Annotated in this window: 58 protein-coding genes (1 of these 58 cut by a window edge); 34 read left to right on the top strand and 24 right to left on the bottom strand. The window is 72.9% G+C overall.

Annotation, left to right across the window (positions count from 1 at the left end):
* Positions 1–348: the end of a succinate dehydrogenase/fumarate reductase iron-sulfur subunit gene (locus DVR05_RS12155; protein WP_116245970.1), read on the top strand. 399 nt of this gene lie to the left of the window's left edge; 348 of the gene's 747 nt are visible here — the last part of the coding sequence; its start codon lies off the left edge, out of view; it ends in the stop codon at positions 346–348.
* 79 nt (positions 349–427) lie between these two features.
* Here the strand turns inward: DVR05_RS12155 and DVR05_RS12150 are convergent, their stop codons facing one another.
* From DVR05_RS12150 to DVR05_RS12140, 3 genes are read right to left on the bottom strand one after another with little or no spacing between them, the layout of a single operon-like run.
* Positions 428–1015, bottom strand: a complete 588-nt coding sequence (locus DVR05_RS12150) for an ATP-binding protein (RefSeq protein WP_116245969.1) — start codon at positions 1013–1015, stop codon at positions 428–430.
* A 47-nt stretch (positions 1016–1062) separates the two neighbouring features.
* On the bottom strand, positions 1063–1731 hold the full coding sequence (locus DVR05_RS12145) for an MBL fold metallo-hydrolase (protein WP_116245968.1): 669 nt from the start codon (positions 1729–1731) through the stop codon (positions 1063–1065).
* Positions 1728–3260: an FAD-dependent monooxygenase gene (locus DVR05_RS12140; protein WP_116245967.1), complete on the bottom strand. Its 1533-nt coding sequence runs from the start codon at positions 3258–3260 to the stop codon at positions 1728–1730. Before DVR05_RS12140 ends, DVR05_RS12145 begins: the two co-directional genes overlap by 4 nt.
* Positions 3261–3349: 89 nt before the next feature.
* On the opposite strand from DVR05_RS12140, the gene DVR05_RS12135 reads away from it, so the two are divergent.
* Positions 3350–3997: a TetR/AcrR family transcriptional regulator gene (locus DVR05_RS12135; RefSeq protein ID WP_116245966.1), complete on the top strand. Its 648-nt coding sequence runs from the start codon at positions 3350–3352 to the stop codon at positions 3995–3997.
* Positions 3998–4204: 207 nt separating this feature from the next.
* Here the strand turns inward: DVR05_RS12135 and DVR05_RS12125 are convergent, their stop codons facing one another.
* The 4 genes from DVR05_RS12125 to DVR05_RS12110 form a co-directional block, all read right to left on the bottom strand.
* The gene (locus tag DVR05_RS12125; RefSeq protein ID WP_116245965.1) at positions 4205–4840 is read right to left on the bottom strand and encodes an N-acetyltransferase; all 636 of its coding nucleotides are present in this window, start codon (positions 4838–4840) and stop codon (positions 4205–4207) included.
* A gap of 106 nt (positions 4841–4946) precedes the next feature.
* On the bottom strand, positions 4947–5615 hold the full coding sequence (locus DVR05_RS12120) for an RNA methyltransferase (RefSeq protein WP_116245964.1): 669 nt from the start codon (positions 5613–5615) through the stop codon (positions 4947–4949).
* Between the two features lie 47 nt (positions 5616–5662).
* Positions 5663–6037, bottom strand: a complete 375-nt coding sequence (locus tag DVR05_RS12115) for a DUF3054 domain-containing protein (protein WP_116245963.1) — start codon at positions 6035–6037, stop codon at positions 5663–5665.
* 120 nt (positions 6038–6157) lie between these two features.
* Positions 6158–8368, bottom strand: a complete 2211-nt coding sequence (locus tag DVR05_RS12110; protein ID WP_116245962.1) for a S9 family peptidase — start codon at positions 8366–8368, stop codon at positions 6158–6160.
* Positions 8369–8506: 138 nt separating this feature from the next.
* On the opposite strand from DVR05_RS12110, the gene mshB reads away from it, so the two are divergent.
* Both mshB and DVR05_RS12100 read left to right on the top strand, forming a co-directional pair.
* Entirely contained in the window at positions 8507–9373 is an 867-nt protein-coding gene (mshB, locus tag DVR05_RS12105; protein ID WP_198659149.1) for an N-acetyl-1-D-myo-inositol-2-amino-2-deoxy-alpha-D-glucopyranoside deacetylase, read from the top strand.
* A gap of 47 nt (positions 9374–9420) precedes the next feature.
* Entirely contained in the window at positions 9421–9885 is a 465-nt protein-coding gene (locus DVR05_RS12100; protein ID WP_116245961.1) for a hypothetical protein, read from the top strand.
* 12 nt (positions 9886–9897) lie between these two features.
* On the opposite strand, the gene DVR05_RS12095 is transcribed toward DVR05_RS12100, so the two are convergent.
* The 3 genes from DVR05_RS12095 to DVR05_RS12085 all read right to left on the bottom strand — a co-directional run bounded on the left by DVR05_RS12095 (position 9898) and on the right by DVR05_RS12085 (position 12979).
* The gene (locus DVR05_RS12095) at positions 9898–10908 is read right to left on the bottom strand and encodes a site-2 protease family protein (RefSeq protein ID WP_116245960.1); all 1011 of its coding nucleotides are present in this window, start codon (positions 10906–10908) and stop codon (positions 9898–9900) included.
* Positions 10909–11120: 212 nt separating this feature from the next.
* On the bottom strand, positions 11121–12482 hold the full coding sequence (locus DVR05_RS12090) for a hypothetical protein (protein ID WP_116245959.1): 1362 nt from the start codon (positions 12480–12482) through the stop codon (positions 11121–11123).
* 239 nt (positions 12483–12721) lie between these two features.
* Complete coding sequence (locus DVR05_RS12085; protein WP_116245958.1) at positions 12722–12979, bottom strand: hypothetical protein; 258 nt, start codon at positions 12977–12979, stop codon at positions 12722–12724.
* Positions 12980–13165: 186 nt separating this feature from the next.
* Between DVR05_RS12085 and fdxA the strand changes: the two genes are divergently transcribed.
* Positions 13166–13483 carry a ferredoxin gene (gene fdxA, locus DVR05_RS12080; RefSeq protein WP_017596988.1) on the top strand — a complete coding sequence of 106 codons (318 nt, stop codon included), beginning with the start codon at positions 13166–13168 and terminating at the stop codon, positions 13481–13483.
* 181 nt (positions 13484–13664) lie between these two features.
* The gene (gene dapC, locus DVR05_RS12075) at positions 13665–14774 is read left to right on the top strand and encodes a succinyldiaminopimelate transaminase (protein WP_116245957.1); all 1110 of its coding nucleotides are present in this window, start codon (positions 13665–13667) and stop codon (positions 14772–14774) included.
* A gap of 132 nt (positions 14775–14906) precedes the next feature.
* On the opposite strand, the gene DVR05_RS12070 is transcribed toward dapC, so the two are convergent.
* Complete coding sequence (locus tag DVR05_RS12070) at positions 14907–15788, bottom strand: hypothetical protein (protein WP_116245956.1); 882 nt, start codon at positions 15786–15788, stop codon at positions 14907–14909.
* A gap of 203 nt (positions 15789–15991) precedes the next feature.
* Between DVR05_RS12070 and DVR05_RS12065 the strand changes: the two genes are divergently transcribed.
* The 8 genes from DVR05_RS12065 (at position 15992) to DVR05_RS12030 (ending at position 23318) form a co-directional block, all read left to right on the top strand.
* Positions 15992–16828, top strand: coding sequence for a 2,3,4,5-tetrahydropyridine-2,6-dicarboxylate N-succinyltransferase (locus DVR05_RS12065; protein ID WP_116245955.1), 837 nt, complete (start codon positions 15992–15994; stop codon positions 16826–16828).
* A 126-nt stretch (positions 16829–16954) separates the two neighbouring features.
* Positions 16955–17665 carry a VOC family protein gene (locus DVR05_RS12060; RefSeq protein ID WP_198659148.1) on the top strand — a complete coding sequence of 237 codons (711 nt, stop codon included), beginning with the start codon at positions 16955–16957 and terminating at the stop codon, positions 17663–17665.
* Between the two features lie 148 nt (positions 17666–17813).
* Positions 17814–18878, top strand: coding sequence for a succinyl-diaminopimelate desuccinylase (gene dapE / locus DVR05_RS12055; RefSeq protein ID WP_116245953.1), 1065 nt, complete (start codon positions 17814–17816; stop codon positions 18876–18878).
* A 147-nt stretch (positions 18879–19025) separates the two neighbouring features.
* Complete coding sequence (locus tag DVR05_RS12050) at positions 19026–19799, top strand: TIGR00730 family Rossman fold protein (protein WP_198659147.1); 774 nt, start codon at positions 19026–19028, stop codon at positions 19797–19799.
* A gap of 154 nt (positions 19800–19953) precedes the next feature.
* On the top strand, positions 19954–20418 hold the full coding sequence (locus tag DVR05_RS12045; RefSeq protein ID WP_116245952.1) for a hypothetical protein: 465 nt from the start codon (positions 19954–19956) through the stop codon (positions 20416–20418).
* Positions 20419–20593: 175 nt separating this feature from the next.
* Positions 20594–21178, top strand: coding sequence for a hypothetical protein (locus DVR05_RS12040; RefSeq protein WP_116245951.1), 585 nt, complete (start codon positions 20594–20596; stop codon positions 21176–21178).
* A gap of 380 nt (positions 21179–21558) precedes the next feature.
* Entirely contained in the window at positions 21559–21726 is a 168-nt protein-coding gene (locus DVR05_RS12035) for a DUF3117 domain-containing protein (protein ID WP_017596980.1), read from the top strand.
* 101 nt (positions 21727–21827) lie between these two features.
* On the top strand, positions 21828–23318 hold the full coding sequence (locus tag DVR05_RS12030; protein WP_116245950.1) for a leucyl aminopeptidase: 1491 nt from the start codon (positions 21828–21830) through the stop codon (positions 23316–23318).
* A 69-nt stretch (positions 23319–23387) separates the two neighbouring features.
* Here the strand turns inward: DVR05_RS12030 and DVR05_RS12025 are convergent, their stop codons facing one another.
* Entirely contained in the window at positions 23388–23978 is a 591-nt protein-coding gene (locus DVR05_RS12025; RefSeq protein WP_116245949.1) for an O-methyltransferase, read from the bottom strand.
* Between the two features lie 353 nt (positions 23979–24331).
* Between DVR05_RS12025 and sigE the strand changes: the two genes are divergently transcribed.
* The 4 genes from sigE to DVR05_RS12005 all read left to right on the top strand — a co-directional run bounded on the left by sigE (position 24332) and on the right by DVR05_RS12005 (position 28553).
* Positions 24332–24907, top strand: a complete 576-nt coding sequence (gene sigE, locus DVR05_RS12020; RefSeq protein ID WP_116245948.1) for an RNA polymerase sigma factor SigE — start codon at positions 24332–24334, stop codon at positions 24905–24907.
* 2 nt (positions 24908–24909) lie between these two features.
* Positions 24910–25689, top strand: coding sequence for a zf-HC2 domain-containing protein (locus DVR05_RS12015; protein WP_116245947.1), 780 nt, complete (start codon positions 24910–24912; stop codon positions 25687–25689).
* Positions 25686–26768: a transcriptional regulator gene (locus DVR05_RS12010; protein ID WP_116245946.1), complete on the top strand. Its 1083-nt coding sequence runs from the start codon at positions 25686–25688 to the stop codon at positions 26766–26768. The genes DVR05_RS12015 and DVR05_RS12010 overlap by 4 nt, the downstream gene beginning before the upstream one ends.
* Positions 26769–27074: 306 nt before the next feature.
* Positions 27075–28553, top strand: a complete 1479-nt coding sequence (locus tag DVR05_RS12005; RefSeq protein WP_232832098.1) for a S1C family serine protease — start codon at positions 27075–27077, stop codon at positions 28551–28553.
* Between the two features lie 211 nt (positions 28554–28764).
* Here the strand turns inward: DVR05_RS12005 and DVR05_RS12000 are convergent, their stop codons facing one another.
* Positions 28765–29904: an Mrp/NBP35 family ATP-binding protein gene (locus tag DVR05_RS12000; protein ID WP_116245945.1), complete on the bottom strand. Its 1140-nt coding sequence runs from the start codon at positions 29902–29904 to the stop codon at positions 28765–28767.
* A 443-nt stretch (positions 29905–30347) separates the two neighbouring features.
* On the opposite strand from DVR05_RS12000, the gene DVR05_RS11995 reads away from it, so the two are divergent.
* Complete coding sequence (locus tag DVR05_RS11995) at positions 30348–31364, top strand: CPBP family intramembrane glutamic endopeptidase (protein WP_116246250.1); 1017 nt, start codon at positions 30348–30350, stop codon at positions 31362–31364.
* A gap of 36 nt (positions 31365–31400) precedes the next feature.
* On the opposite strand, the gene DVR05_RS11990 is transcribed toward DVR05_RS11995, so the two are convergent.
* Positions 31401–31982: a TIGR03086 family metal-binding protein gene (locus DVR05_RS11990; RefSeq protein WP_232832097.1), complete on the bottom strand. Its 582-nt coding sequence runs from the start codon at positions 31980–31982 to the stop codon at positions 31401–31403.
* Between the two features lie 65 nt (positions 31983–32047).
* Positions 32048–32548 carry a GtrA family protein gene (locus tag DVR05_RS11985; RefSeq protein ID WP_116245943.1) on the bottom strand — a complete coding sequence of 167 codons (501 nt, stop codon included), beginning with the start codon at positions 32546–32548 and terminating at the stop codon, positions 32048–32050.
* A gap of 229 nt (positions 32549–32777) precedes the next feature.
* On the opposite strand from DVR05_RS11985, the gene DVR05_RS11980 reads away from it, so the two are divergent.
* The 4 genes from DVR05_RS11980 (at position 32778) to DVR05_RS11965 (ending at position 35473) form a co-directional block, all read left to right on the top strand.
* A complete protein-coding gene (locus DVR05_RS11980; protein ID WP_116245942.1) occupies positions 32778–33935 on the top strand; it encodes a 5-(carboxyamino)imidazole ribonucleotide synthase in 1158 nt (385 codons plus the stop codon).
* The gene (gene purE / locus DVR05_RS11975; RefSeq protein ID WP_198659146.1) at positions 33932–34483 is read left to right on the top strand and encodes a 5-(carboxyamino)imidazole ribonucleotide mutase; all 552 of its coding nucleotides are present in this window, start codon (positions 33932–33934) and stop codon (positions 34481–34483) included. Before DVR05_RS11980 ends, purE begins: the two co-directional genes overlap by 4 nt.
* Positions 34484–34599: 116 nt before the next feature.
* A complete protein-coding gene (locus tag DVR05_RS11970; protein ID WP_232832095.1) occupies positions 34600–35028 on the top strand; it encodes a helix-turn-helix domain-containing protein in 429 nt (142 codons plus the stop codon).
* A 13-nt stretch (positions 35029–35041) separates the two neighbouring features.
* Positions 35042–35473 (top strand): VOC family protein, encoded by a 432-nt coding sequence (locus DVR05_RS11965; RefSeq protein ID WP_369974533.1) that lies wholly within the window; start codon positions 35042–35044, stop codon positions 35471–35473.
* A 28-nt stretch (positions 35474–35501) separates the two neighbouring features.
* Here DVR05_RS11965 and DVR05_RS11960 read toward each other — a convergent pair whose 3' ends face one another.
* Positions 35502–36080 (bottom strand): TetR/AcrR family transcriptional regulator, encoded by a 579-nt coding sequence (locus DVR05_RS11960; protein ID WP_116245940.1) that lies wholly within the window; start codon positions 36078–36080, stop codon positions 35502–35504.
* Positions 36081–36205: 125 nt separating this feature from the next.
* Between DVR05_RS11960 and DVR05_RS11955 the strand changes: the two genes are divergently transcribed.
* The gene (locus DVR05_RS11955; protein WP_116245939.1) at positions 36206–37711 is read left to right on the top strand and encodes an MFS transporter; all 1506 of its coding nucleotides are present in this window, start codon (positions 36206–36208) and stop codon (positions 37709–37711) included.
* 236 nt (positions 37712–37947) lie between these two features.
* Here DVR05_RS11955 and DVR05_RS11950 read toward each other — a convergent pair whose 3' ends face one another.
* From DVR05_RS11950 to DVR05_RS11935, 4 genes are all read right to left on the bottom strand, one after another.
* The gene (locus DVR05_RS11950; protein WP_116245938.1) at positions 37948–38724 is read right to left on the bottom strand and encodes a TNT domain-containing protein; all 777 of its coding nucleotides are present in this window, start codon (positions 38722–38724) and stop codon (positions 37948–37950) included.
* Positions 38725–38954: 230 nt separating this feature from the next.
* Positions 38955–40286, bottom strand: coding sequence for a UDP-glucose/GDP-mannose dehydrogenase family protein (locus DVR05_RS11945; protein ID WP_116245937.1), 1332 nt, complete (start codon positions 40284–40286; stop codon positions 38955–38957).
* Positions 40287–40544: 258 nt separating this feature from the next.
* A complete protein-coding gene (locus DVR05_RS11940) occupies positions 40545–41264 on the bottom strand; it encodes a YIP1 family protein (protein WP_116245936.1) in 720 nt (239 codons plus the stop codon).
* A 20-nt stretch (positions 41265–41284) separates the two neighbouring features.
* Positions 41285–42787 carry an LCP family protein gene (locus DVR05_RS11935; protein ID WP_116245935.1) on the bottom strand — a complete coding sequence of 501 codons (1503 nt, stop codon included), beginning with the start codon at positions 42785–42787 and terminating at the stop codon, positions 41285–41287.
* 249 nt (positions 42788–43036) lie between these two features.
* Here DVR05_RS11935 and DVR05_RS11930 point away from each other — a divergent pair, with 249 nt between their 5' ends.
* Positions 43037–44038: a glycosyltransferase family 2 protein gene (locus tag DVR05_RS11930; RefSeq protein WP_116245934.1), complete on the top strand. Its 1002-nt coding sequence runs from the start codon at positions 43037–43039 to the stop codon at positions 44036–44038.
* A 19-nt stretch (positions 44039–44057) separates the two neighbouring features.
* Here the strand turns inward: DVR05_RS11930 and DVR05_RS11925 are convergent, their stop codons facing one another.
* Together DVR05_RS11925 and DVR05_RS11920 are read right to left on the bottom strand one after the other, a co-directional pair.
* Positions 44058–44843: a glycerophosphodiester phosphodiesterase gene (locus tag DVR05_RS11925; protein ID WP_116245933.1), complete on the bottom strand. Its 786-nt coding sequence runs from the start codon at positions 44841–44843 to the stop codon at positions 44058–44060.
* The gene (locus DVR05_RS11920; RefSeq protein WP_116245932.1) at positions 44840–45601 is read right to left on the bottom strand and encodes a 2-C-methyl-D-erythritol 4-phosphate cytidylyltransferase; all 762 of its coding nucleotides are present in this window, start codon (positions 45599–45601) and stop codon (positions 44840–44842) included. Before DVR05_RS11920 ends, DVR05_RS11925 begins: the two co-directional genes overlap by 4 nt.
* Positions 45602–45743: 142 nt before the next feature.
* Here DVR05_RS11920 and DVR05_RS11915 point away from each other — a divergent pair, with 142 nt between their 5' ends.
* The 9 genes from DVR05_RS11915 (at position 45744) to DVR05_RS11875 (ending at position 53164) form a co-directional block, all read left to right on the top strand.
* On the top strand, positions 45744–45935 hold the full coding sequence (locus tag DVR05_RS11915) for a hypothetical protein (protein ID WP_116245931.1): 192 nt from the start codon (positions 45744–45746) through the stop codon (positions 45933–45935).
* Positions 45936–45943: 8 nt separating this feature from the next.
* Positions 45944–46792 (top strand): ABC transporter permease, encoded by an 849-nt coding sequence (locus DVR05_RS11910; protein ID WP_116245930.1) that lies wholly within the window; start codon positions 45944–45946, stop codon positions 46790–46792.
* Positions 46792–47670 (top strand): ABC transporter ATP-binding protein, encoded by an 879-nt coding sequence (locus DVR05_RS11905; RefSeq protein WP_116245929.1) that lies wholly within the window; start codon positions 46792–46794, stop codon positions 47668–47670. The genes DVR05_RS11910 and DVR05_RS11905 overlap by 1 nt, the downstream gene beginning before the upstream one ends.
* A gap of 209 nt (positions 47671–47879) precedes the next feature.
* Entirely contained in the window at positions 47880–48731 is an 852-nt protein-coding gene (locus tag DVR05_RS11900; protein WP_116245928.1) for a hypothetical protein, read from the top strand.
* A complete protein-coding gene (locus DVR05_RS11895; protein WP_369974525.1) occupies positions 48728–49471 on the top strand; it encodes a DUF5941 domain-containing protein in 744 nt (247 codons plus the stop codon). Before DVR05_RS11900 ends, DVR05_RS11895 begins: the two co-directional genes overlap by 4 nt.
* A 34-nt stretch (positions 49472–49505) precedes the next feature.
* The gene (locus DVR05_RS11890; RefSeq protein WP_116245927.1) at positions 49506–50237 is read left to right on the top strand and encodes a sugar phosphate nucleotidyltransferase; all 732 of its coding nucleotides are present in this window, start codon (positions 49506–49508) and stop codon (positions 50235–50237) included.
* A 5-nt stretch (positions 50238–50242) separates the two neighbouring features.
* The gene (locus tag DVR05_RS11885; protein ID WP_116245926.1) at positions 50243–51292 is read left to right on the top strand and encodes an iron-containing alcohol dehydrogenase family protein; all 1050 of its coding nucleotides are present in this window, start codon (positions 50243–50245) and stop codon (positions 51290–51292) included.
* A complete protein-coding gene (locus DVR05_RS11880) occupies positions 51270–52040 on the top strand; it encodes a CDP-alcohol phosphatidyltransferase family protein (RefSeq protein WP_116245925.1) in 771 nt (256 codons plus the stop codon). Before DVR05_RS11885 ends, DVR05_RS11880 begins: the two co-directional genes overlap by 23 nt.
* A 293-nt stretch (positions 52041–52333) precedes the next feature.
* Positions 52334–53164, top strand: a complete 831-nt coding sequence (locus tag DVR05_RS11875; RefSeq protein WP_198659165.1) for a glycosyltransferase — start codon at positions 52334–52336, stop codon at positions 53162–53164.
* Between the two features lie 76 nt (positions 53165–53240).
* On the opposite strand, the gene DVR05_RS11870 is transcribed toward DVR05_RS11875, so the two are convergent.
* Together DVR05_RS11870 and DVR05_RS11865 are read right to left on the bottom strand one after the other, a co-directional pair.
* On the bottom strand, positions 53241–53843 hold the full coding sequence (locus tag DVR05_RS11870; RefSeq protein ID WP_116245924.1) for a malonic semialdehyde reductase: 603 nt from the start codon (positions 53841–53843) through the stop codon (positions 53241–53243).
* 118 nt (positions 53844–53961) lie between these two features.
* Positions 53962–55113, bottom strand: coding sequence for a glycosyltransferase (locus tag DVR05_RS11865; protein ID WP_116245923.1), 1152 nt, complete (start codon positions 55111–55113; stop codon positions 53962–53964).
* Positions 55114–55450 lie beyond the last annotated feature (337 nt).

The raw sequence follows: 55450 nt of genomic DNA, 5'->3' as shown, positions 1-55450 counted from the left end.
GGTACCGCCCCGGACGCCCACGCCACCCCGGTGCCCAAGGACGACGCCGACCGCGCGTTCGACGCCGCGACCTGCATCGGCTGCGGCGCGTGCGTGGCGGCCTGCCCGAACGCCTCCGGCATGCTGTTCACCGCCGCGAAGGTCACCCACCTGGGCATGCTCCCGCAGGGGCAGCCGGAGCGGGCCTCGCGCGTGGTGAAGATGGTCAACCAGCACGACGAGGAGGACTTCGGCGGCTGCACCAACATCGGTGAGTGCGCCGCGGTCTGCCCGAAGGGCATCCCGCTGGACACCATCTCCCAGCTCAACCGCGACCTGCTGGGCTCGCTCAGCAAGGGCATCGGCTGACCGCCGGTCCCGAGCGTCGCACGGGGCCGCGCCCCCTGGAGACCTCCAGGGGGCGCGGCCCCGCCGCGTGGGGAGGGGACTACTCCGCCAGTCGCCGGAGGAGTCCGGCGTCCCGGTCGGCGATCTCCGGGGAGAACTCGCGCACCCCCGCCGTGCGACGGTCGGCGGCGAGGCCGTCGACCACCGCCCGGACGTTGTCCGCCAGCGGGCGGACCGAGTCGACCACGATCCGTTCGCCGGTCCAGCCGGCGAAGCCGATCCGGCGGGCCTCGACCGACTCCCACCCGGGTTCGGCAAGACCCGGGAGGTCACGGGTGCGGTTCTCCAGCCTGTGGCGGTGCAGGTCGGCGTCGGAGCAGACGACGTGCACGAACCGCAGGGGGCGGTCGTGCCGGTCGGCGAGGCCGCGCCACCGGTCCCGGGCCTCCCGCGCGTCGTTGACCGCGTCGACGATGACGGGTAGGCCCAGGGCGAGGACGTCGGAGGCCAGCGCCTCCACCACGACGTAGGCCGCCAACCCGGTCGGTTGGTCCCGCCCCACCCCCGACCGCCGCATGGCGGCCTCGGCCGGGTCGACGGACAGCACCGGTGCGCCGAGCTCCTTCCCGAGCGCGCGGGCGAGGGTGCTCTTCCCGGTTCCGGGCAGCCCGCTCATGACGATCAGCATGGGGACAGTCTGGCAGCGGGGGGTGTCACCCGGGGTGCGCGCATGCCTCAGCCGGAGCCGAGGAGGCGACGGACCGAGGCGGCCGAGGCCGGGCGGCCGTGGCCGAACAGGAACCGCGTGGGCCGTGTGTCCAGGACCCGCCGCACGCTCTGTCGGATCGAGCCGGTGTCCTGGGCGAGGAAGGGCGGACCGGGCCGGTCGCGCCGCGTCATGCTCCCGGCCAGCAGGTCCCCGACGAGCGCCTCACCGCCGTCCCGGTGCAGGAGGGTGATCGATCCGGGGGTGTGCCCCGGGGTGTGCAGGACGTCCACCGGCACCCCGTGGGCCGCGAGGTCGGCGCCGTCGCGTAGGACCACGTCCGGGGTGAACGCCGGGAAACCGGTGTCCAGGGTGCGCCGCAGGACCCGCCCGAAGAGGCCCAACGGGGCGTAGAACTCGCTCGTCCCGGACCTGGCCCACGAAACCTCCGCCTCGTGCACCGCCACCGGGACCCCCAGCCGCCGGCGGAGTCCGGCGGCCCCTCCCGCGTGGTCGGGGTGGCAGTGCGTCAGCACGACGAGGGAGATCGAGGCGGGGGAGACACCCGCCTTGACCAGGCGACCGAGCAGCCGGTCCTCGCCGTCGGCGAAACCGGTGTCCACGAGGACGGTGCGCTCCCCCCGGATCGCGTAGGCGGTGGACGCGCCCAGCGGCAACGGGACGACGGAGGTGTTCATCGGGACTCCTCACGGGTGACGGGCGCGGTCGGGACGGAGGCCAGCTCCCCGGCCGGACCGATCCGGGCGATGTGCCGGTCGGGCCGGACCAGGTAGGCGGAGCCGTACAGCCGTTCCGCCGCGCGTCCCCGGTCGAGGGCGGTCGGCACGCCCCGGTCCGCGTGGGCCGCCGCCCAGTCCGGCGTGATGAGGCGGACCGCGCGGGAGTCGGGCACGGACAGCCCGTCGGCCTGGGTGGCGTCGGTGAGCAGGAGGGTGTGCCGGTCGCGCGGCAGCAGGTCGTGCAGGCGGCGGGTGCGCTGGGCGAGGCCGTCGAAGAACTCCGTGTCGGGCAGCCGGTCGCCCCCGACCAGGCCGCCCGCGCGGCCCCCGGTGCCCGGGGCGCCGCGGTAGCGGTGGTCGAGCTGGGAGAACCGGCGGGCGAGTGCGCGCCGTGCGCGCTCGGAGGACCGGAGCACGGTCAGCGCCGCGTCACGCAGGTGGCGGCGCGGGTCGCCGCGCAGCAGCATGGCCTGGGCGCCCCGGTGGGTGAAGGCGATGACCTCGGCCGCGACCGGGTGGCGTTCGTCCTGGTAGCCGTCGAGCAGGCCGGGGTCCGCGCCGCCGAGGACGGCGGCCAGCCGCCAGGCCAGGTTCATCGCGTCGCCGACGCCCAGGTTGAGGCCCTGGCCGCCGAACGGGGTGTGCACGTGCCCGGCGTCCCCGGCCAGGAACACCCGTCCGCTCCGGTAGCGGACGGCCTGCTCGTGGGCGAGCGAGAAGGTCCAGAACTCGTCGACGGAGCGGATGGTCCCGTCGACCCCGGTGCGGGCCATGCCGCGCTGGGCGTCCTCGATGCTGGGCGCCACCCCGGGGGTGGCGGTGTAGGCGAGGCGGTAGCGGCGGTCGCCGGGCAGCGGGAAGACGCCGAAGATTCCCTCCGTGTCGCCGGAGAAGGCCATCTCGTTCCGGGGCAGGGGCCAGTCGACGACGGCGTCGCACAGCACCCAGTCGTCGGCGTAGGGAGCGCCGACGCGCCCGATCCCGAGGAGTTCGCGCACGGTGCTCCTGGACCCGTCGCACCCGACCACCCAGCGGGCCTCCAGGGTGCGGGACCGGCCGTCGGCGACGACCGTCGCACGGACCCCGTCGGCGTGCTGCTCGATCCCGACGCACTCGGTCTCGCGCTCGACCCGCACACCGTGCTCCGCGAGCAGGTCGATGAGCAGGTGCTCGGTGCGTGCCTGGGGGATGTCCACCATGAACGGGTAGGCGGTGTCGGCCAGGGTGCGAAAGTCCACGGAGATCCGGTCCCGGTACCCGGTCCGCAGCGTCAGGACGTCCACCCGCTGACCCTCGGCCAGCACCGTGTCGGCCACGCCGAGGTCGCGCAGGTGTTCCAGGGTGCGGGCGTGCAGGGCGGCGGACTTGGTCAGTTCCAGTACGCCCGCGTGCTTGTCGATGACGCGTGGGCGGACCCCGAACTGGAGGAGGCGCGCGGCGAGGGCGAGCCCGGTCGGGCCCCCTCCCACGATGAGGACGTCGATCATGACATCTCCTAAAACGAATGTTCGTTCTTTTTAGCTTCCTCGGGAGAGGGGCATCTGTCAAGAACGATCGTTCGTTCTACTATGTACGCATGCCACGAGTCTCCGACGCCTACCTGGCGCAGCGCCGGGAGCACATCCTCGCCGCGGCCGCCACGTGCTTCGCCCGGGACGGCTTCCACCGCACGTCCATGCGGAACGTGATCGACGAGGCCGGTCTGTCACCGGGCGCCGTGTACCGCTACTTCCCGGGGAAGGACGCCATCATCGCCGCGATCGCCCTGGACGCGATCGGCGCGGTGCAGGGCGTGGTCCGCGAGTCGATCGCGCGGCGCAGGCCCTTCCCCGAGCTGGTCGGGGACCTGCCCGCCACCATCGAGGCGATGGACAGGGCCGACTCGCGAACGCGCCTGGCCGTCCAGTCGTGGGGTGAGGCGCTGCGCGATCCCGCGCTGGGCGAGGTGCTGCAGGAGGGGGTCGACGGCGTGGTCGACCAACTGCGTGAACGCGTGGCCCTCGGCTGTGCGGAGGGCGAGATCCCCGAGTCCGTGGACCCGCTGGCCACGGCCCGCGTGGTGCTCGGCCTGGTGCAGGGCTACATCCTCCAGCGGGCCTGGGAGCCCGAGCTGTCCTCCGCCGACTACGGTCGGGCCGCGCGTGACCTGGTGGCTGGTCTGCTCGCCCCCCGACCGGCCCGGGCGGGGGCGGCTCAGGCCGCGGAGGGACGCAGCATGCAGTAGGCCGGGGGCGCCGACGGTTCGTCGACCGCGCGCACCACCCGGAAGCCGTGGCGCCCGTGGGACGGGGTTCGTCGTCGCGGTGCGGACGCGGGCGTCCGCCGGAGTCGTGGAGGCCATGCGCGCCGCCTCTTCCCGTGGAACCGGGGTTCGGTCACGGCTCGTGCTGGACGCGCGGCGTCGTCCTACGTAGCCCTTCGGTGACTCCTCCTACATCGGAGCACGCAGGAGGAAGCGGCTGGTGCCGACCCCGGGGTGCTCGACCTCGCGGACCACCTCGAAACCGAACCGCTGGTAGAAGGCCACGGCGGCGGGGTCGAGCGTCTGGGTGAAGACCGGCGTGTACTCGGCGTCGGCCCGGGCCAGACCCGCGGACAGCAGCCCCCGGGCCAGACCGGCGCCCTCGACGGCGGGGTCGACGCCCAGAGCCGCCAGGTACAGGTGCGGCTCCTGGGGCGCGGCCATCTTCCACTCGGCGAAGAGTCGGACGAAGGCGCTCATCCGGGTCCGACCGACCAGCGGCCCCCAGTGCGGCCAGGAGCGCGGCGAGACCAGCGGCCCCTCGGGGTTGGCCGCCGGAGGCGCCCACAGCGCGGCCGCCCGGACCACCGGGGAGTCCGCGGCGGTCTCGGCCATCTCGGCGACGCGGGTGTCCCCGGACGGGACGTAGCCGAAGCCCGCCGCCAGCGCGAAGAGGCGCCGGGTGCGGGCCATCCGCTGCTCCTCGTCGGGGAACAGCCACCGGAAGAGCGGATCGTCGTGGAGCGCCCGGCTCAGGACCCGGGCCACGGCGGGCACGTCGTCGATCGTGGCGGGGCGGACGGCGGCGGTGGCGATCGGACTCATCCCAAGAACTCTCCGATAGGGGGCGTTCCGCACATGGTAGATCACGGGAGTGTCACGACGGATCCGGGTCCGGGCCGCGGTGGCCAGGCTCACACCGGCCGCGTGCTCACACCGACTGGCCGAACACGTGCGCCCGTACCCAGGCGTGCATCGCCACCGCCGCGGCGGCTCCCGCGTTGATCGACCGCGTCGACCCGAACTGCGCGATCGACAGCACCGCCTCGCACACCTTCCGGGCCTCCTCCGACAGCCCCGGACCCTCCTGGCCGAACACCAGGACGACCTCGCGGGGCAGCGGATGGGTCTCCAGGGGGACCGCTCCGGGCAGGTTGTCGATCCCGACCAGCGGGAGCCCGCGCTCCCCGGCCCACTCCAGCAGCGCGGCGGTGTCGGGGTGGTGGTGGACGTGCTGGTAGCGATCGGTCACCATGGCGCCGCGCCGGTTCCACCTGCGACGGCCGACGATGTGCACCGCCGCGCAGCCGAAGGCGTTGGCGGTGCGCACCACCGAACCGATGTTGAAGTCGTGCGACCAGTTCTCCACGGCGACGTGGAAGGGGTGTCGCACGGCGTCGAGGTCGGCGACGATCGCCTCGCGCCGCCAGTAGCGGTAGCGGTCCACGACGTTGCGGCGGTCTCCCCCGGCCAGGAGCTCGGGATCGTACCGGTCGTCCTCGGGCCAGGGGCCGACCCACGGGCCCACACCCACCTCGCGCGCCTCATCCTCACCGGGAGGCGGCGTCGGGGTGGTCGCGGGTGCGGTGTGCTCGTTCATCCGTTCCAGCTTAGGGAGCCTCCACGGGTCGATGCCGCCCCCTCCCCTCAGGCGGTCGGCCGACGCCCCCCGGTGACCAGGAGCGCCCCCGCGCGCCAGCCGAGGAGCGTCACGGCGAGGAAGGCGGAGGTGACCAGGACGAAGCTCAGGGGCGCCCCCTCCCCGGTGGCCAGGCGCAGCACCATGCCCCCGGCGACGGTCACCGCCCACACGAACAGACCGGTCGGCCAGATGCGGAGCGGTGAGCGCCAGGCCAGGGTGACCGCCCAGCCGAGGGCGAGGGCGGCCAGGAACGGCCACGCGGTCGAGGCCACCGCGGGCAGGGCGAGTCCGGTCTCGTGGTCGACCTTGCCGATCACGACGAAGGCGAGCACACACACCAGGTCGGCCGCCAGCGCGAGCGGCACCGCGAAGGAACGCATACCCCCAGGCTATGGCCACCCTCGGCGGACCGTTCGGCGGGTCGGGCGGCGGGAGGGGCCGCCGAGCCGGGGACCCCCGGGGCGGACCGACGCGACCCGCCCCCGCCCCGCCCGTCCCGTCTACTCCCCGGTGAGGTTGTCCCTCAGGAACTCCACCTGGAGCAGCATCAGGTTCTCCGCCACCACCGGGTCCGACGGCATGTGCGTCACCCCCGACAACGGCAGCACCGTGTGCTTGCGCCCCGCCGCGAGCAGCGCCGACGACATCCGCTGCGTGTGCGCGAACACCACGTTGTCGTCCGACAGGCCGTGGATCATCATCAGCGGCCGTTCCAGCTTCGCCGCGTCCGCCAGCAACGAGCTGCCCTCGTATGCCTCCGGCCGCTCCTGCGGCGTGCCCAGGTACCGCTCGGTGTAGTGCGTGTCGTACAGCTTCCAGTCGATGACGGGGGCGCCCGCGATCGCCGCGTGGAACACGTCCGGCCTGCGCAGCACCGCCAACGCCGCCAGGTACCCGCCGAACGACCACCCCTGGATCCCCACCCGTGAGGTGTCCAGGAACGGGTACCGCTCCGCCGCGTCCCGCAACGCCGCCACCTGGTCCTCCAGGACCGGCGTGGCCAGGTCGAGGTGGATCGCCTGCTCCCACTCCACGCCGACGCCGGGGGTGCCCCGACCGTCCGCGATCAGCACCGCGAACCCCTGATCCGCGTACCACTGCGCGGTCAGGAACGCCCCCCGCGCGTTGAGCACCCGCTGCGCGTGCGGTCCGCCGTACGGAGCCATGAGCACCGGCAGCGGACGCAGGTCCTCCCGGTACCAGGACGGCAGCACGAGCGCGGTCGGGATGCCCCGCTCGCCGGCCCGCCACCTCTCCACCCGCAGCGGGTCCGGCAGGTCGGGGCTCTCCGCGAAGCTGGCGATCTCGCTCAGCTCCCGCTGCGTCTCCGAACTGGCGTTGCGGAACACCAGCGTGTGCACGCCCGGGAACTCCATCGACCGGTGCTGCACCACGAGCGTGTCACCGCGCAGCCGCCCCGACCGCACCCCGCTGTGCGCCTCCGCGTCGGAGGTGGTCGAGCACCCGTGTCCGGGCACCTCCACCGGCGCGGCCAGCCCCGTCGGCAGGTCCACCAGCCACAGGGACACGACCCCGGGGCGCCCGGCCGGGGAACCCGAGTACAGGACCCGGTCCCCGTCCACGTCGACCACGGAACGCACGTACACGTCGGGCGGGCTGACCGGCTGGTCGCCCACGTACACCCGCCGCTCGCCGTGCTCCGGATCGCGCGCCACCCACACCAGGTCACCGGAGGCGGTGTGGTCGGGCACCCCCGACACGATCTCCAGCCACACGTCGTCGGTGTCCGTGCGCACCTCGGCGACCAGGCCGGTCACCGGGTCGGCGCTGAACAGCGTCATGGTGCGCTGGTCGCGGCTCTGCGCGGTGAACACCACCGTCGGAGTCCCGTCGGGGCCGGTGGTCCAGCCCGCCCGCGCCAGGTACGGAAGCGCCGCGCGGTCCCACTCGATCCACGCGGGCTCGCCCGGGCCGTCCGCCCGGTGCTGGCCCGCCGTGCCCACCGACAGCACCGCCATCCGCACGTCCGGGTTGGCGGTCCCGGCCGCCGGGTAGCGCAGGGCGGTCGGCTCCTGCCCCGGGCTGGCGGGGTCGTCCACGTACCAGCGGGCGACGTCGGCCTCGTCGACCCGCGTGGCCAGGATCGCCCCGCCGTCGGGAGCCCACCAGAAGCCGCGGTACCGGCTCATCTCCTCGGCCGCGACGAAGTCCGCCAGACCCCACGTCACGTGCTCCCCGTCGGGCTCGGCCAGGACGCGGTCCCCGTGGTCCTCCTCGGCGGCGGCGATGTCGATCACACGCAGCGCGCCGCCGCTCACATAGCCGACGCGGTCGCCGCGCGGGCTGATCCGGGGGTCCACGACCGGCTGGGTCGCGGGCAGCTCGCGGGGGGTGTTGTCGTCGCCCACCAGGTCCACGTAGAAGAGCCGCCCCGAGAGGGCGAACACGGCACGGGTGAACGCGTCGTCCACCGAGTAGGAGACGATGCCGCCGCCGCTCTCCCGCAGCCGCTCACGGCGGGCGCGCTCCTCCGGAGGGAGGTTCTCGTCATCGGCGCCGAGCGCCCGGGGGTCCGCGGCCACCCAGGCCGTACCCTCCTCGGTCTCGTGCACCCACAGACAGGTGGCGGTGTCCACGCCGTCCCGCCCCCTCAGGAAGGCGACACGTCGCCCGTCCGGGGAGATCTCGAACGCGTACGGGACACCGATGGTGAAGCGGTGGGTTCGGGCCAGTTGGCGAGGAAAGCTCATAGGGCGATTGTGTCCCATCACCCGGCCGTCCCGTCGCGCCGACCGTGGCGAGCCCCTCCCCGGGCCCGGGGAGCGGGAGCCGGACCCCGGAGGCCGGCCGGTCGGAGGAGGGGCGGTCCGCCCGGTATCGTTCGCTACGTGATGGACAGGCGACTGATGATGGTGCACGCGCACCCCGACGACGAGAGCATCGTCACGGGGGCGACGCTGGCGAAGTACGCGGCCGAGGGCGCGCAGGTCACCCTCGTGACCTGCACCCTGGGCGAGGAGGGGGAGGTCATCCCCGACGAGCTCGCGCACCTGGCCGCCGACCGCGACGACACGCTGGGCGAACACCGTGTCGGCGAACTCGACAAGGCCTGTGTCGCGCTGGGCGTGCGCGACCACCGGTTCCTCGGCGGCCCCGGCCGCTACCGCGACTCCGGGATGGCCGGCGGCCCCGCCAACGACCACCCCCGCGCCTTCTGCGGGGCCGACGTCGAGGAGGCGGCGACCCTCCTGGCGGAGCTGATCCGCCAGACGCGTCCGCACGTGGTGGTCAGCTACGACGAGAACGGGGGCTACGGCCACCCCGACCACATCCAGGCGCACCGGGTCACCCGCCGGGCCTGCGTCAAGGCGGGGGAGCGCACCATGCCGGGGACCCCCTGGCAGGTCCGCAAGCTCTATGCGATCGCCCAGCCCGTGTCGCGGATCGAGGCGTCCATCTCCCGCCTGGCCGAGGAGCCCGGTTCCTTCACGCCGCCCTCCCGGGTGTCCGACATCGCCCTGGGCACGCCCGACTCGGCGGTGACCACGCGGATCGACGCCACCGACCACTGGGCGGCCAAGGCGCTCGCGATGCGCGCGCACGCCACCCAGATCGCGGTGGAGGGCGAGCGGTTCGCGCTGTCGAACGGCATCGCGCAGGAGATCGACGCCGTGGAGCACTTCACCCTGCTCATGGGGCCGACGCCGAGGACCGTCGGCGGGGAGTTCGAGACCGACCTCTTCGCGGGCCTGTGAGCGGCACCGACGGACACGGCGGGGCCGGCCGCGTATCCTCCACTGACATGACCACGACCGAGACCGACGCGGGGGCCGCACGGGGCCGTGGCGCCTCGATCCTGGTGTACCTGGCCACGCTCGCCGTCGTGGCGCCGCTGGGGGCGGTGGTCGGGTTCGTGTCGTCCCTGTGCGCGGGATGGCTGACCCGGTACTGGGAGGCGGGACAGCCGGTGCCGACGATCGCGGTGGTCGCCCTCCTGGTCTACGCGGCCCTGCTGTACGCGGGCTGCCGACTCCTGGCGTGGGGCAGCGGGACGCCGGACGCCGCGATGGCCTTCACGGTGGGGTTCGTGCTCTCCGTCTTCGTCGTGATCGGCTACACGCCCGGCGGCGACATCGTGCTCACCGGTCACATGATCCACAACGGTTACCAGCTCGGGTCGATGCTGGCACTGGCGGCGGCCGTGGTGGTCAGCTCGGTCCGAAGCGCGCGCGGCCGCCGTCCCCTCGGGGACGACGGCCGCGGCTGACGCTCCGGGGGGTCAGGCCCAGAACCGCAGCAGCAGCTGACCGAAGAACACCATGCCCGGGTACGCCGGGTTCGGCAGGACCAGGTCGTAGAACCGGTAGAAGGCGTCGACGAAGACGTCGTTGACGGTCGGGAACCACAGCAGCGCGAAGACCGCGATCGAGAAGTACAGCGCGTTGACGCGCAGGAAACCGGCCACCCTGTCCGACAGCGCGGGCGCGAGCAGCTCGAACCCGTCCAGGCCGGGGATCGGCAGCAGGTTGACCACGGCCGCCGTCAGGTTGGCCAGCGACAGGAAGGCCATCGAGGAGATCGCCCAGTTGGTGGTGTCGTTGCCCGGCGGGACGAGGACCGAGACGGTGACCGTCAGCGCCGCCGACAGCACGAGGCTGGCCAGCGGACCGGCGAGCACCACCGCGGCACGGCGCGAGGCCGGGACGCGGTCCCACGTCACGTAGGTGGGCGGCCCGGTCAGCCCCAGGCCGCCGAGGCACAGGTAGACCACGGGCAGGACCAGGCCGCCGAAGGTCTCCCGGAAGGCGAAGGGGTTGAGCCTGAGGTAGCCGCTGCCGCGCAGGGAGCGGTCACCGGCCAGGTAGGCGGCGAGCGCGTGCCCGAACTCGTGCACGGTCGCCGAGGCGATCCACCCCAGGACGATGAGGAGGGGCGGGATCAGCGGTGTGACGCTCGTCCCCTCGGCCGCCCAGTCCAGTTCGACCGCCGTCCACGACAGCCAGCCCGCGAAACCGACGAGGCCCAGCAGCAGCACGAACACCGGGCTGGGCAGGAAGTCCGACCAGCCGCCGGACACGTCGCGCTTCGGCGCGGCGGTTTCGGCGAGCCTCGCGTCCTCACCCGCCACGCCTTCGTCCTCGGTGTCCCCATCGAGGTCCGGGACGTTGAGAGCGTCCTGGGGCATCCGCTCCCACGGGTCCGTGCCGCGCGCGTCCCCGGCGTCCGGGGCCGTGTCCGGTCCGGGCCCGTCGGTCGTGTCCGCACTCTGCGGCGTCTCGGGCGTGGGCATGGCGCTCCTGCTGATCGCGGGTGGTTCGCGGTCCAGATTAGGCCCTCCCGTGGCCCGCCATCGCCCAGGGTCGCTTCGCGAGGGGTGGTGGCGGGCGAGGCGGGCCGCGTGGCGAGGAACGAGCGTCAGGCGCCGCCGAGGATGAGGCATCCCCGCCTTCGGGGCGCCCGAACACGGGCCGGGGCGAAGCGGAGGACCACGACGAACACCGGCTAGACCACCGCGCGCGGCGCCACCGCGGACTTGTGCAGGCACGCGATCGCGAACGCCCGCCCCGGAGCGGTCAGCTCCCGGTGACCCTCGCCATCGTCCTCGGTGAGCAGACCCAGGGTCTCCAGCAGCCAACCGACCGCCATCACCAGCGCCCGGACCTGGTCCGACGCGGTCTCCGCGGTCCTGCGACGCGCCGCCGCGTGCCGTCCCGCGGACACCGGGACCTCCGCGGGCACCCACCCGGACTCCGTCAGAACCCGTTCCGCCGTCACCACGTCCGACTCCCCGCGCCGGGCGTGCGACCCGGCCCCCTGCGGCGACCGCGCCAACAGCAGCCCCAGCAGCGTCTCCGCCGCCGCCTGCTCGATGCCGCCGGTCCGGCACAGCGTCTCGGTGACGGCCCACCACAGAGCCTCGGGGTCCTCGCGCAACTGCCGGCCGCGCCGCGTCAGCACCAGTCGCCGCCCCGACCTGCGCACCGCGCGCATCCCGCGCAGCACCTGGTGCAGGGCGATCAACTGGGTGGCGTCGGTCTCGCTGCGCGGGGGGTCCGGCGAGGTGTGCCACCCGAAGTCCGCGCACATCTGCCGGACCACTCCGGGCGCGATGTACCCGATCTGGGTGAGCACGATCCCGTCCGCCGCCAGGTCCAGCAGAGCCCGCAGCGGCGCCAGGGCCGTGTCCGCCCCACGCGGGACGTCCGCCCCGGCGATGATCTGCCCCACCAGCGGCCACAGGCGCTGCCTGTGCGGATGCACGGACGATCCGATCCACGCGCGCACCCGCTCCTCCCGGATCCGGTCCAGGTGGCTCAGGCCCCGGCGGTCGGGCTGGGTGAGGAAGGAGCGGGCGAACCGCTCCTGCGCCGTCCGCCATCCGTGTTTGCCCGGACGCACGTCACCGACCGTGATGGCCAGTTCCAGCGCGGCGGCGGTCTCGTGGCGCGCCCGGATCTCGGCGTCGCCGACCGCGCCGCCCCACGTCAGTTCGGGCAGGTCCGGCGGTTCCACACCCGACTCCCACATGAGCCGCTCGTACAGGGCCAGCCTGGTGCCGTGGTCGTCGTCGCCGATGGACAGCAGCGCGACCGTCTCCGGCGCCGAGCACACCTGGGCGTAGCGGTGGAGTTCGAGGAGGGAGAAGAGCGTGCCGAGGGAGCGGGCCGTGAACACCCGGTCGTCCACGGACCGGGGGAACCGTGCGGGGAGCTCGAACCAGCAGAACCGCTGGACGGCGTACTGGGTGAGCCGTTCGACGTCGTGCTCGGGGGACAGGGTGTCCAACGCCTGACGCGCGGACCCGGCCGCCCGCTCGTCCCGTCCGGCCAGTTCCGCGAGGGCGGACGCGACTGCTTCGCGCATGATGGGCGCTCACCACCTCCCGCCGTGCCGGGCGCCCGCTCAGCGTGGGGTGACGCCGGGGCGCGGTGCTCTCCTGTGTCCCGCGGAGCTGGCTCGTGCTCATGGCGGGGCTCTGCCGTCTTCTACCCCGGACGGGGCGAAGAATGCCTGTGTTCAGGGCTGATCTGGCGTCCCGGTGCCGTCCGGGGCGCCGTCGGTGTGTTCGGACTGTCGTCGTGGCACCGGGACGGCCGCGACCGTCAGGGCGCCTGTGGGGGACGCCCGTCATGTCGTCGCGGTGGCACGGGGGGAACGACACGGCTGGCGGCGATGTCGGATTCGGCGACCTCGACCGCCGAGTCGTCGCGGCGGCGCAGGGTCAGCACGCCGTCCGTCCAGGACTCCACGACACCGACGATATCGGTGAAACCCTGATCGGGGAGGCGGATTCGGACGGAGACCCGTTTTCCTACGTCCCCACGGGTGATCCGGTGCACCAGACGACCCCTCAAGTGCATCGAACGCCACCCCCGATTGTGCGCTGGGTATTCTCCGACGCCATACTAGGAGAACGACATCTGTGCCAACAGCTTGCGGAGCCCGGGAACCGGGGGAGTCGGCGCCCGCACGCCGGTCCCTCCCCGGGACTCCGAAGGTCCCCGCCCTCCCCGGTGGAGCGCGGGGGTGAGATCAAGGAGTTCGACGTGACCTACGTCATCGCGCAGCCCTGTGTTGATGTGCTGGACAAGGCGTGCATTGACGAGTGCCCTGTGGACTGCATCTACGAGGGCGAGCGCATGCTCTACATCCACCCGGACGAGTGCGTCGACTGCGGTGCGTGCGAGCCCGTCTGCCCTGTCGAGGCCATCTACTACGAGGACGACCTGCCCGACCAGTGGCAGGACTTCTACAAGGCCAACGTCGACTTCTTCGACGAGATCGGCTCGCCGGGCGGCGCCTCCAAGGTGGGCAAGATCGAGCGGGACCACCCGCTCGTGGCCAAGCTCCCGCCGCAGGCCTAGGACGCCCGGACGACCGGCCGGGCGCACCGGCCGGTCACACGCACCCCCTTGGCGCAGAGGGTGCTGTCCCCGCGTGGACAGCCGAACGTGAGTGTCGCGCCGACCCCCGGCCGGGGGTCGGCGCGACGCTTGTTCCGACCCTGGTTTCCCGACCCCTCCGACCCGGATGGAGAACGCACCGATGGCCGAACGGCGACGCGTGACGGACCGGCTCCCGACCTTCCCGTGGGACAGGCTCGCCCCGTACAAGCGCACGGCCGCGGCCAGCCCCGACGGCATCGTCGACCTCTCCGTCGGCACCCCCGTCGATCCGGTGCCGCCGAACCTGCGCCAGGCCCTGGCCGACGCCGCCGACTCCCCCGGATACCCGATGACCTGGGGAACCCCGGAGCTGCGCGCGTCGATCCGCGGGTGGCTGGCGCGCCGCCACGGCGTCCGCGTCGAGGAGGGCGCCGTCCTGCCCGCCGTCGGCTCCAAGGAGCTCGTGGCCTGGCTGCCCACCCTGCTCGGCCTGGGCGAGGGCGACACGGTCGTCCACCCCGAACTGGCCTACCCCACCTACGACGTCGGCGCCCGCATGGCGGGTGCCACCCCGGTCGCCTCGGACGGGCTGACCGCGCTCGGACCGGCGCCGGTCGGGCTCGTGTGGGTGAACTCGCCGAGCAACCCCACCGGCCGCGTGCTCGACGTACCCCATCTGCGCAAGGTCGTCCAGTGGGCGCGCGAGCGGGGGGCGGTCGTCGCCTCCGACGAGTGCTACCTCGACCTCGGCTGGGAGGACCGGGAACCGGTCTCGATCCTGCACCCGGACGTGTGCGACGGCTCGCACGAGAACCTGCTGGCCGTGCACTCGCTGTCCAAGCGCTCCAACCTGGCCGGCTACCGCGCCGCGTTCGTCGCCGGTGACCCGGCCCTGGTCGGGGAGCTGCTCGCGGTCCGCAAGCACGCGGGGATGATCGTCCCCGCCCCGGTACAGGCCGCCATGCGGGCCGCGTTGGACGACGACGAGCACGCCGCCGAGCAGAAGGAGCGCTACCGTGCGCGCCGCTCCCGCCTGCGCGCCGCGTTCGAGGGCGCGGGATGGCGGATCGAGCACTCCGACGCCGGGCTGTACCTGTGGGCGAGCCACCCCGAACACGACGCGTGGGGCGCGGTGTCCGTCCTCGCCGAACGCGGCGTCCTGGTGGCCCCCGGGGACTTCTACGGACCGGCGGGCGCCCGGCACGTCCGGGTGGCCTTCACCGCGACCGACGAGCGGGTCGACGCGGCGGTCAGGCGCCTGGCGTCGTAGCAGTGTTGTTCGCGGGCCTCCGCTTCGCTTTGGCCCGCCCGTCGCCCGCCACCACCCTCAACGGACGCCTACGGCGCGGTACTCGCTCTCGTCGGGCGCCCGAACGGTAACCCCCTGGGGCCGCCGTGTCAGCTAGTCAAGGACGGGGCGTCCCCCGGTGTCGGAGCCGTCCTCGACCGTGGTCCACTCCTCGGCGCCCTCGGTCCCGTCGGACGCGCGCCAGCGCTGGTCGCCGTAGGTCACCGAGGTGATCCCGTACTCCTCCGCGTGGGCGACCGCCCAGAGCGTCATCGCCCACCCCAGGTCGCCCGTGCTCGGGTCCTCCGCCACGGGCAGCTCAGCCGGGTCGGTGCCGAACACCCGGGCCATCTCCGCCTCGGCGCCCGCGACGTCGGGGTCGGCGGCCGTCATGGACTCCAGGGTCTCGGCGTCGTACCAGCAGGTCATCGCCGGGCCCAGGGCGCCGGTGAACGCCTCGGCCATGTCCGCGGACAGGGTCTCGTGCTGGTCGTAGGCGTAACCGTCGGCACTGCGCTGCACGGCCTGGGCCGCCTCGAACACGGGCAGCTCCTCCCAGCCGCCGACCTGCGCCAACGCGTCGTAGAACGCGCCGCTGGCGTACACCGGGTCGAGGATCTCCTCCGGCTCGCCCCACTCCTGGGACGGCCGCTGCTGGAACAGGCCGATCGAGTCGCGGTCGCCGAACTCCAGGTTGTAGAAGGTGGACTCCTGCCACACGGTCGCGTACGCCACCGTGACCGCCTCCCGGGGCAGGTCGCGGCTGAACGCCACGCCTCCGACCGTGGCGGCGTTCACCGCCTGCTCGGGCTCCAGGTCGTACCTGCCCTGCGCCATGTCCAGGCGGCAGGCCGGGGTCGGGGCCTCCTCGGCGGTGTCCAGCGGCTCGACCGTGGTCAGCACGTAGTAGCCCCCGGCGACGAGAGCACCGCACACGAGGAACAGAGCCAGGAGGATCTTGACGAACGCGGAGATTTTCCGGCGCTTACTGGGCACGGGCGAACCAACGGGTCGGTGACGGGTGGAACGCGCCGCACGGGACGGGGGGTCGTTCGTGCTGCGCGTGGGGCGCGTCGCGCGCCTGGGCCGAATTGTAGTCGTCGGTACGGGTTCGCACGGAGCGTCACCGGGACCGGTCCGCGGCGTACGGACCGGGGCCTCAGCGGCGCACCCCCGCCAACCCGCTAACGTGGGTGGACATGACCAGCTCGTACACAAGCCCGCTGCCGGAACAGATCGACGAACTCTGGGAGCGGCGCTCCGAACTCACCCCCGGCCACACCGAGGCGCGCGAGACCATCATCGGCGCGATCGACCAGATCGACGAGGGCAAGGCGCGCGTCGCCTTCGTCGACCCCAGCACCGACGAGGTCGTGGTCGACGAGCGCGCCAAGCGCTCCATCCTGCTCGGCTTCAAGGTCCTGGACATGAAGGAGTCGCACGTCGGCGACTTCTACCACCACGACCGGATGCCGCTGAAGACCCGCTTCGACGGCGTCCGCGTCGTCGCGGGCGCGATCGCCCGCTGGGGTTCCTACCTGGCCCCGGGCGTCGTGCTCATGCCGTCCTTCACCAACATCGGCGCCCACGTCGGCTCCGGCACCATGGTGGACACGTGGGCGACCGTCGGCTCCTGCGCCCAGGTCGGCGAGAACGTCCACCTGTCCGGCGGCGTCGGCGTCGGCGGCGTCCTGGAGCCGCCGCAGGCGTCCCCGGTCGTCATCGAGGACGACGCCTTCCTCGGCTCCCGCAGCATGGTCGTCGAGGGCGCGCGGGTGCGTACCGGCGCCAAGCTCGGCGCGGGCACCATCCTCACCTCCTCCACGCGCGTCTTCGACGCCGAGACCGGCGAGGAGCTGCCGCGCGGTGAGGCCCCGGCCTGGTCGGTCTGCGTGACCGCCAACCGCGTCAAGAGCTTCCCCGGCGGTGACTTCGGCATGCCGGTCCTGCTGGTGCTCAAGCGACTGGAGAAGGGGCAGGAGCACGACAAGCTCGCGCTGAACGACCTGCTCCGCGAGCACGGCGTCAACGCCTGACGCGCGCGACCCCTCGAAAGCGCCCTTCCGCCCGGTGCGGAGGGGCGCTCCGTTTTCTCGGTTGCTCTCCCCGCTCCGCGCGGGCATAGGATCGGCGGCATGGCGACTCGGCTTGTTCAAATCCATATGAGTGCTCTGGATGACGCCGCGCTCGGCGAGTTCTGGGCGAAGGTGCTCGGCTGGGACATCTCCAGCGAGGGACCCGGCGTGACCAACCTGGAACCCGAGGGCTTCGTCTACCCCGATCCGGTCGCCGTCTGCCTCGACATCGTCGCCGTCCCGGAACCCAAGACGGTGCGGAACCGGGTGCGCGTCGACCTCGCCACCACGTCCGCGGCTCATCAGACGGAGCTGGTCGCCCGCCTTGAGGAACTCGGCGCGACGCCCGCCGACATCGGCCGGGGCGACGTGCCGTGGACGGTCCTGGCCGACCCCGAGGGCAACGAGTTCCGCGTGCTGGAGCCCCGGGAGGTCTACCGGGACACCGGGCCGATGGCCGCGGTGACGGTCGACTGCGTCGACCCCCGGGCGATGGCCCGGTTCTGGGACGAGGCGATGGACTGGACCCTGCGCGAGGTGACCGACGACCACGCGGTGCTGCGCTCCGCCAAGGACGTCGGCCCCTACCTCGTGTTCCTCCGCACCCCCGACGCCAAGACCGTGAAGAACCGCGTCCACCTCGACCTGCGACCGTACCCCGGCGACGACCAGGAGCAGGAGGTGTCCCGGCTGCGGGCGCTCGGCGCCACCCCCATCGACATCGGCCAGGGCGACGTGCCGTGGACGGTCCTGGCCGACCCCGAGGGCAACGAGTTCTGCGTCCTCACCCCGGCCTGACGCGGAGCCGTGCCGAACGGAGGCGGGTGAGCGCCGGGGCGGCGGCGGACAGCCCTCCGGGACTCCTGACCTAGGCTGGACGGCGCGTGCGCGTCCGGGGACGCGGTGCGGCGCGAGCGACGGACGACGACCTGAACGGGGCGAGACGATGCTGGATGTGACCTCCGACGTGGCGGACCTGACCGCCGCCCTCGTGGACATCCGCTCCGAGAGCGGTGACGAGCGGATCCTGGCGGACGCGGTCGAGCAGGCCCTGTCCGAGCTGGCGCACCTCAAGGTCGTCCGCGACGGTGACGCGGTCGTGGCCCGCACCGACCTGGGCCGCCCCCGCAGGGTCGTGATCGCCGGTCACATCGACACCGTCCCCATCGTCGACAACGTCCCCTCGCACGTGGAGGGCGGCCGCCTGTACGGCTGCGGCACCACCGACATGAAGGCCGGGGTCGCGGTCCAGCTCAAGCTCGCCGCGCTGGTCACGGAGCCGGTGCACGACGTCACGTACGTGTTCTACGACAACGAGGAGGTCGACGCCTCCCGCAACGGCCTGCGCCGCCTGGCGCTGCACCACCCCGAGTGGCTGGGCAGCGACTTCGCCATCCTCATGGAGCCGACCGACGGCGTCATCGAGGGCGGCTGCCAGGGCACGATGCGCGCGCGGGTCGTCGCCCGGGGCAGGCGTGCGCACAGCGCCCGCTCCTGGATGGGGGAGAACGCGATCCACGGCGCCGGGGCGATCCTCGACGTCCTGCGCGCCTACACCCCGCGTGAGCCGGAGGTCGAGGGGCTGCGCTTCCACGAGGGGCTCAACGCGGTGGCCATCGAGGGCGGGGTCGCGGGCAACGTCATCCCCGACGAGTGCGCGGTCACGGTCAACTACCGCTTCGCCCCGGACCTGTCGGTCGCGGACGCCGAGGCGCACCTGCGCGAGGTGTTCGACGGCTTCGAGGTCATGGTGACCGACGCCGCCGCCCCGGCGCGTCCCGGTCTCGACGACCCGTCCGCCGCCGCGTTCGTCACCGCTGTGGGGGAGGGGCGGGCGCGCGCCAAGCTCGGGTGGACCGACGTGTCGCGCTTCTCCGAGCTGGGTGTTCCCGCCGTGAACTACGGTCCCGGCGATCCGCTGCTGGCCCACACCAGGGACGAGTACGCCGAGATCGCGAGGATCCGCGAGGCCGAGGAGCGGATGGTCGCCTGGCTCGGCGGGGCGCGCTGACCGAGGGTCACCACCGGCCATGGGCGGTGACCACCGTCGCGACCAGGGGGTTTCGGGTGTTCGGATGGCGAATCGGCCGTTTCCGGTCACCACGGGTACACGCGTGGTTCAGGTGTGGTCCGCCCCCGCTCGGATAGCTTTACGAGCATGACGGAAGAGGAACACATTCGGCACGCGGGTCCGCTGACGTACCGGGGGCGGGCCATCCCCCAGACCACCACCGACCAGCGCCTGCTGGACCAGCGGGGGCCGACGGACTGGGTCCACACGGACCCCTGGCGGGTGCTGCGCATCCAGTCGGAGTTCGTCGAGGGGTTCGGTCTGCTGTCCGAGCTGCCGTCGGCGGTGAGCGTGTTCGGGTCGGCCCGGGTGAAGCCGGACAGCGAGCACTACGCGCTGGGCGTGAAGGTCGGCGCCAGGCTGGCTGAGGCCGGGTACGCCACGATCACCGGCGGCGGCCCGGGGATGATGGAGGCCGCCAACAAGGGGGCCCAGGGGGCGGGCGGCATGTCCGTCGGGCTGGGCATCGAGCTGCCGTTCGAGCAGTCCCTCAACGCCTACATCGACGTGGGGATGACCTTCCGGTACTTCTTCGTCCGCAAGACGATGTTCGTGAAGTACGCGCAGGCCTTCGTGGTGCTGCCCGGCGGGTTCGGGACGCTGGACGAGCTGTTCGAGGCGATCACCCTCGTCCAGACCAACAAGGTGACCCGGTTCCCCGTGGTCCTGGTCGGCACGGAGTTCTGGGGCGGCCTGTGCGAGTGGGTCGAGTCCCGTCTGCTGGAGCACGGCCTGATCAGCCCGGCGGACACGGAGCTGCTCCAGCTGACCGACGACCCCGACGAGATCGTCGACATCATCCGCAAGTCGCACCTGGACATCGCCCAGCGCAACGGTGAGATCCCGCCGGGTACCAGCTGAGCGGTCCGCCGTCCACCGGCCGTCCACGTGCGGCGGCGGGTGACGTCGTGGGGGCGCCGCGCCGTCGGGCGTCCGTCGGGGGGGCCGCGTCCCTCCGTGAGGCGGCCGTCCACAGGTGGTGGCGGGCGACGGGCGGGCGTGGGAGCATCTAACCGTGCCTGTCTTCATCATGATCCTGGTCGGTGCCGCTGCCCTGGCCGTGCTCATCGGCGTCGTCTACGTCGTGCTCGGCAAGGGTGGGCAGCTCGCCCGTTTCGAGGCCGACTACCCCCCGTTGGACCTGCCCGTGGACCGCCCGGTCGGATCGGCCGACCTCGGTCGGCTCCTGCTGCCCCTGGCGCTGTGGGGCTACCACGTCCGCGCCGTCGACGAACTCCTCGCACGTCTCACCGCCACGCTGCGCGAGCGCGAGGCGAGGATCGAGGACCTGGAGTGGCGGCTCGCCCGGCTCGACGCCCCGTACGTCCCCGAGGGGCAGGGGCCCGGGGCCGGTCAGCGCCTGCCCGGCGACGCCTACGCCCCGGAGAGATCCGGCGACGCCCCCGACCGGGAGGGCGTGGCCGGAGGCGGGGCCGACGCCTCGGCGGAGAACGCCTCCACCGCTCCCGGCCAGGGCTGACACCGCCCGTACCCGACCGGGTGGGACCGCGCCCCGACGCGGGGTATGTCGTGTGTCACAACGTACGCCCCGTCATCGTCCGCCGTGCCGGTTTCCGGTGCCCTATTCTCGTTCGCTGTACACACGTACCCCCCGTTCCACCGGAGCGGGCGGAGCTTCGGTCAGGATGGCGAGGATGGACACAGCAGCCGATCTCGATCCGGGACCCGAGGGCGGGGGCGACGGTTCCCCCAGCCCCGTCCGCCAGATGTCCCTGTGGCAGCCCCCCCGATCGACCCGCCACACCCTCAGGCGCCGCCGTCGGATCGCCTTCGTGTCCGGGGCGGTGCTGGCGGCCCTTGTGCTTTCGGGAGGCATCGCCGCCGCGTGGACCCTCCTGGGGGACGGCGGGTCCGACGTCGCGGAGGACGCCGGACACCTGGAGCGGTTCGTCGGATCCTGGGCGGGTGAGATGACTCAGGTCGACACCGAGGGCGAACACGTCGCCGACTGGCACGCCGAGGTCCGTATCGAGGAGGGCGGCCAGACCGGTGGCACCGCGTGGACGACCTTCAGCTGCTCGGGGACGCTGGAGCTGTCCGCGCGCGACGGCGACCGCGTCGTGTACGCCTACACCGAGCTCGCCGACCCCGAGGACCGCTGCGTCGACGACGCGGAGCTGACCCTGTGGCCGGACGGCGACAGACGGGGCCTGATGGCCGAGTGGTCGTCCGTCACGGACGAGGGAACCCGGATGACCTCCACGGGGGCGATGGACTGAGCCTCCCCGGAGGAGGCCCCCGGTCGCCGCGGTGGCGCGGGAGCGGCCGGAGCCCCTGTTTCGACCGGCCGCGCCGGGGCAGGAGATCGTTCGGCTCCCACGCTCTCATCGGAATTCGGTCAGGACCGATATAACCTTTACTGACCAACGATTCCTCGCTGGTAGACGTTCGCGCGCTCGCGCGGCCGTCGCCTGGCGCACACACCGGGGTCAACCTCCGAGATAATGGTCGAGGAGTGGTTCACGTCCCTGACCTCACGCGGGCGCGAGTCACACGGACCCGGTCCACGGTTCCGGAACCGAACCGTCTCGTCGGATCGGCGTCGGTGCCGCGGGTCGGCCCCGGTCACCTGCGAGGAACATCTAGAAAGGGGAATGGCATGGCGGCGATGAAGCCGAGGACCAGCGACGGGCCGATGGAGGTCACCAAGGAGGGTCGCGGCATCATCATGCGAGTCCCCCTGGAGGGCGGCGGACGCCTGGTCGTCGAACTGACGCCGGACGAGGCGGTCGAGCTCCGGGACGCGCTCAAGGGAGTCGTCGGCTAGCCACGACGTTCCGTGCCCGTGACCCCCACCCCGGGCCGGAGCCCCCTGACGACCCCCGAGGTTGCACACCTCCCAACTGAGTGAACGATTGTGAGCGGCCCGTGCCCTTCGCCACGCAGATCCAGTCCCGAGCGGGAAACCTCGCCGAATCCACCGCGGACCTGCTGGTCCTGCCCGTGTTCGCGGACGACGGGCCCAAGGCGGCCGAAGGGGTGGCCGACAGCGGACTGGGCGGGGATCTTCCCGCCCCGCTCACCGACCTGTTCACGCACTACTCGCTCACCGGGAAGTCCGGCGAGCTCGTCCAGTTCCCGGTGTCCCGGGACGAGGGCCTGGCGCGGCTGGCGCTTCTGGGGGTGGGGTCGGGATCGCCCGACGACCTCCGGAAAGCCGGAGCGGCCCTGTCCCGGGCGGCCAGGGGCCGAAGCCGTGTGGCCCTGGCCTGGCCGGGCGCGGGCCCCGAGGAGGCGACCGCCTTCGCCGAGGGCGCCCTGCTCGCCTCGTACACGTTCAGCATGAAGACGGGTGAGACACCCGAGGACAAGCGTCCGGCCGAGAGCATCGACGTGGTGGGCGACGGCGCCGGGGAGCTCGCGGACGCCCTGCGCCGCGGTGCCGACCTGGCCGGGGCCACCGCCCTGGCCCGCGACCTCATCAACACCCCCTCCCTGACCAAGGACCCGGAGTGGATGGCCGCCCGCGCCCGCGAGGTCGCCGCGGACAGGGGCCTCCAGGTGCGGGTCTGGGACGAGGACGAGCTCGCCGAGGCGGGCTTCGGCGCCATCCTGGCCGTGGGCCAGGGCTCCTCGCGGCCACCGCGACTGGTCCAGCTCTCCTACACGCCGGAGAACCCGACCGAGCACGTGGTCCTGGTCGGCAAGGGCATCACCTTCGACACCGGCGGTCTGTCGCTGAAGCCCAACGACAACATGATGCTCATGAAGACCGACATGAGCGGTTCGGCGGTCGTGCTCGCCGTGCTGTCGGCGCTGGCCTCCGTCGGCGCCTCGGCCCGGGTCACCGGTCTGCTGCCGCTGGCGGAGAACGCCTTCTCCGGAAGCGCCACCCGGGTCGGCGACGTGCTGACCACCTACTCGGGCACGACCGTGGAGGTCCTCAACACCGACGCCGAGGGCCGTCTGGTCCTGGCCGACGCCATCGGTTACGCGGTCAGCGAACTCGACCCCGACCTCCTGGTGGACGTGGCGACGCTGACCGGCGCGGCCAAGGTCGCGCTCGGCACCGGCACGGCTGCCCTGTACAGCGACGACGACACCGTCGCCGCCGAGCTGGAGCGCGCCGGGCGGGACTCGGGCGAACCGCTGTGGCGCATGCCGCTCACCGACGCCTACACCGAGACCACCGAGTCCCGGGTGGCCGACCTCGCCAACATCGGTACCCGGGGCAGGGACTTCGGCCCGGCGGGCGCGACCGAGGCGGCCCTGTTCCTCCGCGAGTTCACCGGCGACGTGCCCTGGGCCCACCTGGACATCGCCGGTCCCGGCCGGTCGATGAAGGAGAACGGCATCCTCAGCAAGGGCGGGACCGCGTTCTCCACGCGCACCCTGCTGCGCTGGCTCGCCTCCCGTTAGGAGGTCTGCGGGCCCGGTCCCCCGGAGTCGCGCTCGCGGCTCCGGGGCGCGGACGGCCGGCGGACGGCCTCAGGGGCGGATGGCGGCCAGCAACCCCTCGCCCACGGGCATCAGCAGCGGCACCAGCCCCTCGTCCTCCCGCACCCGCCGGACCAGTTCGCGGATGACGGTCTCGGCGGGATCGGGCGCGCGCAGCGGCCCGTCCGGTTCGGGGGAGGCGGTCAGGGACCCGTTGAACACCATCACGCCGCCCGGGCGCAGCAGCCGCCGGGCCTCGTCCAGGTAGTGGAGGTAGGTCTCCCGGTCGGCGTCCACGAAGACGAGGTCGTACCCGCCGTCGGTGAGCCGCGGCAGCACCTCCATCGCCCACCCCCGGATGAGCCGGGCCCGACCGGCGCCGAACCCCTCCCCGGCGAACACCGTGCGGGCGTGGTCCTGGTGCTCGGCGTCGGTGTCCACGGTCGTGAGGATCGCGTCCGGGGCCATGCCCCGCAGGAGCCACACCCCGGACACCCCGTACCCGGTGCCGACCTCGACGGCCGACCGGGCCCCGATCGCGGCGGCCAGGAACCGCAGCGCCGCCCCCGTCATCGGATCCACCGGCGGGGCCGACGACCGCTCCGCCACCGCGTAGGCGTCGGCCAGGGGACCGTCCCCCACGGCGTCCTGGGCGAACCGGTTCTGCTCGGTGCGGACCCAGGTGATGTGGGCCGCGCTCTGCTCCGTGCTCGTGATGACGGCCTCCCGCTGCGGTGGTCACGTTGTGGTCGGGTTTCCTGACCAGCGATGTGTCACACACCGTGGTGTGTTCTTCGCGATCGGGTCACATCCCTGGCGCAAGATTAGCTTGATCCGACGCGAACTCCGAGCGTGGCGGCGGGAACTTAACGGGCGTCTCCCGGCGTTGAAACGGGAGGAACGCACGTTGACCGCCACGAACCACCTCCCCCCACCGGGCCTCGTGCGTCGTCGAAGGGACGAAGGGAGCAGCGGTGCCAGAGACCGGCCCAGCCGTGGAATTCGAGGCATGGGAACCCCCGAGCTGGGAAGAGGTCGTTCGGGTCCACTCGCCCCGGGTGTACCGGCTCGCCTACCGGCTCACCGGCAACAAGCACGACGCCGAGGACCTCACCCAGGAGGTCTTCATCCGGGTGTTCCGCTCCCTGGCCAACTACACCCCCGGCACCTTCGAGGGTTGGCTGCACCGCATCACCACGAACCTCTTCCTGGACATGGCGCGCCGCAAGGCGCGCATCCGCTTCGAGGGCCTGGCCGACAACGCCGACGAGCGGTTGGAGGGCCGGGAACCCTCGCCCGCCCAGCGCTACGAGGACCGGCACTTCGACGCCGACGTCCAGAGCGCCCTGGACGCCCTGCCCGCCGAGTTCCGCGCCCCCGTCGTCCTGTGCGACATCGAGGGCCTCTCCTACGAGGAGATCGCCGCGACGCTCGACGTCAAGCTCGGCACCGTCCGCAGCCGTATCCACCGGGGCCGCGCCCAGTTGCGCCGCGCCCTGGAACACCGGCGGGCCCTGGCCGCCGAGGCGGCCAAGCGCGGAGCACACGTGACCAACGGGGAGGCGGAGTGAGTATGGACCATCTCGGAGAGCGGCTCTCCGCGCTCGTCGACGGGGAACTCGGCCAGGCCGAGCACGAGCGTGCCCTGATCCACCTCGCCAAGTGCGAGTCGTGCCGGTTCGAGGCCGACATGATGCGCCGACTCAAGCGGCGCCTGACCGGTCTCGGCGGACCCGAGCCGGACCACGACTTCCTGGGCCGTCTGACCAGCCTGTCCCGGGACACCGGGGCCGCCCCGGACGAACGGCGCCGCCCGGGCCCGCCGCCCGGCGGAGCCGGGTTCGGTCAACGTCCGCCCCTGGGCTCCTCCCGTCCGCTCGGCGGTCATCCCCTGGGTGACCACCCCCTCGGCGGCCCGTTGACCGCCGAGGCGGGCGAGCCCGGATCCGCGGCCGACTCCGGGGCGGTGGCGACGCGACCCTCCGGCGCGCGGACGACCGCCGACCCGCGGACCGGACCCCGACCCGAACGCCGTCGCGGGGCCGAACGCCTCGCCCACCTGTTCCCGCCCATCCCGGGCGGCCGCTACGCCTTCGCCGGGGTCGCGGTGGTGACGGCCCTGCTCGGCTCGGCGTTCGTCGCCGGAGGGGATGACGACCAGACCCCGGTCGTGGAGCCCCGGCTCGCCGACTACGCGGTCGAACACGCGGTGACCAGCAGGAACATGCCGGTGGTCGGACCCTCGACCACGGAACCGCAGCCGGAGGCGGCCACGCCCCTCGGCGCGCTGGACGGCCAGTCCCAGACCATCGGGGAGCCGAACCCGACCGGCCGGACCCACACCACCCGGTGAGCGCGGAGGAACCCTCCTCCCGTCCGTCCCCCGCCCCGGTGACCCTCGTGGCCCTGGTGGTGCTGTGTGCCCTGTGTCTGACCGCCGCGACGCACCCCGACTCCTCGGGGGTGCCCGCGGAGGGGGCCGACGACGGGATGGCGGTGCTGCGGCGGGCCGCGGAGGCCGAGGACGAACTCGCCTACACGGCGGTGCGCACGGTGTCCGGGCTCCTGGCCGGGAACCGCGCGGACGGCGGGGGAGGGATCCGTCTGCGCGTGGTGAACCGCCCGGGGGAGGGGGTCGCGCTCGCGCCCCTGGACGACGGCGGAGGCGCCTTCGTGGTACGCGACTCCTCGGCGCTGGAGTCACTCGACGACCGGCTGCTCCGGATGCTGGAGGACACCTACCGCGTCACCGACCAGGGCCCGGCCGAACTGGACGGGCGCCCGGTCAGGCTGGTCGAGGCCGACCGCTGGGACGGCTCCGTCGCGGGCCGGTTCTGGGTGGACGACGAGACCGGCGTCCTCGTCGGGCGCACCGTCCACACGGAGTCCGGCGCGGTCGCCCTCAGCTCGCGACTGACCGACGTGCGCCTCGGTGCGGGCGACTGGCCGGAGGGGGCCGTCGGCGGAGAGCCCTGGGGTGACGCCCTGACCGCCCCCGAACGCGACGGACTCCGCGAACGCGGCTGGTACCTGCCAGAACACCTCACGTGGAACCTGCGGCTGGTGGACGCCAGGTCGACGTACCTGGGGAAGCAGCGTGTCGTGCACGCCATCTATTCGGATGGTCTGTCCCAGGTGTCCGTCTTCACGCAACGTGGGAAGCTGGGAACGGAACATCCCTCCACACTTCGTGACGGATACGCCGGAACCGGAACGGGGGGAAGTGACGTCACAACACAGCACGACACGATCTTCGGCGGTGACGTCGGTCAGTACCAGAGCGTGTGGCAGTCCGACGGGTTCGTCTTCACGGTCCTCGCGGACGCACCCGCGGGTCTGGCCTCCGCCGCGGTGACCGCGCTGCCGGGGCCCGAGGGCTCCGGGTTCTGGGCCAGAGTGCAGCGCGGTCTGTCCAGGTGGGGGGTCCCCTGACCACCACCCGGACGCGCCGCGCGCCGACCCCGACCACACAGACGTACGGAGCAGGTCTTGAGCGAGGACTACGGCCGCTCGGCACGGGGGGCAGGGCCGGACGCGGCCACCCCGCCGAGCGGTGGCACACCCCCCGACCCGGGCGGGCACAGCGTGGTGTCCGCCTCGGGCCAGGAACCTGCGGAGCTCCCCCAGCGGCCGGTCCCGGTCACTCCGCCTCCGCCCCCCGGTCCCCGACAGACGGCCGGTCCCCCCGGCCACGGCAACACCTCCCCCCAGCCCTCGCCCCCCGGCAGCGGAGATCCCATGAACCCCACCCCGACCCCAGGCCCGGGCGACCCGTCCGGGCCCCCAGCGCCCCCCTCGCCCCACCCCGGCCAGCGGGACCAGGCCGCCGCGAGCCCGTACGGTCAGCCCGCGCCGGGCGGCACCGGTCAGGCCGACCCCCGGCCCGCCCAGGCGGCACAGGGGGTCCAGCAGCAGGCGCCGCAGGTCCAGCGGCAGGCCGTGCAGGGGCCCGCGGGGGCGCCCGGCCAGCAGGCGGGACAGGCGCAGCCGAACCGGCCCGCCCAGTTCACCGCGGCGGACCGGCAGAACCCGCAGACCCAGGGGCACCAGTTCCACACCCAGCAGGTCCTGGCCCAACCGGGGCTGACCGGCGGCCAGCCGCCGTACCAGGACGGAACCGGGCGACACGGACGCGGCGTGCCCGCGTGGATGGCGCTGGCCGGGATGCTCGTCGTCGCCCTCATCGCCGGTGGCGCGGGCGGGGTCGCGGGTTCCGCGGTCAGCTCGTCGGCCGCCCAGGAGGCCGCTCCCGAGGAGGAGGGGCCCGTCATGAACGAGCCGCCGCCCGAGGCGCCCCAGCGCGACCCCGACACCATCGCGGGCGTCGCCCAACGCGTGAGCCCCAGCGTCGTGTACATCGGCAGCGCCGACCCCGGCGTGTCCGGAGGCGGTTCGGGCTTCGTCATCGAGGGGGACTACGTGGTCACCAACGACCACGTGTCCTCGGTGCTGGAGGAGGACGGCATCCGGATCGAGTACAGCGACGGCAGCCTGTCCGACGCCACCATCGTCGGCGCCGACCCCAGCTCCGACCTCGCCGTGCTGTCCCTGGCGGACCCGATCGACGTCGAGCCGTTGGAGTTCGGCGACTCGGAGGAGGTCATCGTGGGCGACGAGGTCATCGCGATCGGTGCGCCCCTGGGGCTGCAGGGCACGGTCACCCAGGGGATCATCAGCGCCACCGACCGCCCGGTCAGCCCGGAGGGGGAGAACGCCAGCCGCTTCTACGCCCTCCAGACCGACGCCGCGATCAACCCCGGTAACTCCGGGGGACCGCTGGTCGACCTCCAGGGACGGGTGATCGGGGTCAACTCGATGATCGTCACCATGGGCGGCTACATGGGTGAGGGCTCCGGCAACATCGGCCTGGGCTTCGCGATCCCGTCCTCCGAGGCGCAGAACGTGGTCGAGCGGCTCATCGCGAACGGGTCGGCCGCCTACGCCGACATCGGGGCGGAGCTCGACCTCCAGAGCCCCCGGGCGGGGGCGGTCATCGCGGGCGGCTCCGACGCCGTGGAGCGCGGCGGTCCGGCCGACGAGGCGGGGCTGGAGCCGGGCGACGTGATCACGTCCTTCGACGGGCGCCGGGTGAACTCCGGGCAGGAGCTGCTCGCGATGCTGCGGGACCTCTCACCGGGTGACGAGGTCGAGGTCGAGTACACGCGCGACGGCGACGCGGAGACGACCACGATCGTCCTGGGCTCCTCCACCGACTGACGCGCCCGGTCGGGGCCCACCGACACGGCGAAGGCCCCGGAACCGCGTTCCGGGGCCTTCGCCGTATCGTCCATCCCCACCGGGCGCCGTCGTCGGTACGGTGCCCGCCCGGTGGGCGGGATCCGGTCCCCGGGAACGGTCACCCGGAAGGGGCGCCGTTCGAGCCCCGGACCCGGGCCGAAGCGAGGCGGAGGTCCGGGGCGGACACGGCTCAGCGGCCGGCGGGGGAGATGCCCAGCTGCATACCGGCCAGTCCGCGCGGCTTGCCGACCAGGTTCTCGGCGATCGACGAGATCACCGTGCTGGCCTCGGCGTCGGGGTCGGTCAGGACGAGGGGCTTGCCCTCGTCGCCGCCCTCGCGCAGGCGGGTGTCCAGCGGAACCTGGCCCAGGAGCGGGATGTCGGTGCCGAGGGTCTTGGTCAGCGCGTCGGCCACGGTCCGGCCGCCGCCCTCGCCGAACAGGTGCAGCGGTTCGCCGCCCTCCGGCGGGACGAAGTACGACATGTTCTCGATGACACCGGCGATGCGCTGGTGTGTCTGGGCGGTGATGGCGCCCGCGCGCTCGGCGACCTCGGCCGCGGCCTGCTGCGGCGTGGTCACCACGAGGAGCTCGGCCGACGGCAGGAGCTGCGCGACGGAGATGGCGATGTCACCGGTGCCCGGGGGCAGGTCCATCAGCAGGACGTCGAGGTCACCCCAGAAGACGTCGGCGAGGAACTGCTGGAGCGCGCGGTGCAGCATGGGGCCGCGCCACACGACCGGCTGGTTCCCCTGGGTGAACATGCCGACCGAGATGACCTTGATGTCGTGCGCGGTCGGCGGGAGGATCATGTCCTCGACCTTGGTCGGGAAGTCCGACGCGCCGAGCATGCGCGGCACCGAGTGGCCGTAGATGTCGGCGTCGACCACACCGACCTTGTGGCCCTGGGCGGCCATGGCGGCGGCGAGGTTGACGGTCACGGAGGACTTGCCGACCCCGCCCTTGCCGGAGGCGACGGCGAAGACCCTGGTCAGGGAGTTCGGCTTGGCGAAGGGGATCTCCTTCTCCGCCTGGCCGCCGCGGAGCTTGGTCTGGAGTTCCTTGCGCTGCTCGTCGCTCATCACGTCGAGTTCGACCGCGACGGAGGTGACCCCGGGGACCTGGGTCACCGCTTCGGTCACGTCCTTCTCGATGCGGCCCTTCATCGGGCAGCCGGCCACCGTGAGATAGATGCCGACACGTACGGCACCGTCGTCGGCGATGTCGATGCTCTTGACCATGCCGAGGTCGGTGATGGGGCGGCGGATCTCCGGGTCTTGCACCGTGGCCAGGGCCTTCTGCACCTGCTCGGTGGATGGTGTGGAGGACATGTACCCAATCGTAGGTCAGCGGAACGGGGTCTTGGCCTGTGGTGTCTCTCCCACGTGCCATCCGGTGCAACGGGGGACGGGCATGGGGCTATTCCGGGATGTCGTCGGGGTCCGGGGAGCCGGGTGGGGGTGGAGGTGCGGGGGTGTCGAAGCAGGGGTCCGGAGGCGTCGATCCATACCGTGACCAGGCGTTAACGGCGTGCCCTTAACGCTGGCAATACAAGCCCGGATAGTAGTCTCTGCGCACCATGGGAAATGCGCCACCACCGCCTGGTTCGTCCTGGCCCGCCGCCCCGGAGGGGCCGGAGGGGCGGGCCGACGGTGCGTGGACCCATGAGCAGACCTGGGCGGGACCGCCCGGGGGAGGCCGGTTGACGCCCCCCGGAGGGCATCCGGCGGTCAACCCGGATTCCGACGTGTGGGCCTGGCCGCCGCCCCGGCCGGTGCGGACCAGCGGGTTCGCCCCCGCCGAGGCTCCGGAGGGTGAGCCCTATCACAGACTCGCGCGCGGTTCGCGGTACCGCTGGTGGATGCCGCCCCTGACGATCCTGGTCCTGGCGTTCCTGCTGTTCTTCCTCTGGGTCGCCGTCGCCCTGTCGATGACGATCGTCGCCCTGGTGGAGGGGGGCGGGCTCGGTGCGGGGTCGGCCCGGGTGGGGCAGATCGCCGGCCTGGCGATCGGCCTGGTCTCGGCCGCGCTGCTCATCCCCATCGTGCTGCTCGTCGTACGGGTGGTGCAGTGGCGCCGCGTGGGCACGCTGATGTCGGTCGAGGGGCGGATGAGGTGGACGTGGCTGGCGCGCTGCGCGGCCCTGGCGGTGGCCCCCGTCTCCGTGAGCGTGGTGCTCTACCTGCTGCTGTCGGACGACTTCCGGACGGGGACGATGTCCGGCGCCGTGTCCGGAGGGGCCGAGGTGGCGGCGGTGTCGGGGGCGGTCCTGGTCATCCTGCTGCTGGTGCCGTTCCAGTCGGTGGCCGAGGAGGTCACCCTGCGGGGCCTGGTCATGCAGTGGGTCGGCTCGCTGGGCGCGCCCGCCCACGCCCCCGGCGGGGACCAGGCGGTGGCCCGGGTGCTGCGCTCGCCCGCCCCGGCGATCCTCGCCAGCGGGACCCTGTTCGCCGCGCTGTACGCCTCCGCCTACCCCGACGACGTGTGGACCACCGCGGCGCTCACCGTGATGGGGACCAGCACGGCCTGGCTGACCTGGCGCACCGGAGGACTGGAGGCGGCGATCGGGCTGCACCTGGTCAACGGCCTCGTCCAGCTCGTCCTGTGCGTGGTGGAGGGACGGACGGCGGCGATCGGCACGGGCGTCGTGATCGGCGCCGGGCCGCCGGGGATGGGCGGCCCGTTCGGGCTGGCCCTCGCCGCGGGGGTGATGCTCAGCTACGCCCTGACGGTGACGTGGCTCGCCCGACGCGTCGGGCTGCGCCGGACGAGCACGGTCACGGGGGTCTGACCGGGCACCGTCCGGCGGGTGCGCCGGTGCCGCGGCTCAGCCGCCGTCGGGGCGCCAGGAGGGGTCCCGGCCGGTCATCCCGAGGAGCCGGTCGAAGAGGGGCGCGTCGTCCGCCACGGTCACTGGCGGACCGAACAGGCCGGGGGTGCCTCCGGGGTTGTCGGCCACCATCTGCCGCACCCAGTCGTGGACCGTCCGCACCGCGTCCGCCAGCGCGGGGTCGTCGCCGGGGAACGTCTGCCCGGTCGCCACGGCCAGGTCCCAGCCGTGGACGAGGACCTCGTCCACCGCCACGGCGCCCGCCACCTCGCCCGGGAGGTCGAGGCCGCCCGCCCGCGTCATGCCGCTCCACGCCGCCTCCCGGAGCCACGCACGGGCCAGCCCGTCGAGCCGCGCCGGAATCCGTTCCCGCCAGCCCGCCGCCAACCGCGACTCCTCGGGGGAGGGGGGAGCCGCGTCGGCCGCGCCGGACTCCTTGGCCGCGGCGGAGGTGAAGGCCGCGCACAGGACGTCGACGTGGCCGAGGAGCGTGCCGACGGTCATGCCGGCACACGGTGTGGAGGACGCGAGCTGGTCGTCGCCCACCCCCCGCACGATGTCGGCGGTCGCTGCGGTCACGGGGCGTGGGTCCGTCATCATGTGGGTTCTCCACGGGCTCGTCGGATACACAACCGGCTACGCGGTCAGTGTCGCACCCGGGACCGACGATCCGGCTCCCCGCCACGGCGGGCGGCGCCCTCCGCGGCGGGGGACTCCCGTACCGGGAACACCCACGTCCGGTAGGACCAGAACCGGAAGAGGGTGCCCAGCCCGACACCGACGACGTTCCCCGCGATGTTGTGCGCCAGCTGGCCCTCCAACGCCAACACGTACACCGCGAAGCCCTGGCAGCCGAGCTGGAGGAGCAACCCCACGCCGTTCATCGCCAGGAACAGCACCGTCTCGCGCGCGTACCCAGTGCGGGCCCGGTCCTGGTAGGTCCAGAACCGGTTGCCGACGAAGGCGACCGCGATCGCGCACGTGGTACCGATCACCTGGCCGGGGAGGGGGCCCGTGCCGAGCCCCCACAGGAGGTTGGTCACCCCGAGCTGGACCACGTAGGCGACGGCCCCGACGGAGCCGAACCGGCCCACCTCGGAGGTGAGCCCGGCGATCCTGGGGTGCCGTTGGAGGAACTCGCGCACGGACGGGATCTCCTGTCGGATCGGGGGTCTGCTCGTCTCACGCCCCGGCCCGGCGGGCCGCTCACCTGGGGCGGGGGTGGGTCCTCGGGGACACGGGGCGGGCACGCCCTAGACTCTAGCCGGGGACTGGAGCAGGACCCCGGCCGCGGGTTCCGAGCCGAAACGGCCAGGTTCCGCATCGTGCGGAGCCGTCCCGTCACCGCGGTGGACGAGCATGAGTTGAGGAACTGTGAGCGAGCGTAACCGCACTGTCCCCCGTGTCGGAATGGTGGGAGGCGGACAACTCTCCCGGATGACCCACCAGGCGGGCATCGGACTGGGGGTGGACTTCTCGGTCCTGGCCGCCAGCCCGACCGACAGCGCCGCACTGGTCTGCGGCGACGTCACCCTGGGAGACGACCGGGGACTGGACGACGTCCTGGCCTTCGCCAAGGTCTGCGACGTGGTGACCTTCGACCACGAACACGTGCCCGAACCCGTCCTGCGCGCCGTGGAGGAGGCGGGCGGCCTGCTGCGACCCGGCCGCGACGCCCTCCGCTTCGCCCAGGACAAGCTGCGCATGCGCACCCGGATGGCCGAACTCGGCGCCCCCTCCCCGCGGTGGCGCCCGGTCACCACGGTCGACCACGTGGCCTCCTTCGCCGAGGAGGCGGGGTGGCCGGTCGTGCTCAAGGCGGCGCGCGGCGGCTACGACGGCAAGGGCGTGTGGGTCGCCGACGGTCCCGACGAGGCGGCGAAGGTCGTCGACCGCGCCGTCGCGGAGGAGGTCCCCCTGCTGGTGGAGGAGAAGGTCGCCTTCTCCCGGGAGCTGGCCGTCCAGGTGGCCCGCTCCCCGCACGGGCAGGTCGCGGTCTACCCGGTCGTGGAGACCGTGCAACGCGGCGGGATCTGCCACGAGGTGATCGCCCCCGCCCCCGGCCTCGACGAGGAGAAGGCCACCCGGGCCCAGGAGCTGGCGATCGAGATCGCGCACGCCCTGGACGTCACGGGCGTCCTGGCCGTGGAGCTGTTCGAGACCGAGGGCGGCGTGGTCGTCAACGAGCTGGCGATGCGCCCGCACAACTCCGGGCACTGGACGATCGAGGGCGCCCGCACGTCCCAGTTCGAGCAGCACCTGCGCGCGGTGCTGAACCTGCCGCTGGGCGCCCCGCGCACCACGGCCCCCTACACCGTCATGGCCAACCTGCTGGGCGGGCGGGACCCCGAGGTCTACCGCCGCTACCTGCACGTCATGGCCAAGGACCCCGAGGTGAAGGTGCACTTCTACGGCAAGGACGTGCGTCCGGGCCGCAAGATCGGGCACGTCACCGTCACGGGCGACGACTACCGGGACCTCCTGGAGCGCGCCCGCGACGCCGCCGACTACCTGCGAGGAGACGACCAGTGACCGACAACGCCGACGGGCGGGGGCCCGCCGTGGGGATCGTGATGGGCTCGGACTCCGACTGGCCGGTGATGCGTGAGGCCGCCGACGCCCTGCGGGAGTTCGACGTCCCCTTCGAGGCCGACGTCGTCTCCGCGCACCGGATGCCGCACGAGATGATCCGGTACGGGACGGACGCGGCCGGACGCGGACTGAGGGTGATCATCGCCGGAGCGGGCGGCGCCGCCCACCTGCCGGGCATGCTCGCGTCGGTGACCACCCTCCCGGTGGTGGGCGTCCCGGTGCCGCTCAAGTACCTGGACGGCATGGACTCGCTGCTGTCGATCGTGCAGATGCCCGCGGGCGTGCCGGTGGCGACCGTGGCGGTGGGCGCCGCCCGCAACGCCGGCCTGCTGGCGGTGCGCATGCTGGCCGCCGGTGACCCGGAGCTGTCCGAGCGGATGGCCCGGTTCCAGGAGGGGCTCAGGTCGCAGGCCTACGCCAAGGGCGAGCGGCTGCGCCGGGAGGTCGCCGAGGACGGCAAGCCCGCCGGGTTCGGCCTCGGGCGCTGACCGGCGGAGCGGCCGCGCGGTGACACGGACCCCGGGGCCCGGAGCCCGGACGGCCGGGCTCCGGGCCGGTTCCGGGGGAGGTTCCGGACGTCGGAGGGGCGTGGTGTGATCTCCCCGTGAACCGAGCCACCGAGGACGGCAACCGCCGTATGCTCCGGGCGCGGGACGCGATGGACCGCGCCTACGCGCAGCCCCTCGACGTCCCGGCCCTGGCCCGTGTCGCCCACGTGTCGCAGGCGCACTTCTCGCGGACCTTCCGGGCCGTCTTCGGGGAGTCGCCGCACCGCTACCTCCAGCGCCGCCGCGTCGAGCGCGCGATGTTCCTGCTGCGCGCGACCGACCGCAGTGTGACCGACATCTGCTTCGAGGTCGGCTTCGGAAGCCTGGGGACGTTCAGCCGGACCTTCGGCGCCGTCGTCGGAAGGTCGCCGAGCCGGTTCCGGCGGGAGGGGGGCCGTGGCGGTGCCGTCGTGCTTCGCCGCGGCGTGGGCGCGGTCGAGGGAGGCGTCCACCGCACCGGCCGACGACTGAGCGGTTTCGGATAAGTCTTCTTCCGGACTGCTCACTATCGTCGTACACAGGTTCAACGCGATCACGCACTCACAGATCTTCGTCCTCGACCAGGACGAGGCCCTCGACTTCTACGTGGGCAAGCTCGGCCTGGAGGTCGGCGCCGACATCGACTTCGGGGTCATGCGGTGGCTGACCGTCCGCGTTCCCGGCCAGCCCGAGCGGGAGATCCTGCTGGAGAGGCCGGGCGGCCCGGGGATGTCCGAGGAGACGGCGGAGCAGGTCCGCGACCTGGTGACCAAGGGGGCGATGGGCGGCTGGTCCATCCTGACGACGGACGACTGCCGCAAGACCTACGAGACGCTGCTCGCGAAGGGCGTGGAGTTCACCGAGGAGCCCACCGAGCGCCCGTACGGCGTCGACTGCGCGCTCCGCGACCCGTTCGGCAACCGCGTCCGCGTCACCGAGGTGACCGTCTGAGCGTGGATCGGTCCCGTCTCGGCCGGCGTCAGGTCCGGCCGGGGTCCGGGGCGAGGGTCCGCAGCCCGGCCAGGGCCTGGTCGACGGTGGGCAGGGAGTCGGGGTCGATCACGGCCTGGAGCACGTATCCGCTGACCAGGCTGTAGACCACCGAGCCGAGGGAGGCGGCGGTGTGTTCGTCCACCGCCTCCTCCGGGACCCCGAGGACGATGGCCGCCATCGACAGGCGTGCCTGGGCGTACCCCGCCTCCAGCCGCTCGCGGATGTCCGGGTCGAACTGGGCCTGGGCGACCGCCTGCACGCTCGCCAACAGCATCGGCCTGCGGTCGGGGACGGTGCTGAACAGCGCTTCGAAGAGCGCCCGCGCCCGGTCGTGCGGGTTCCTGGCCTCGGCCGCGCGTACGGCGGCCTCGAAGGTGTCCCCCCACTCGCTGGCCGCCTCCAGCACGGCGGTGTTCATGAGGTTGTCCTTGGACCCGAAGTGGTAGCCGATGGAGGCCAGGTGGGCCCCTGACGCGGCGGCGATGTCGCGTGCCGTCGTGCGGCTGTACCCCTTCTCGACCAGGCACTTCTTGGCACCCTCCAGCAGGTCCTCGCGTTGGCTCATGCGGGGGAGCCTAGCACCGGGACGGACGTACGTACCGCCGTGTTCCGGCCTGCGTGGGGACCCTTCCCGTGTTTAAACGGACGTACGTATTGACGGACGATTTTGACGTACGTACGATCAATGCCATGCGCACCCACGACCGATCCGCCGCCCGCGCCTGGGCGGGGCTGATCCTGCTGCTGATCCCCGCGCTGCTGGTGTCCATGGACATCTCGGTGCTCTTCGTCGCCGCCCCCGCCATCGCCGAGGACCTCGACCCCACCGGCTCCCAGTGGCTGTGGATGATGGACGTCTACGGCTTCGTCATGGCCGGGCTGCTCGTCACCATGGGCTCCCTCGGTGACCGGATCGGCCGTCGCCGCCTGCTGCTCAGCGGCGCGGCGCTGTTCGGGGCGGCCTCCGCGCTGGTGGCGCTGGCCCCCTCGCCCGCCCTGTTCGTCACGGGTCGGGTCCTGCTCGGCGCGGCCGCCGCGACCCTCGCCCCGTCCACGCTCTCCCTCATCCGCGCGCTGTTCACCGACAGGGCGCGGCGCCGACTCGCGGTCGGTCTGTGGACGGTCGCGTTCACCGGCGGGGCCGTCGCGGGCCCGATCCTCGGCGGCGCCCTCATGGAGTTCCTCCCCTGGGGCTCGGTCTTCCTGATCAACCTGCCCTTCATGCTCCTGCTGCTCGTGGCGGCGCCGTGGACCGTCCCCGAGTCCCGCGGTCCCGGCTCGGCCCCCTTCGACCTGCTCGGAGCGGGAACCTCGCTCGCCGCCGTCCTCGGCCTCGTCTACGCGCTCAAGCGGTGCGCCGAGTACGGCGCCGACGGCCCCGCCCTGACCGCCCTGGGGGCGGGCGCGGTGTTCCTCGCGCTGTTCGTGTGGCGCCAGCGGAGCGCGGAACACCCGCTGATCGACGTCTCCCTGCTGGCCAGCCCCGCGTTCGCCGCCGCCGTCGGCGGGGGCGCCGTGGTGTCCTTCGCCGCCGCCGGTCTGGGGCTGTTGACCTTCACCTTCCTGCAGACCGTGCACGGGCTCAGCCCGCTGGCCGCCGCGCTGTGGGCGCTGCCGACCCTCGTCGGCACCTTCCTGGGCGCGGCCGGAGCGAGCGCGCTGGCCGGACGGGTCCGCCCGGGGCCGCTGGTCTCGGCGGGTCTGCTGGCGTCGGCGGCCGGGTTCGCGGTCGTCGGGTCGGTCGGTCCCGACACCGGCCTGCCGGTGTTCGTCGGCGGGTACGCGGTGGTCACGTTCGGCGTCGGCGTCGTGTCGACCATCGCCAACACGCTGGTCCTGGCCACCGCGCCACCGGAGCGTGCCGGGTCGGCGGCGGGCATCTCCGAGACCAGCCACGAACTCGGGGCGGCGCTGGGCATCGCGACCCTCGGCACGGTCGCCACGGCGGTCTACCGCACGACGATGGAGCGGGAGCTGCCGGGGGCCGGAGCCGCGGCGGCCGAGACCGTCACCGGAGCCGTGGCCGCCGCCGGCGAGCTGGCCGGATTCGAGGCGGGGGCGCTGCTGGACACCGCCTTCGCCGCCTACACGAGCGGCCTCACGGCGAGCGCCATGACCGGGGCCTCGGCCCTGGCCGGGGTCGCGCTGCTGGCCCTGGTCGCCCTGTGGCGGCTGCCCGCCGGAGCGGGAGCCTGAGGCTTTTCCGAAACAGCTCCCCGGGGGTCCGTTCGGGCGCCGGCGGGGTTCTGCACGACGAGGCGGGCCGTGCGGCCGGGACCGAGCGACAGGCGCGGCCGAGGATGAGGGAGTCCCCGCCCCCGGGACGACCGAACACGGGCCGATGCGAAGCGGAGGTCCCCAGGACACTACCGCGGCCGACGTGGGCGGGGCGCCCGGGGCCCGAGCCCCCGGCGCGCCCCTCCCCCGCGGGGTCAGCCCGCCAGCCGGTACCGGCCGTACCCGTCCACGCACTCCCCGGCCGGGCGCCGCTCCAGGTAGTCCCACTCCAGCAGTTCGTTCACGGGCACGAACCCGTCGTCTCCGTCCTTCTCCGGGATCTCCTCGGCGGGCACGAGCAGCTGGTCACCGCCGCCCGGCTGCTCGAAGTGCGGAGCGATCGGTCCGACCAGCGCGGTGAAGGCGGTCGTGACCATGTAGCAGTTGTAGTTGTGCTCGGGGCCGTCCGGCCAGGTGTTGAGGGAGTCCGGCGGCAGGGCGCGCGCCTGGTACGGGGCGCCCGCCGGGGCCATGAAGGTGCCCCACGGGGAGCCGAACCGGTCGAGCATCTCCCCGGGTTCGAGCGGCTGGAGTCCGTTGACCGGTTCGCCGTCCACCACCACGAAGCCGTTGTGCTCGGGGTAGTCCCAGCCGCTCCGGGTCTCACCGGTCTCCGGGTCGACCCGGTCCTCCACCCACCAGCGGTCGAGGAACTCGACGGGGGACAGCCCGCCGAACGGCTCGTACCCCTCGACCAGGGCGGCGACCGGTCCCTGAGCGGGCAGCTCCGCCGGGCCCAGGCGGCGGTCGCCGCACACGTAGGTCTCCAGGTCCTCGGACGTGGGCGGTGGGTCGAGTCGCGGGCACTCCCGTACCGCCGCGGGCGCGGGCCGCTCCGGGGCGGTCGCCCCGCGGACGTCCTCACCGTGGGCGGGTGCCCCGGCCAGGAGCAGGGCGACGGCCGTGCCAACCACCGGTGCGATCTTCACCATCGGGCTCCGTTCGATCCTCGGACACCCGAACGGTGTCGGGTGTCACGGAAACACTACGGAAAGTAGTGAATCACGGGTGAGGTCGACCGGAGGCCGAACGCACGGGAAGGGGCGGGGAGACGTCCGGCCGATCCTGTGGGACCAGCCGGAGGTGGTGTCACGGAGGCGGCTCGGGCCGCGCCGGAGGGCGGTGGCCCGGGCTCCGCGCCCGGCCCCCGGGCCGCGGTGGGCTACTGGCGCCCCAGGGCCCGGTAGGTCCAGCCGGAGGCGCGCCAGTAGGTCGGGTCCAGCGCGTTGCGGCCGTCCACGATCCGCTTGGCGGCCACCACCTCGCCCAGCTCGTCCGGGTTGGCCTCGCGGAACTCCGCCCACTCCGTGAGCAGCAGCACCACGTCGGCGTCGCGCGCCGCCTCCAGCATCGAGGGGGCGTACTCCAGCTCGGGGTGGGCCTCGCGGGCCCGGTCCAGCGCGGCGGGGTCGTACACCGTCACCCGCGCGCCCAGCGAGGCGATGGTCGAGGCCACGTCCAGGGCGGGCGAGTCGCGGATGTCGTCGGAGTTGGGTTTGAACGCGGCGCCCAGGACCGTCACCGTGCGCCCGGCGAAGCCGTCGCCGATGAGCTGCCGCGCGATGTCGATCGTCCGCGCCCGGCGGCGCTGGTTGATCGCGTCCACCTCGCGCAGGAAGGACAGCGCGGGCTCCACGCCGAGCTCGTCGGCGCGCGCCATGAACGCGCGGATGTCCTTGGGCAGGCAGCCGCCGCCGAAACCGAGGCCCGGGCCGAGGAACTTGCCGCCGATGCGGTCGTCGTAGGAGAGGGCCTCGGCGAGCTGGATGACGTCGGCCCCGGCCGCCTCGGACACCTCGGCCATCGCGTTGATGAAGGAGATCTTCGTGGCCAGGAAGGCGTTGGCCGACACCTTGACCAGCTCGGCGGTCTGGAGGTCGGTCACCAGGAAGGGGACGCCGTCGTCGACCTGCCGCCGCCACAGTTCGCGCACGGCCTTCTCCACGCGCGGGGAGTCGGTGCCGATCACGATCCGGTTCGGCCGCAGGGTGTCCTCCACGCCGTAGCCCTCCCGCAGGAACTCCGGACTCCACCCGAGTTCGGCCTCCTCGCCGACCGGGGCGAGCTGGCGCAGGCGGGCGGCGAGGGTCGCGGCGGTGCCGACCGGGACGGTGGAGCGGCCGACGACCACGGTGGGCCGGGTGAGGTGGGGGGCGAGCTGGTCGATCGCGGAGTGGACGTAGGTGAGGTCGGCCGCGCCCGAATCGTCGCGCTGGGGCGTGCCCACGCAGATGAGGTGGAGGTCGGCGAACTCGGCGGCCTCGGCGTAGGAGGTCGTGAAGGACAGCCGCCCGGACCGCAGGTTCGCGGTGAGCAGCTCGTCGAGTCCGGGCTCGTAGAAGGGGACGCGGCCGGAGCGGAGCATGTCGATCTTGGCCTCGTCGACGTCGAGTCCGAGAACCTCGAAGCCCATCTCCGACAGGCAGGCCGCCGTCGTGGCGCCGAGGTAGCCGGTGCCGATGACCGAGACGCGCGTTCGTTCCGCTTCGACCACTGGTGGAGTCCTTCCGTGCTCGCCGTCCGCGCTCGTGTGCTTGGTTGTGCCCGTTCGCGGTGGTCAGCACCCCGGATGGGGGCAGGAAACGGACACTGGGGCAGACGGGTACTGCATTGGGGTCGCATCACCCTACGCGCCGGGGTGTGGCGCGTGCCCCAACAGGGCGTGAACAGTCAGGCGCACAGATTACCGGTGCGAAGCGGGCGATACGCACCGGGTCGGGTCGGCGGGCCGACGGACCGGGCGCGGCGGGGGTCAGCGGCCGTCGTCGCCGAGGGCCCCGGACCCCTCGGACTCGGCCTCCAGCGGCGTCCACCCGGCCCCGTCGTCACCGTGTCGGCGGAACGGCGTGGTGGTCCTGTCCGGATCGCCGTCGAACCCGCCGCCCGGGGGCGGACGGCGGGCGGACGAGAAGCCGGGGAGTTCCTCCTCGATGGTGTCGGTCACACTGGGCGTCGCGGGTCCCGCCCGGTCCGGCTCCGCTCCACCGTTCCGCCCGCGGACGCCGTCGACGCCGTCGCGGCGGACGTCGTCCCGGATCGCGCCCGCGACCGGCCGCCCGGCCCCGGGGACGTCCCGCGTCGCCCGCCACCGGGTGGGCGTCATCGCCGAGCACAGCAACAGCACACCCAACGGCAGCGCCACCGCAGCCCCCGGGCCGTCCGGGTACAGGAAGACCTCCGGGTCGAGCCAGTCCAGGGCCGCCGCCATCGAGGCCGGTGCGGCGACCGGCCACAGCGCGAGCGCGATCAGCGGGGCGCCGCCGGCCGCGGCGAACAGCGGGGACACGCGGCCCGCGACCAGGTAGGCGCCGCCGACGCCGGTCAGGCACAGCACCACCGCGGCCGACACGGAGGACACGGTGACGTCACCGTCGGCGAGCCGGGGCAGGAGGTCGGCGCCCCACGCGGCGGCGATCCACAGCACCGGTGCGAGGGCGACGCCCGCCAGCAGACCGACCAGATGGCGGAGCACGGGTCACCTTCCTTCGGGGTTCACCCGCAGATGTTCTCCCGGGCGGTCGTCGTGGCCAGCGGACCGTCCTGGGCCGGCGTCTCCTCCGGCGCGGGCTCGGGGATCTCGGGGGCGTTGAACGTCGTGTAGTTGAAGCCGAGGACGACCTGGATCTCGTCCTCCAGGGTACGGTCCTCCACCGGTTCCGAACCGGGGAAGATCCCGGAGACGAACTCCGCCTCGGCCTCGTCCCCGGGAGCGTGGCGGATCTGCGTGGTGGCCAGGTCGCGGCTGTCCCAGTTGGCGGCCGGAGCGATGACGTCGAACCCGACCTGGCCGAGGTTGCGGTCGGTCCGCGCGCCCAGACCCGGGGTCGCGGTCCCGTTGAACACCCGGATCCGGATGTCGGCCGGGTCCGGCGGCTCGGGGGAGGCGTCCTCCGCCGGTTCCCCCTCCCTGATCGGGCGGTCGGCGCGGACGTCGGCGAACAGGTCGCGCGCCGCGGGCTCGTCCCACAGCAGCGCGACGTCCCCGCGCGGCGTCCAGTGGTCCATGTCGGCGATCGGCACCTGGGTGAACGTGACCTGCTCCAGGTCCAGGTCGCGCAGCTGGTATGCCAGCTCGTTGAGGGTGCTCCCGTCCAGCTCCTCGTCGACGGTCACCGACGACAGGGCGCTCTCCAGGAACGCGGCCAACCGCGCGGGGTCGGTGAGGGTCTCGGTGCTCATCGCCCGGTCGAGCATGGCGGACAGCACCTGCTGCTGGCGGTCGATCCGGTCCAGGTCGCCGCGCGCGGTGGCGCGGGTGCGGGAGAAGGCCAGCGCCTCGGCGCCGTCGACCTCGTGTGTGCCCGCCGCCATGTCCAGGTGGGCCTTGGGGTCGTCGATCGCCTCGGGCAGGCACACCTCGATGCCGCCGAGGGCGTCCACCACGTCCACGAAGCCCTCGAAGTCCACCTCGACGTAGTGGTCGACGCGCACGTCCGTCAGGGCTTCCACGGTCCGGACGGTCATCGTCGGCCCCCCGTAGGCGTAGGCGGCGTTGATCTTGTCCTCGCCCTCGCCCGGGATGTCGACCCACAGGTCGCGGGGGATGCCGACGACGGTGACGCGGTCGCGGTCGTCGTTGACGCGCACCAGCATGATGACGTCGGACCGGCGGCCCGGCGTGGAGCCCACACTCAGCGCGTCCCGGTTCTCCCGGCTCATCTCCCCGCGCGAGTCGGACCCGATCACCAGGAAGGTGAGGCCGCCGGAGCCGCTGCCGGGGCGGCTGTCCTCGGCCAGCGCCCCGAACACGTCGAAGCGGTTGAGCGCCCCGGACATCCACCCCGTGATCGCCCACGACGTGCCGGAGGCCAGCAGGACCAGCGCCGACAGCGCCCCCATGACCAGCAGGCCGGTCCGGCGGCGGCGTACGGCGGCCGGGGGCACCGTCACCCGGCCCGACCGGGGAGATCGGCGCCCCTCGGGCGGGAGCGGCTGGGAACGCTTGCGCCGGAACTCCTCCGAAGGTCCCTGCCGACCGGCGTTGTCGTCGCTCATCGGTGTCCCCGTCCCACCCGTGCAGCGGTGTCCATCATCCTTAGGTTGTCACCCGATCCGCCGAAGGGCGCGGGATGTCAACCCTCGGCGTGTTGTTCTCCCCTTTGGGTGTGACGCGGTCGGGGCGGGAACCGTTCACGGCGGAACGAACGGGCCGAAACGCCCAGGGCGGCGGTCGGCCCCCGGGCGTGCAGTACCGTTGACGCGCGTACCCCCAGTCCCGACACGTCTTGACCTTGGGAAGTGCCCGTGTCCTGGCCGCCAGTCTCCGTCGTCATGCCCGTTCTCAACGAAGAGCGCCACCTCGCCGCCGCGGTGGAGCACGTCCTCGCCCAGGAGTACCCGGGCGAACTGGAGGTCGTGCTGGGCGTGGGTCCCTCCACCGACCGCACCCGCGAGGTCGCCGACGGGCTCGCCGCCGCCGACCCCCGGGTCAAGGTCGTGGACAACCCCACGGGGCGGACCCCGGCCGGGCTCAACGCCGCCATCGGCGCCTCCAGCCACGACATCGTGGCCCGGATCGACGGGCACGCGATGATGCCGTCGGACTACCTGCGGGTGGCCGTGGAGACCCTGCGGGAGACGGGGGCGGACAACGTCGGCGGGATCATGGCCGCCGAGGGCACCACGCCCTGGGAGAAGGCCGTCGCGGCGGCGATGACCTCCAAGGTGGGCGTGGGTAACGCGCGCTTCCACACCGGGGGCGAGGGCGGCCCGGCGGACACCGTCTACCTGGGTGTCTTCCGCAGGTCGGCGCTCGAACGAGTCGGCGGCTACGACGAGGCGTTCCTGCGCGCGCAGGACTGGGAGATGAACCACCGCATCCGCACCAGCGGCGGGACGGTGTGGTTCCAGCCGCGCATGCGGGTCTCCTACCGGCCCCGGCGGAACGTGCGCCTGCTGGCCAAGCAGTACTTCCACTACGGGCGCTGGCGGCGCGTGGTCGCCCGCCAGCACAAGGGCACGATCAACCTGCGCTACCTGGCTCCGCCCCTGGCGGTGGCGGGGATCGTCGCCGGGCTGGTCGGTGGCGTGTTCTGGTGGCCGCTGTTCCTCGTGCCCGCCGCCTACCTGGCCCTGGTCACGGTGGCGTCGGTGCCGCTCGCCAGGGGGCTGCCCGCCGCCAGCGCGCCGATGATCCCGCTGGCCCTCACGACGATGCACATGTCCTGGGGGATCGGGTTCATCACCAGCCCGCCCGGGCTCGGCTCCGACTCGCGCACCGCGCGGGCGTCGCGCACCGGGTCCTGACGCCCCGGGCGAGCCGCCGTCACCCCGCCCCGGCTGGGCCCTCACCCGCGGCCGCCTTGAGCGCCGACACCGTCCCGGGCACGTCGTCCACCACGACCGCGTCCATCCCCGCCTCGGCGAACCGGGCCGCGTCCACCGGGTCCGGGCACCACGAGATCACCTCCAGCCCGGCGCGGTGCGCCAGGTCGACGGTGTGGGCCACCGAACGGCGGCCCGGCCGGGGCGCGTCCCCGGTCCGGCCGAGCGAGCGCGCGTCGAGCGCCACGATCGGGCAGCCCATCCCCGCCGCCCCCGCCACCGCCTGGTCCAGCGGGTTGCGCACGTAGGGCATCCACGCCGTCGGCACCTCCGGCGCGCTCTCGCGCACGGCGAGCAGGACGCCGGGGTCGAAGGAGCACACGAACACGCGCCGCCGCCGGGCCTCCCGGCGCAGGTGGGGGAGGAGGAGCGACACCGTCCGGCGCGACGGCGCGTCGACCGCGTCCTCCATCACCGACTTGACGTCCACGTCCACCCCCACCCCGGGCGGAACGGCGGCCAGCCCCTCCTCCAGACCGACCAGCCCCGCCGCCGCGCACTCCTCGGCGGTCAGGTCCACGATCGCCCGTCCGTCGGCCAGGGCCGCGTCGTGGTACAGGACCAGCGCGTCGTCGGCCGTGCGCCGCACGTCGATCTCCACCCAGTCGGCCCCGGCCCCGGCCGCGGCGGCGTAGGAGGCCGGGGAGTTCTCCGCGGCCCCCTCGACCACGCCGCGCCCGGCGCCCCGGTGGCCGATCACCTCGGTCGGCGTGAACAGTCCGCTCACCGCGCCGCCTCCCCCTCCCCGCTCCGCTCCGGGGCCGTGACCCGCCGCAGCAGGGTCTCGGCGATCTCGACGTCGCCCGGGTTGGTCACCTTGATGTTGCCCTCCTCACCCGGCACGATCCGGACCTCCTCCTCGGGCAGGTACCGCAGCACCACGCCGCAATCGTCGGTGGCGACCAGCCCGGGATCGGCCATCGCCAGCTCGTAGGCGCGGCGGAGCACCCCCAGACGGAACCCCTGCGGGGTCTGCATCCGCCGCAGCTCGGCGCGCGGGGGGACGGACACGATCGCCTCCCCGCCGGTCCGGCCGGGGGCCACCCGCACGGTCGTGTCCGTGCTGGGCACGGCCACTCCGACCGCGCCCGCCTCACCCAGTGCCGACACGCACGCGGTGACCGTGGCCGGGCGCAGCAGCGGCCGCGCCGCGTCGTGCAGCAGGGCCAGGTCGCTGTCGGCGGCCGACGCCATCGCCGTCAGAGCGGCGTAGGAGGTCTCGGTCCGGGTGGCGCCGCCCGGCAGTACCCGGCTGACCTTGGTGAACCCGGCGTCGGCGACGATGTCCTCCACCCGGCCCACGTACTCGGCGACCATCAGGACGACGACCTCGTCCACCTCCGGGCAGTCCTCGAAGGCGGCGATCGAGTGCTCGATGATCGGCCGTCCCGCCAGTGGGAGCAGCTGTTTGGGCGTGGCCGCGCCCATGCGCGCGCCCACCCCTCCGGCCAGGACCGCGGCGATCACGCGTGCGGCTGCGGACATCTCTTCGCCTTTCTCGGGACGCGCGCCCGCGCTCGGGGCGTACGCACGGGGAATCCAGTCGCCGACACTACTGGACGGCTCCGGTACGCACCCTCCTGGTGGTTCGGCCCGTTATTCTCGGCGGTACCCTATGGACGCCTGTATGGCGCGCCCGGTCCGAACCTCCTTCGACACGGTCACGAGGCCGGGCGCGGTCCGCGACATCCCCCACACGCTCGGATACGGCCCCGCCGTGCCGTGGCCCGGTGAGGACGGGGCCGCCGTGAACGTCGGCTCGGTGCGCGCAGGTGAGTACCTACACGCCCGTCCGGAGACCTTCGACACCCGGACGTGAATCAATCCTTGGAGGTGGCGGTGGCGTCAAGGACGCTGGCCGTCTGGGAGCACCGGAAGGTCGTCGGCCTCCTGGTCCGGCGCGACCTGAAGGTCAAGTACCAGCAGTCCGTACTCGGGTACGCCTGGACGATGCTGGAACCCCTGGCCATGACCCTGGTCTACTTCTTCGTCTTCGGCATCATCCTCGAGGCGAACCGGGGGATGCCCGAGGACGCCACGGAGTTCGGCGGGTTCCTGCTGTTCCTGGTCGCGGGCATCCTGCCGTGGACGACGTTCGGGCAGATCCTCGGCGAGGCCCCCCGGACGATGATCACGCACTCCAAGCTGATCACCACGATGAAGGTGCCGCGGGAGATCTTCCCCCTGGCGACGGTGGGCACCAAGCTCGTCGAGTACCTGCTGACCTGGCCCGTCCTGCTGGTCTTCGTGTTCGCGCTCGGCGGTCGCCCCACGGTGGAGGGCCTGCTCCTGTGGCTGCCGCTGGCGGTCGTGCTCACGTTCATGTTCGGCCTCGGCGTCACCCTGTTCCTGTCCTCGGTCAACGTCCTGCTGCGCGACGTGGAACGCCTGACGCGCATCCTCACCCGCCTGCTCTTCTACGGGTCGGCGATCCTCTTCCCCGCCGTCATGGTGTTGGACTCCGAGGACCTCCCGGGCTGGGCGGCGACGATCTTCCAGCTCAACCCCCTGATGGGTATCTTCCAGATGCACCGGACGGTGTGGTTCGCTGGATTCGAGGAACTCACACCGACCACCCTGGCGTTGACCTCTTCGGTGGTGGGTTCGGTCCTGATGCTGGTCATCGGGTACTGGACGTTCCGCCGCCTGGAGACGTCCGTCCTGAAGGAGTTGTGATGGCGCAGACCACCTACGGCGCCGAGGGCACCGGCGGACCGGTCATCGAGGCCAAGGGGCTCGGCGTGAAGTTCGCCGTGAACCGGCGCCGCAAGCGCAGCCTGCGCGAGATGTTCATCCACGGGACCAAACGCGACCCCAACGCCGAGGGCGACGAGTTCTGGCCCCTGCGCGACGTCTCCTTCGAGGTCGCCCGCGGTGACTGCGTGGGCATCGTCGGCAAGAACGGCACCGGCAAGTCGACCCTGCTCAAGCTCATCGCCGGGGTGCTCATGCCCGACGAGGGCGAGGTCCACGTGCACGGCAGGGTCGCGCCGCTGCTGGAGCTGCGGGCCGGGTTCAACGACAACCTGACCGGTCGCGAGAACGTGTACCTGGTCGGTTCGCTGCACGGGATGTCGGAGAAGGAGATCGACGAGCGCTTCGAGGAGATCATCGACTTCGCCGAGATCAAGTCGAAGTTCGTCGACTCCCCGGTGCGCCACTACTCCAGCGGGATGAAGGTCCGGCTCGGCTTCGCCCTGATCTCCCAGCTGGAGCACCCCATCATGCTCGTCGACGAGGTCCTCGCGGTCGGCGACAAGGCGTTCAAACGCAAGTGCTACGAGGCGATCGACCGGATGCTGGCCAACCAGCGCACGATGGTCCTGGTCTCCCACAGCGAGAACGACCTGCGCAGGTTCTGCAACCGGGGTCTGTACATCAAGGGCGGCGGGCTCGCCCTGGACACCGACATCGAGGCGGCCCTGGACGCCTACAACGAGGACACCAAGGCCGAGATCGCCGAGCGCAAGAAGCGCGAGGCGGAGAAGAAGAAGCGCGAGGCGGACCAGAAGCGCGAGGACGGTGAGGGGCCCAACGGCGGGCGGGCCGCCTGACCGCCCGAAGATCCCGGACGAGCCGTTTCCGCGACGATGAGCGCACCTCCGACCTGTTTCGGTGGTGCGCTCTCGTCTGTCCGGGCATGCCCGGAACGCGGTCTCTCGGGCTTCACCACGTCTTACAGGCGCTATGTGCGTGTCAGTGGTTGATTGGTTACTCACCGTGAGAAACGGTGACTCCCAGTACTGCTGGAGGAGGCACGACCATGGCCAAGGGCACGGTGGCGCGGTCGACCGCGCGGATGTTGGAACGCAGGAGCGTCACCCGCTCCGGGGTGACACGGATCAGCGTCCTGGCGGCGCTCGCGGCGGCGGTCTGGTTCTCCCGGGCCGACACCGTCGGCTGCCTCGTCGGATCCGCCTTCCTCGGAGCCGTGCTGTTCTGCGACGCCGTCCGCGCGCGCATCCGCACCGACCGCCGCGACGCGCTCACCATGTGGGTGGCCGCGATGCTCGGCCAACTGCGCGAGTACGTCGTCTACGTCGGACTCGCCCTCGGCGCGGTCGCCGAGGGCATCCAGGGCGCCTGGGGCTGGGCCGCCGGGGCGCTCATCGCCCTGGCGCTGCGGGACGCCTTCCTGGTGGCCCGCGCGGCGCCCACCGCCCCCGGCCACGGCATGGACACCGCCCTCGGAGGCGGTGGTCGCGCGCCGCGCCCGGACGGCGGACCCGAGGGCCGGGAGGGGCTCATGGCCGGCCTGGTGCCGCCCCCGCCCCGGGACTGCCGGGAGAACGATCCGCGCCTCACCGAGCGCCTGCTCAAAGACGCCCCCCGTGGGACGGCCACCGCGCGGGGGGCGGACCGGGGGACGGACCGCGACACACGGCCCGACGGCCCCGCGCACCGGGACGGCCGACCGCCGCGCCCCGCGGGAGCGCCCCTGCCGACCGCGATCCGCCGGGTCATGGTCTTCGCCCAGCCCACGCGTTTCCTGGCCATCGCCGTCGCCGCCACGCTCTGGGACGCGCGGGTCGCCTTCCTCACCCTCATCGTCGGCTGCGCCCTGGCCGTGACCGGGGAACTCGTCGACCCCACCGCCCAGGAGGCGGACAAGTGACCGCACGCGTTCCGGGCACCGCCGACGGGGCCCCGCGCGAACGCCTGCGCGCCGCCGTCCCCGACCTGAGGACGCTGCGTGACGACAGCCGCGTCTGCGCGCTGCTCGGCAGGGTCGCCCCGGGGGCGGTCGCGCCCCTGCTCCCGGCGCTCACCGGCCTCCTCGTCGTCGCGACCTTGCTCGTGGCGGTCCGGGGACAGCTCGCAGGCATTACGCTGTTCGCACCGGTCGCTGCCCTGCTACTGTCCGGTCTGGCCTCGGGACACCCGCACGACGGGCGCTTCGACTGGCTCGTGCCGCCCGTCCTCCGCGTCACCGAGTACGGGTACCTGACGGTTCTGGGTCTGGCGTCCGGTGTACCCGGTCCCCTGGTCTTCGTACTCTTGGTGGTGGTCGTCTGCCACCACCGCGACGACGTCGCACGCCCCTCCGTCGGCGTCGCCCGACCCGCATGGGTGCGCGGGGCGGCGCTCGGGTGGGACGGGCGGATGCTCGTCATCGCGGTCGGTGGCGCGTTCCACGTGCTCGGACCCGCCTACGGCGCACTCGCCGGATACCTGGCGGTGCTGCTCGTCCGCGAAGCCGTGCGCTCCTGGTGCGCGACGCCGGTGACCGAGGTGTGCACGACCGCCGACGCGTTCCCCCGCGGAGGCGACACGGACCGGGGAGGTCCCCGGACGACCCCACTCGACCACGAGGACGGGGGCCGACCGGCCGCCGGAACGAACGGGGAGGCGTGAGGCGTCTCCCCGACCTAAGGAGGAACACGCCCTCATGCTCGGACTGGTTCTCGCCGCAGGCGCGGGACGGCGTCTGCGCCCCTACACCGACACCCTGCCCAAGGCCCTGGTGCCCGTCGACGGCGAGACGACCATTATGGACATCTCGCTGCGCAACCTCGCCGCCGCCGGGCTCACCGACGTCGTCGTGGTGGTCGGTTACCGTGCGGAGGCCGTGGAGGAGCGCAAGGAGGCGCTGGAGGAGCGCCACGGCGTCAAGATCACCCTCAGCTACAACGACAGGGCCGAGGAGTGGAACAACGCCTACTCCCTGTGGACCGCACGCGAGTTCTTCTCCGAGGGCGTCCTCCTCGTCAACGGTGACACGGTTCATCCCGTGAGCGTGGAGGAAACGCTACTCGCGGCACGGGGCCCGGAACTCCTCCTCGCGGTGGACGACGTGAAAAATCTGGCCGACGAGGAGATGAAGGTGACCCTCGACGAGGGCGGCCACGTCAGGACCATCACCAAGCTGATGGACCCGGCCACCGCCGCGGGCGAGTACATCGGCGCCACCCTCATCGAGGGCTCGCTCGACGCCCGCCTGGCCGACGCCCTCAAGGCCACCTGGGAGCGCGACCCGCAGCTGTACTACGAGGACGGCTACCAGGAGCTCGTCAACCGCGGGGAGAAGATCTCCGTCGCCCCGATCGGCGACGTCCCGTGGGTCGAGGTCGACAACCACGACGACCTGGCCAAGGCGAGGGAGATCGCGTGCCGCTACTAGCGCGAATGCTCCCCTCCCCCCTGGCGATCGACGTGCGCCGGGGCGCCATCGCCTCCCTCGGCTCGGTGCTCGCTGACCGCCGGATCGCCACCGAGGGCCGCATCGCGGTCGCGGTCGGTCCGGGCCAGGGCGCGAACATCGCCGCCGACCTGGACCTGCCCGAGTGCGAGGTCTTCCAGGTCACCGAGGGCACCGTGGACGCCGCCACCGACCTCGGCAAGAAGCTGCGGTCGGGCGCCTACGAGGCGGTCGCGGGCATCGGCGGCGGCAAGACCATCGACGTGACCAAGTTCGCCGCGACGATGGCGGGCATCCCCATGGTCGCCGTGGCCACCAACCTGGCGCACGACGGGATCGCCTCCCCGGTCAGCTCCCTCGAACACGAGGGCGGCAAGCCGTCCATCGGCGTGACCATGCCCATCGCCGTGGTCATCGACCTCGACTACGTCCAGGCCGCCCCCCCGCACCTGGTCCGCTCCGGCATCGGCGACGTCGTCAGCAACATCTCGGCCATCGAGGACTGGGAGCTGGCGGGCCGGATCACCGAGGAACCGGTCGACGGCATGGCGGTCACCTTCGCCCGGGTCGCGGCCGAGGCGGTCCTGCACCGCCCCGACTCCATCGAGTCCGACGCCTTCCTCGCCGTGCTCGCCGAGGGCCTGGTGCTCTCCGGGATGGCGATGTCGGTGGCCGGGTCCAGCCGCCCGGCCAGCGGCGCGTGCCACGAGATCCTGCACGCCGTCACCCAGCTCCACCCGGGGACCAGCAACCACGGTGAGCTCGCCGGACTGGGCGCGTTGTACGCGTCCTTCCTGCGGGTGCGCCACCTGGGCTGGTCGCAACGGCGGCTGGAGGAGATCCGCTCCTGCCTGATCCGCCACCGGCTGCCGGTGCTGCCCACCGACGTGGGGCTCGACGAGGGGGACTTCGTGCGCGCCGTGGTTCACGCTCCGGGCACGCGTCCCGGTCGCTTCACCATCCTTGAACACCTGAACCTCTCCGAGGACGAGATCAAGCGGAGTGTCGCGGACTATGTCGAAGCCGTCGGTCGCTGAGGTCCGCGCGGGCGGTCAGCCCGCGGGGATCAAGGAGCGTGTGAACGAGGAACACTGGGCGGGCCGCTACTACATGCGGGACATCTCCCCGTACCTGAGCACACTGTTCGTCCGGCTCCGCGTCCCGCCGAACCCGATCACCTACCTGATGATGGCGTTCGGCGTCCTGGCCGGGGTGGTCGTGGCCCTCGGGGGGCTGTGGTCGGCGATCCTGGCGGCCGTGCTGGTGCAGGTCTACCTGCTGTTGGACTGCTCCGACGGCGAGGTCGCACGGTACACGGGCCGGACCAGCGTGGCGGGGATCTACCTGGACCGGATCGGCCACTACGTGTCGGAGATCGCCCTGCTCATCGGGCTGGGCGTGCGCGCCCAGGGCGACCTGGCGCCGGGCGGCTGGGTCATCCTCGGGATGGCCGCGGCGATCGGTGTCGCGCTGATCAAGGCCGAGACGGACAACGTCGTGGTGGCCCGGGCCAAGGCGGGACTGCCGGAGGAGGTCACGGCCGAGGCGATGCGCCCGCGCTCGTCCGGACTGAGCCTGGCCCGGCGGCTGGCCTCCGCGCTGAAGGTCCACCGCGTGATCCAGGCGGTCGAACTGTCGCTGCTGGTCGTGGTGGCGGCGGTCGTGGACGCCTTCCTGGGCGACCTGACCGCGACCCGCGTGCTCGTGGCCGCGTGCGCGGTCGTGGGCGTGGTGATGAGCTTCGCCCACTTCGTGAGCGTGGTCGCCTCGCGTCGCCTGGAGTAACGCGTCAGTGACGTTACCGTCACATACGGGGCCGTGTGTGTTACCCGACTCACGGCTCCGTACACCTTCCTCTTATTCTCTCGTTAGTCTGTTCGTGCGAATGTTGGCGTGAGTCAACCTGCTCGAAGTCCATCGTCCACTGAACGGTCGCAAGTATGGCCACATCCGTGATCCCGCCCTCACCGGTCTCCGGCGCGTCCGAGGAGGAGGACTCCCGAGCGCCGCGAGCCGAACGGAGCCGTCCCGAGGTGTCCGGTCCCATCCAGCCCACGCTGTCCTGTGTCCTGCTCACCATGGGCAACCGCCCCGCCGAACTGCGCAGGGCGATCACCAGTGTGTTCGAGCAGGAGGACGCGGACGTCGAGGTGGTCGTGGTCGGCAACGGCGCGGACCTGCCCAAGCTGCCCGAGGGCGTCACGACGGTGCGGCTGCCGGAGAACGTGGGCATCCCCGAGGGGCGCAACCACGGGGTGCGCGCGACCAAGGGCGACGTCGTGCTGTTCCTGGACGACGACGGGTGGTACCGCTCGACCGACCTGGCCCGGCACGTACGGGACCGGTTCGCCGCCGACCCGGAGCTGGGCGCGCTGTCCTTCCGGATCGCCGACCCGGACGGGGGGCCGGACCAGCGTCGCCACGTGCCCCGGCTGCGGGTGGGCGACTCCCGCAGGTCGAGTGTGGTGACCACGTTCCTGGGCGGGGCGTGCGCGATCCGGCGCACGGCGTTCGAGGAGGGCGGCGGCCTACCGGGCGAGTTCTTCTACGCCCACGAGGAGACCGACCTGGCCTGGCGGATCATGGACGCGGGCTACACGATCGAGTACGACGCCGACGCGGTCATGTACCACCCGGCGGTCGCGCCGACCCGGCATGAGAACTTCTACCGGCTCAACGCCCGCAACCGGGTGTGGCTGGCCCGCCGCAACCTGCCCTGGCCGCTGGCCTTCGCCTACCTGGGCACCTGGGTCGGGCTGACGCTGCTGCGCGAGCGCGACCGGGCGGCGCTGCGGTCGTGGTTCGGCGGCTTCCGCGAGGGCTGGCGCGAGGACGCCGGTCCGCGCACGCCGATCCGGTGGTCGACCGCCTGGCGGATGACGCGCGCGGGACGCCCGCCGATCATCTGAGGCCGGGCCCGGCAGCACCGGCGACATCGAACGGGGGGCCGGACGCCCGGCGTCCGGCCCCCCGTCGTGTCCTCGATCAGATCTCGGTGACGACGTCCTCGTAGTCCAGGCGCGGCAGGCGGTCGAACCACGCGTCCGGGCCGGGCCTGCCGACGTTCATCACCACGATCGGGCGCAGCGGCGAGTCCTCGCCGAAGAACTCCCTGCGCACGCCCTCGGCGTCGAACCCGGACATCGGCCCGGCGGCCAGACCGGCGGCGCGCACGCCGATGATCAGGTACGCGATCTGGAGGAAGGCGTTGTGCTCCGCGATCCTCGCCCGGCCCTCGGCGTCGCCGGCGAACATCTCCCGGGCGTCGGGCAGCACCGGGAAGACGGTGGGCAGCTGCTCGTGGAAGTCGGTGTCCGCGGACAGGATGAGGGACAGCGGCGCGGTCGAGGTCTTGGGGGCGTTGTTGCCCGCCATGTGCCGGACCAGGCGTTCGCGCGCCTCGGGGGAGCGCACGACCGTGACCCGCAGGGGCTGGTTGTTCATCGCGGTGGGGCCGAACCTCACCAGCTCGTGGATGGCGCGGACCTGTGCGTCGGTCACCGGCTCGTCGGTGAAGGTGTTGGCGGTGCGGGCGGATCGGAACAGCAGATCCTGGGCCGCCTTGTCGAGAACCAGCGCCTCGTTCATGTCATAACCTCTGTCGTGCTCTGCGGGCGTCACCGGCGCGGACGCCGGGACGGTCGTTCGTGAACACCAACATGGTTATCTAGGAAGATATTTCCTATGCGACTAAATGTGACGTCGGTCACTCGCTCGGCGCGAGGCGGCGTCTGACCCGCTGCCTCGGGATCTCCGGCACACCAGGGGTGGCGGTGTCCGCCCACTCCTCCAGCCGCTTGACGAACATCCGCGCCTGGACCGGCCAGTGGTAGGAGGTCCGCGCGATCTCGTGCCCGGTGCGCGCCATCCGCCGCCGCAGCTCCCCGTCGCGGCGCAGACGCAGCACGGCCTCCGCCGCCGCGGCCACATCGCCGAACGGTACCACCAGGCCCGCGTCGCCCTCGGGGCGCCCCGTGACCAGCTCCTCGGCCATCGGGTTGGCGGTCGTCACCACCGGAAGGCCGTGCGCCATGTACTCCACGACCTTCGTCGGCATCGAGTGCCGGTAGTTCGGCGTGTCGTGCAGCAGGCTCACCCCGGCCGTCGCCCCCGCGCAGATCCGCAGCGCCCGGTCGTTGGGCACGAACCCGTACCACTGGAGGTCGCCGTTCCGCTGGGCCTGGCGCAGCAGCGGCCGCACGCTCGCGTCCGCACCGCCGATCACCTCCAGCCGGACCCCCTGGGGTCGCAGCCTCCGGCCCAGTTCGACCAGCTCGTGCGCCCCGCGCGCCACCGAGACGTGCCCCAGGTACACCACCCGGTCCTCGCCCGGCTCCCGTGCGGGCTCCACCGGAACCTCGGTCGTGTTGGGCACCACCGGGTGGTCGTACCGGAACCGCGACCGGTACCCCTCCTCGGCCAGGAGCAGCCGCATCCGCCGCTCGGCCCGTCGTTCGAAGGCGCGAACCACCGCGCCGAGCGGCCGACGCACCGGCCGGGGCACCCACGGCTTGGTCAGGATGGCCGCCGCGGTGTCCTCGTGCACGTCCCACACCGTCACCGGCCGCCGGGCGGGCAGCGCCAGCATGAGTTCGGGGTCATGGAAGAGCAGCAGGTCGGCGCGGGGGGCGTGCTCGGCGAGCACCGCGCGTGCCGAGCGCAGGGCCGCCAGCCGCTCACGACCGGCCGCCCGGGGCACGTCGACCGAGTCGACCTCACTCCACGGGGTGACGCCGCACTCCCGGAACGGGGCGACGTAGGTCACGTGGTGTCCCGCGTCGAGGAGGGCGCGGATCTGCCGGTGCAGGATCCGGGCGTCCTCGGGATGGTGGACCACCGTGGCCACGAGTGCGTGCATCGAACATCACCTACGAGTGTCACCGGTCGGGTCCGTCTACAGCGATGATCCGCCCCACATGCGCGGTACCAGCTGTCCGACACGGTAATCACCAGCGGAAACGGTGCGAATAAACCACGGTGGACACACGGGGGTTATCGGGTGAACCTTCCATGTTCCGGGGGTGAACGGCGAAGGGCGCGCCGGTGAACCACGATGGGTCCGCAACCGGCGCGCCCGCAGACGCCCCAGACTCAGAGCACCCGCAACCGGTCAGGATCGGACACCGGCCCTCCCGCCTCGGTTGAGCGTCGCAACACACCGCGGGTGTCCAGCAACAACCGCGCGTACTCGGCCA

The organism is Nocardiopsis sp. FIRDI 009 (assembly GCF_003386285.1).
GTDB lineage: Bacteria > Actinomycetota > Actinomycetes > Streptosporangiales > Streptosporangiaceae > Nocardiopsis.
Note: the sequence above shows the minus strand (reverse complement) of the source record. Positions and strands in the feature narration are given on the sequence as shown.

What these genes read in the sequence shown, in the direction of transcription:
- DVR05_RS12150 (WP_116245969.1), bottom strand. Translation starts at nt 1,015, where the DNA reads ATGCTGATCGTCATGAGCGGGCTGCCCGGAACCGGGAAGAGCACCCTC.
- DVR05_RS12145 (WP_116245968.1), bottom strand. Translation starts at nt 1,731, where the DNA reads ATGAACACCTCCGTCGTCCCGTTGCCGCTGGGCGCGTCCACCGCCTAC.
- DVR05_RS12140 (WP_116245967.1), bottom strand. Translation starts at nt 3,260, where the DNA reads ATGATCGACGTCCTCATCGTGGGAGGGGGCCCGACCGGGCTCGCCCTC.
- DVR05_RS12135 (WP_116245966.1), top strand. Translation starts at nt 3,350, where the DNA reads ATGCCACGAGTCTCCGACGCCTACCTGGCGCAGCGCCGGGAGCACATC.
- DVR05_RS12125 (WP_116245965.1), bottom strand. Translation starts at nt 4,840, where the DNA reads ATGAGTCCGATCGCCACCGCCGCCGTCCGCCCCGCCACGATCGACGAC.
- DVR05_RS12120 (WP_116245964.1), bottom strand. Translation starts at nt 5,615, where the DNA reads ATGAACGAGCACACCGCACCCGCGACCACCCCGACGCCGCCTCCCGGT.
- DVR05_RS12115 (WP_116245963.1), bottom strand. Translation starts at nt 6,037, where the DNA reads ATGCGTTCCTTCGCGGTGCCGCTCGCGCTGGCGGCCGACCTGGTGTGT.
- DVR05_RS12110 (WP_116245962.1), bottom strand. Translation starts at nt 8,368, where the DNA reads ATGAGCTTTCCTCGCCAACTGGCCCGAACCCACCGCTTCACCATCGGT.
- DVR05_RS12100 (WP_116245961.1), top strand. Translation starts at nt 9,421, where the DNA reads ATGACCACGACCGAGACCGACGCGGGGGCCGCACGGGGCCGTGGCGCC.
- DVR05_RS12095 (WP_116245960.1), bottom strand. Translation starts at nt 10,908, where the DNA reads ATGCCCACGCCCGAGACGCCGCAGAGTGCGGACACGACCGACGGGCCC.
- DVR05_RS12090 (WP_116245959.1), bottom strand. Translation starts at nt 12,482, where the DNA reads ATGCGCGAAGCAGTCGCGTCCGCCCTCGCGGAACTGGCCGGACGGGAC.
- DVR05_RS12085 (WP_116245958.1), bottom strand. Translation starts at nt 12,979, where the DNA reads ATGCACTTGAGGGGTCGTCTGGTGCACCGGATCACCCGTGGGGACGTA.
- dapC (WP_116245957.1), top strand. Translation starts at nt 13,665, where the DNA reads ATGGCCGAACGGCGACGCGTGACGGACCGGCTCCCGACCTTCCCGTGG.
- DVR05_RS12065 (WP_116245955.1), top strand. Translation starts at nt 15,992, where the DNA reads ATGACCAGCTCGTACACAAGCCCGCTGCCGGAACAGATCGACGAACTC.
- DVR05_RS12060 (WP_198659148.1), top strand. Translation starts at nt 16,955, where the DNA reads ATGAGTGCTCTGGATGACGCCGCGCTCGGCGAGTTCTGGGCGAAGGTG.
- dapE (WP_116245953.1), top strand. Translation starts at nt 17,814, where the DNA reads ATGCTGGATGTGACCTCCGACGTGGCGGACCTGACCGCCGCCCTCGTG.
- DVR05_RS12050 (WP_198659147.1), top strand. Translation starts at nt 19,026, where the DNA reads ATGACGGAAGAGGAACACATTCGGCACGCGGGTCCGCTGACGTACCGG.
- DVR05_RS12040 (WP_116245951.1), top strand. Translation starts at nt 20,594, where the DNA reads ATGGACACAGCAGCCGATCTCGATCCGGGACCCGAGGGCGGGGGCGAC.
- DVR05_RS12035 (WP_017596980.1), top strand. Translation starts at nt 21,559, where the DNA reads ATGGCGGCGATGAAGCCGAGGACCAGCGACGGGCCGATGGAGGTCACC.
- DVR05_RS12015 (WP_116245947.1), top strand. Translation starts at nt 24,910, where the DNA reads ATGGACCATCTCGGAGAGCGGCTCTCCGCGCTCGTCGACGGGGAACTC.
- DVR05_RS12005 (WP_232832098.1), top strand. Translation starts at nt 27,075, where the DNA reads ATGAACCCCACCCCGACCCCAGGCCCGGGCGACCCGTCCGGGCCCCCA.
- DVR05_RS12000 (WP_116245945.1), bottom strand. Translation starts at nt 29,904, where the DNA reads ATGTCCTCCACACCATCCACCGAGCAGGTGCAGAAGGCCCTGGCCACG.
- DVR05_RS11960 (WP_116245940.1), bottom strand. Translation starts at nt 36,080, where the DNA reads ATGAGCCAACGCGAGGACCTGCTGGAGGGTGCCAAGAAGTGCCTGGTC.
- DVR05_RS11955 (WP_116245939.1), top strand. Translation starts at nt 36,206, where the DNA reads ATGCGCACCCACGACCGATCCGCCGCCCGCGCCTGGGCGGGGCTGATC.
- DVR05_RS11950 (WP_116245938.1), bottom strand. Translation starts at nt 38,724, where the DNA reads ATGGTGAAGATCGCACCGGTGGTTGGCACGGCCGTCGCCCTGCTCCTG.
- DVR05_RS11935 (WP_116245935.1), bottom strand. Translation starts at nt 42,787, where the DNA reads ATGAGCGACGACAACGCCGGTCGGCAGGGACCTTCGGAGGAGTTCCGG.
- DVR05_RS11920 (WP_116245932.1), bottom strand. Translation starts at nt 45,601, where the DNA reads ATGTCCGCAGCCGCACGCGTGATCGCCGCGGTCCTGGCCGGAGGGGTG.
- DVR05_RS11915 (WP_116245931.1), top strand. Translation starts at nt 45,744, where the DNA reads ATGGCGCGCCCGGTCCGAACCTCCTTCGACACGGTCACGAGGCCGGGC.
- DVR05_RS11905 (WP_116245929.1), top strand. Translation starts at nt 46,792, where the DNA reads ATGGCGCAGACCACCTACGGCGCCGAGGGCACCGGCGGACCGGTCATC.
- DVR05_RS11900 (WP_116245928.1), top strand. Translation starts at nt 47,880, where the DNA reads ATGGCCAAGGGCACGGTGGCGCGGTCGACCGCGCGGATGTTGGAACGC.
- DVR05_RS11890 (WP_116245927.1), top strand. Translation starts at nt 49,506, where the DNA reads ATGCTCGGACTGGTTCTCGCCGCAGGCGCGGGACGGCGTCTGCGCCCC.
- DVR05_RS11885 (WP_116245926.1), top strand. Translation starts at nt 50,243, where the DNA reads ATGCTCCCCTCCCCCCTGGCGATCGACGTGCGCCGGGGCGCCATCGCC.
- DVR05_RS11880 (WP_116245925.1), top strand. Translation starts at nt 51,270, where the DNA reads ATGTCGAAGCCGTCGGTCGCTGAGGTCCGCGCGGGCGGTCAGCCCGCG.
- DVR05_RS11875 (WP_198659165.1), top strand. Translation starts at nt 52,334, where the DNA reads ATGGGCAACCGCCCCGCCGAACTGCGCAGGGCGATCACCAGTGTGTTC.
- DVR05_RS11870 (WP_116245924.1), bottom strand. Translation starts at nt 53,843, where the DNA reads ATGAACGAGGCGCTGGTTCTCGACAAGGCGGCCCAGGATCTGCTGTTC.
- DVR05_RS11865 (WP_116245923.1), bottom strand. Translation starts at nt 55,113, where the DNA reads ATGCACGCACTCGTGGCCACGGTGGTCCACCATCCCGAGGACGCCCGG.